Below are 57,671 nucleotides of genomic sequence, written 5' to 3' on the forward strand. Positions count from 1 at the left end.
GTTTCGACTGCGCCGGAAGTGGGGCGAATTATAGACACCTGAGATCTGCCGTCAAGCGTTGATTTGGTTTTTCTATCAGGTTGAGCAAATTCACTGCTTATATATAGACGCGCCATCAAGGAATGCGCAGTATATTGCCCAACACAACAATTACGCTCCAGCTTCACCCTACTTTGGACGATGCCTTTCAATGAATGACCAGCCTCGCAGTCTTGCCTCGACCCTGTTCTCGGTCGGCCTGCTTTTAATAGCCATGGCATCGATCCAATCCGGAGCTTCCCTGGCGAAAAGCATGTTCCCAGTTATTGGCGCCCAGGGGACCACCACTTTGCGCTTGATATTTGCCAGCGTGATCATGCTGCTGCTCCTGCGCCCATGGCGTGCGAAGCTCAGCGCCAAATCCCTGCGCACTGTCATCGTCTATGGCATGGCACTGGGCGGCATGAACTTCCTCTTCTATATGTCACTGCGCACAGTACCCCTGGGTATCGCCGTGGCCCTTGAGTTCACCGGCCCATTGGCCGTGGCCATTTATGCTTCACGCCGTGCCATCGATTTCCTGTGGATTGCTCTTGCAGCGGTTGGCTTGCTATTGCTGATACCGACCGGCGCGACAACTGCGGGTATCGACCTGGTAGGTGCCGGTTACGCACTGGGCGCTGGTGTTTGCTGGGCACTGTACATTCTGTTCGGGCAAAAAGCCGGAGCCGACAATGGCGTACAGACTGCTGCGTTAGGGGTGATGATTGCCGCCCTGTTCGTAGCACCGATAGGCATAGTTCACGCCGGCGCCGCGCTGCTGACCCCGTCACTGATTCCAATTGCCATCGGTGTCGCCATTCTGTCCACTGCCCTCCCCTATACCCTGGAGATGGTCGCTCTCACACGTATGCCCGCCAGAACATTTGGCACATTAATGAGCATCGAACCGGCATTTGGCGCGCTGTCAGGTCTGTTGTTCCTCAATGAGTACCTGTCTTTGTCACAGTGGATGGCTATCTTGTGCATCATCCTGGCATCCGTTGGTGCAACCATGACCATGGGCAGCTCCGCCAAGCCTGCCATTGCTGCCGATTGATGCAAGATTTGACGAGCCTCTGGTATTTGCCGCTCATTTAGGCCATGTTTAGCCCCGCAACCCAATGTCAGCCATGGACTTTTGAAGAAAGGGATATCAACACGCTTCATGCGAAAGCGAATACTGCCAGACCGGGCGCGAGATCCGGGACAGCAACAAGGACAGCAATGAAACGAATTTTGATTTTGATCGCCGTACTCGCGATTGCGGGCTGCTCAGCGACATCGAAGACCCAGGTCAAACATGGCAGGAAAGGGCTGCACATCAACTGTTCAGGGCTGTCGTCCTCTTGGGATCAGTGCTACGCCAGTGCCACCAACTCGTGCGCACCGAAAGGGTACAAGGTCATCGCCAAGTCAGGCGATGCGGTTGAAGAGCCCGGTGACTATCCGTTTGGCCTCAATCCTGCCGGTTATACCAGTCGCAGCATGATCGTCATCTGCAAATAGATTGCGAGTTGTCAGGTTCTCGGACTCGCCATTTGCCGTCCGATTTCATCGTAACTGGACTTCAGCACGGTATGCTGAAGCTCCGTAGTGGCGAGCATCCTCGCCACCACCAACGCCCCGATACATTGCGACAGGATGGCCCAAGCCAGGCTGTCGCTCTCCAGCACCTGCGCCCAGCTCTCCTGCAACCGACAAATCCAGTGCTCAGCCTCCTGGCGAATCGTCACGTCGGAACGGGCTATCTCCGCACCCAATGCCGGCAGTGCACAGCCCGTTTCCGGATGTTCGACGTGGGACATGCTCAGGTACTGCTTCAAGCAACGCTCGAGCTTGTCACGATCCTGCTCCGCTCCCAATCGCTCCAGACTTTGCCTCAGTTCACGTTCGACAACTGAAGCAAACAACTCGTCCTTTGAGGAGAAGTGGCTGTAGAAAGCCCCGCCACTCAAGCCGATCGCCTTCATCAAGCCATCCACGCCCACCGTCGAAAAACCGGATCTCTTGGCCGATACCGCACTGCTCTGCAGTAGTTTTTCCCTGGTTTGCAGCTTGTGATTAGCTGAGTAACGCATGGCCTTTCCCTCAGAGTTGATCGTCTTGACGCCTGTCGAATCGTAGCATAACGTTCGTTTAGTTAACGATCGTTTACCAAAGGGCTCTAGCCATGAATAACAAGAAGGTCGTACTGGTTGTTGGTGCTGGCGATGCCACCGGGGGCGCTATTGCCAAGCGTTTTGCCAAGGAAGGATTCACAGCCTGTGTCACCCGTCGCAGCGCAGACAAACTCCAGCCGCTGGTTGATTCGATTCTGGAGGACGGAGGACTGGCTCACGGCTTTGCCTGCGATGCACGCAAGGAAGAAGAAGTGGTGGCATTGATCGAGCAGATTGAAAACGACATTGGCCCCATCGAAGCGTTTGTCTTCAATATCGGCGCAAACGTGCCTTGCAGCATTCTGGAAGAAACCGCCCGCAAGTATTTCAAGATCTGGGAAATGGCCTGTTTTTCGGGATTTCTCAATGCCCGCGAGGTAGCCATTCGCATGGCCAAGCGACAACGGGGAACGATCCTGTTCACCGGCGCCACCGCCGGCATGCGCGGCGCCGCCGGGTTTGCCGCGTTTGCCGGAGCGAAGCACGGCATTCGTGCCTTGGCGCAAAGCATGGCCCGTGAACTGGGGCCGATGAACATTCACGTCGCCCATGTCATCGTTGATGGTGCGATCGATACCGATTTCATCCGCGACAGCTTTCCCGAAAAGTACGCAACCAAAGACCAGGACGGCATTCTCAACCCCGAGCATATTGCCGAGAACTATTGGTACCTGCACAGCCAGCCTCGCGACGCCTGGACCTTCGAGCTGGACCTGCGCCCATGGAGCGAACGCTGGTAAGCCTTCCCCCCCTACAACAACAATCAGAGCGCAACGACCATGAGCAAAACCGTGGAGTTTTACTTCGACCTGGGCAGCCCCGCCACCTACCTGGCGTACACCCAGTTGCCCAAGATCTGTGAACAAACCGACAGCCAACTCATCTACGTTCCGATTCTGCTTGGTGGCGTTTTCAAAGCCACCGGCAATGCCTCCCCGGCGACTATTCCGGCCAAGGGGAAATATATGTTTCAGGACCTTGACCGCTATGCCAGACGATATGGCGTGCCGTTGAAGTTCAACCCGCATTTCCCGATCAACACCCTCATGCTGATGCGTGCCGTCACTGGCATGCAGTTGCGCCATCCGCAGCGTTTTTTGGCATTCGTCGATTGTCTGTTCAAAGCGCTCTGGGTTGATGGTCGCAGCCTCGATGAACCGGCAACGGTCGCCGCAGTATTGACTCAAAGCGGCTTCGATCCCGACGAAGTGCTGGCTCTGACCGCCGAGGAAGAGATCAAAGCCGCATTGAAGGTCAATACCGAAAAAGCAGTACAGCGCGGTGTATTTGGTGCGCCGAGCATGTTTGTCGATGATCAGCTGTTCTTCGGCCAGGATCGATTGGACTTCGTTCTTGAAGCCCTGAACTAGATCTCGATAACCAACCGTCCCTGCGCTGCTCCCGATTGCAGCAGCTCATGGGCGGTCTCGGCGTTTTGCAGGTTGAATCGGCGCGGATCGAGTATGGGCTTGAGCTTGCCTGCCTCGATCAAACCTGCCGCTTGCCGAAGTATCTCGCCGTGATGCTCACGCCCCTCGTCCGTCAGCAATGGCAGCAAAGTGAACACACCTGAATAGGTCGCCCCACGAAACGAGAGCGGCGCGAGGCTGTGCTGTCCCCACCCAAGGCAACTGAGGACATGTCCGTGATACACCCGCGCAGCCTTGAAAGAGAGGTCCAGGGTTTCACCGCCCACCGTGTCGTAAACGATATCGAAGCCCTGCCCGGCTGTGTATTGCGCCACGTACTCTTCGACTGAAGACTGGCGGTAATCAATGAACGTTGCGCCCAGGTCCTCGATAGTTTCCCGGTGTCGCGCAGAGCCCGTGGCAAAAACTTCGGCCCCCAATGCACGGGCGATCTGCACCGCGACATGACCGACACCCCCTGCCCCACCGTGAATCAACACTTTTTGCCCTGCTCGCACCTGCGCCCGGTCGACCAATCCTTCCCACGCTGTAATCAACACCAGCGGCAACCCGGCCGCTTCGCGCATGTTCAGATTGCCCGGTTTACGCGCCAATAGCCGTGCATCGACCACCGCGTACTCGGCCAGCGACCCCTGAACGCCGCCAATCCCCGTTGCCATGGCATAGACCTCATCACCCGGCACCCAGCCGTTTACGCCCTCCCCCAACGCTGCAACGATACCCGCCAGATCCATGCCCAACACGGCCGGCAACGGTTGCCGCGCATGAGCGGCCTGGCCCGCACGAATCTTGCCATCCAATGGATTCACCCCGCTGGCCGCGACCCGTACCAGGACCTGCCCCACACCTGGAGCTGGCTTGGGAATGGACACCAAGCGTAGCGGCGCATTAGCCGATTCAACAATCAGTGCACGCATTTGCATTGAGTCAGTCATTTCGCATACTCCCGTCAGAGGTGGTTGTAGGAACGATCTTCAACCTTCCAACGCATGCCGATAAGACGCCAGATCGCTATAGTTCGTATGCCGTTAAAGCATTAATGAGGCGTCTCGTGGATAAATTAAACGCAATGGCGATCTTCGTCCGAGTGGTCGAACGCGGGAGCTTTTCCGCCGTCGCTCGAGAGATGCAGACCAGTCAGCCAACCATCAGTAAAGTGCTACGCGCGCTGGAAAGCGAACTGGGCGGAAAACTGATCGCTCGCAGTACCCGCAAGTTATCGCTGACTGACGAAGGTCAGCGTTACTACGATCAATGTCGGCAAATACTGGCTGCCGTGGACGCTGCCGAACACAGTTTCCAATCTGGGCGGGAGACCATCGCCGGCCCTTTGAGAATCGGTTCTTCCGTCAGTTTCGGGCGCCTGCAGATCGCGCCGCGCCTGCCCGCGTTTCTCGCGCGTTATCCCGGGATTCAGATTGACCTGCAACTGAGCGATCAAAACCAGGATCTGGTCAGCGAAGGCCTGGATGTCACGTTCAGGATCGGTGCGTTGAACGACAGCGGCCTGATTGCACGGCAGATCGGCACCACTCACCGGCTAACCGTCGCGACGCCGCAGTACCTGGCACAACACGGCGAACCGCAAACGCCGGAGGATCTGCGCGAGCACAACTGCCTGCAGTTCAATCTGCTGACCAGTCAAAACCTGTGGGTTTACGACCATGGTACTGGTCGTCATGAAGTGCGGATCAAAGGCAATGCGCAGAGCAACAATTCCGAAGCCATTCGCGAAATGGTGCTGGGGGGATTGGGGATTGCATTGTCGCCAGTGTGGCTGTTCAGCGAGGATTTGAAAGCAGGGAAAGTGACCGCGATTTTGCAGGACTACAGTGCGCAGTCACTGCCGATACATGCTGTGTCCCCGGCGAATCGTCGCCAATCCGCCAGGGTCAAAGCCTTTGTCGACTACATGAGCCAGGCGCTGGAGGCAGCGCCCGAGCTGCAAGCAATCAAATAGCCGCGGTGCGTGTGTTCAGCCACTCAAGGGCGGCGCCGTCGAGCAACGGGCTCAAACGCTCCCGCACTTGCGCGTGGTAAGCGTTGAACCATTGTTTTTCCTCTTCGTTGAGCAACGAGGTTTCGAGGCAACGGGTGTCGATCGGGCACAGGGTCAGGGTTTCGAACTTCAGGAACTCGCCGAATTCGCTGCTGCCTGCTTCGCGGTTCATCGCCAGGTTTTCGATGCGCACGCCCCAACGACCAGGACGATACGTACCCGGCTCGATGGAGGTGATCATGCCCGGCAGCATCGCGGTTTGCGGCGCCGGCGCGGCCTGGTAGGCAATGACTTGCGGGCCTTCGTGAACATTGAGGAAGTAACCGACACCATGGCCGGTGCCGTGCCCGTAATCGACATTTTCGGCCCAGATCGGCGCCCGGGCGATGGCGTCCAGCAGTGGCGACAGAATGCCTTTCGGGAACTGCGCGCGGGACAAGGCAATCACGCCCTTGAGCACACGGGTGCAATCGCGCTTCTGCTCGTCAGTCGGCGTTCCCACCGCCACCATCCGGGTGATGTCGGTGGTGCCGCCGAGGTATTGACCGCCGGAATCGATCAGCAGCAGACCGTCACCTTCGATCACTGCGTGCTCTTCTTCGGTGGCGTGGTAATGCGGCATGGCGCCGTTGGCGTTGAATGCGGCAATGGTATTGAAGCTCAGCGACACGTAATCCGGTCGACGTTCACGGGCAGCGGTGAGTTTTTCGTCAATGGTCAGTTCAGTAATGCGTTCGCGGCCCAGTGCCGAGTCCAGCCAGGTGAAGAATTCGCACAGTGCCGCGCCGTCCTGTTCCATGGCCCGCCGAATGTGTTCAGCATCGGCCAGGCTTTTCTGCGACTTGGCCAGGGTCGTCGGGTTCAAGCCCTCGACCAGTTTGACGCCATCGTTCAGGTTATCCAGCAAACCTGCGGTTACGCGAGCCGGATCGACCAGCAGGCTTGCGCCGTTCGGCACCGCGCGCAAGGCGTCGGCCACTTCGCTGTAGTCACGCAGGGTCACGCCGTCCTGTTCAAGGACCGTGCGCATCTCGGCGTCGACCTTGCTCAGCGCCACAAACAGGGTCGCCTGCTGCTGGCTGATCAAGGCAAAAGATACGAAAACCGGGTTGAACGAGACATCGCCGCCGCGCAGGTTGAACAGCCAGGCGATGTCATCGAGGGTGGCGATGAAATGCCAGTCAGCGCCACGTGCCTGCAGGGTTTCACGCAGCCTGGCGAGTTTTTCGCCACGGCTGACTGTCGCCTGCGGAGGCAAGTGTTGATAGATCGGCGCGTTCGGCAGCGTCGGGCGATCGCTCCAGACTTCACTCAACAGATCGATGTCGGTGCGCAGGCGTGCACCGCGCTCTTCGAGTTTGCCACCCAAGGTACGCGCCGAGGCCACGGCCATTACCGCACCATCGACCGCCACCACGCCGCCTTTCGGGGTTTGCTCGGCGAGCCAGTCCAGGGGGCTTGGCTGACCCGGTTGCAGCTTGACCAGTTCGATGCCGCTGCCCTTGAGTTCCTTCGTTGCCTGTTCCCAATAACGGCTGTCGGCCCAGACTCCGGCAAAGTCCGCAGTGACGATCAGCGTGCCGACCGAGCCATGGAAACCCGACAACCATTGCCGCCCTTGCCAGTAACCCGGCAGATATTCGGACAGGTGCGGATCTGCCGACGGCACCAGCAAGGCGTAAATGCCCTCCCGGCTCATCAGCTCGCGGGTATGCGCCAGGCGCTGAGGCACTGATCCTGTAATCGAAAACTGCGTATTCATCATGACTCCTGCTAACCACTCATCATTATTGTTCAGTGCCGATCAATGCCGGCGCTTTTCGCCTTACTGCCAGAATGCCGGGGCACTGGTGCAGGCCGTTTTAATCAGTTGTCCGGCTTGATCGATATCCTGCTCGGTGGTGAAACGTCCGAGGCTCAAGCGAATGGTGCGACTCGCCGAACGGGCGTCATGCCCCAGCGCCAGCAGCACGTGGGACGGCGCATTGCTCGCGGAATTACAGGCCGAGGTCGCGGAAAAAGCGATCGACGCGAGCAAAGCCGTTGAGTTGAACTCGCCTTCACCGAAGGTCAGGCTCAAGGTGTGCGGAATGCGTTGGGTCGGGCTGCCATTGAGTCGCACGCCGGGCATGCTCAGCAGCTGATCGAGCAAGCGCTCGCGCAGACCCGCGATCACGGCTTTTTCTTCGTCGAAAGCAGCCGCAGCCAAGGCAAAGGCCGCCCCCATGGCGGCAATCTGGTGGGTTGCCAGGGTGCCGGAGCGCAGGCCACCTTCGTGCCCGCCGCCATGGATCTGGGCCAGCAAACGCGGGCGCGCCCGCGGGCCGACGTACAACGCACCGATGCCTTTGGGGCCGTAGAGCTTGTGCGCCGAAAACGACATCAAGTCTACCGGCCACTCGGCCAGATCGATCCTGACCTTGCCCGCGCCCTGCGCCGCGTCGACATGCAACAGCGCACCGCGCTCGCGCACTACCTGGCCGATGGCCGGGATGTCGTTGACAGTGCCCAGCTCGTTGTTGACCAACATCAACGACACCAGAAAGGTGTCTTCACGCATGGCCTCGCTGACCGCTTGCGCGGTGATCAGACCATCGGCGTCCGGCACCAGGTAGGTCACTTCGACGCCGCACTCCTGCAGCTGACGGGCAGTGTCGAGGATTGCCTTGTGTTCGATCTGACTGGTGATGATGTGACCGCCGGCGACACCGCGCGCCTGGGCCACGCCCTTGAGGGCCAGGTTATTGGATTCGGTGGCACCGGAGGTCCAGACGATTTGCTCAGCCTCGGCGCCTACCAGCTCGGCGACCTGGCGCCGCGCTTGCTCGACCGATTGCCGGGCCTGTTGACCGAAAGCGTGGGAGCTGGACGCGGGGTTGCCAAAGTTGCCGTTGAAGCCCAGACACTCGACCATGACCTTGATGACTCGCTCATCCACCGGCGTGGTGGCGGCGTAGTCGAAATACAGCGGACGTTTATTCATAAAAGACTCGCAGAGCGTGTTCCGGGATCAGGAGGCTCGTGACTGCAAACGGCGAAACGCAGCCTTGTGAGCTGCGTGCGGTTTTCAGAACGTTACCAATACCTGATCGGATGCCGTTAAAGAAGTACAACTTCATTTAAAAGTGCGTAGGAACGCTCCTGAAAAGTGAGCTTAACAGGCATCGGGCAATCGATTGAAGCAATGCGTCAGTTGAAGCTTTCGAGCAGGATCGGATACAGCGACGCCACCAGCAATGCAGCCATGCTCCAGTTGAACAGGCGCAGCCAGCGGCGATCCTTCAAAACGTTGCGCAGCAGCGTGCCGCATGCCGCCCAGACACCGACGCTGGGCAAGTTGATCAGGGCGAAAACCGCCGCAATCACAATCACATTGGTGAAATAACCCTGCATTGGCGTGTAGGTGCTGATTGCACCGATCGCCATGATCCAGGCCTTGGGGTTGACCCATTGGAAAGCGGCGGCACCGAGGTAGCTGATCGGTTTCGCCTCGCCCTTCGCACTGTCCGAGACCGGCCCCGAGTGCGCGATTTTCCACGCCAGGTACAACAAATACGCCGCGCCGACGTAGCGCAATACGGTGTAGAGCAAGGGATAAGTCTGGAACACCGCGCCCAACCCGAAACCCACCGCCACTACCAACACGAAGAAGCCGCAGGTGATGCCGAGCATGTGGGGGATCGTGCGGTTAAAGCCGAAATTCACGCCGGATGCCAACAACATGGTGTTGTTCGGGCCGGGCGTAATGGAGGTCACAAGAGCAAACAGGGCAAAGCCCAGCAGCAGATCAAGCGAGAGCGTCATGGGGGTGCAGTCCATCAGGGTCGGTCAGGTATAGACCCTATCGCACACCCTCGGTGAAACCCATGGACAGTTGGGAGAAAGTTGAACCCGTACAGTTTTTGCTCAGCTCTGACGACCGTGCAGCTGTACAGCTCGTTCGGCGTTCATCTCGCCCTTTCTGTCGAACCCAAAAGTCTTTTGCGGCTGCCCGAGCAGTTCCGCTTTTTTCGCGTGGTATTCATCGAACGACAAGCCGCGACGATTCAACGCTTCCAGAGCCAATTGCCGGGTTTCTTCGGCGGTGTAGGGCCGCAGTTCCGGGGAGACATGGCTGGCACATCCGGCAAGTACGGAGATCGCAAGCAGCAAGAAAGTGGCGATGAAAGTTTTCATGTTCGGCGTCCTGGCATCTGGGTTCGGGGCAATGAACACAGGCTACTCGCGCCATTGGATGAGCAGAAATCAACCGTCTCGATAGTCGCTATCGAGTTTTCCTGATGCTTGACTGATTCGAGCTATATAGTCGTAACAGTTCTATACGTGCTTTTTTATGACTTTTTAGGAATAACAGACCGCGTTTATAACACTGTTGCCCGAACCCTTCGCCAGTCTCGCCGGGCGCGGCCTCACCATCCTGGCAGGGCCGTTCGGCGAAATGATCGCCAATAATGTATTGCTCACCCAACCTACGGCTTGATCCTCGCCGTTCTTACAGGACAAATACCAGGCCAAGTGCTGAACAGTGGCATTGATGCGCTACGCCTGTCGGCAGCCTGGTGTAATGGGTGAACTTGAAACCTGCTGAAGATCAAATCTAAGGATCGCAGCCTTCGGCAGCTCCTACACTTGATGGTCCTGCTAGAAAGCAGCGAATTCACAACAAGAACAGGGAGAACCATCATGAGCGTTAAACCCATTCCCGAGGGCTATCACAGCATCACGCCGTACCTGGGCATTGCCAAAGCCGCTGAAGCCATCGACTTCTACAAAAAAGCCTTCGGTGCCATCGAAGTCATGCGCCTGTCGATGCCGGACGGCGGCATCGGACACGCCGAGCTGCGTATCGGTGACTGCCCGATCATGCTCGGCACGCCGTGCGATCAAGGGCCGTTGAGCAATCCGGACAACTCACCGTCGGTGGGCCTGCATGTGTATGTAACCGATGTGGACAAGTCCTACAAACAGGCGATCGACGCGGGTGGCACCGTGGTGTCCGAGGTCAAGGATCAGTTTTACGGCGACCGTACCGGTACCTTGAAGGATCCCTATGGGCATCTCTGGTTTTTGGCTACCCGTAAAGAGGACCTGACTCAAGAGCAGATTGAGCAGCGGGCCAAGGAGATGTTTCAGCAGGGCTGAAAGCTTCGGTGCCTGAACAGGCCTCATCGCGGGCAAGCCCGCTCCCACAGGGATTGATGGCGTGCACATCATGCGTGAGCGCCGGGATACCTGTAGGAGCCGGCTTGCTGGCGAGGGTCGTTGACGATTACGCGTGATGTCTGGTTGAACGCGGGGTATTCATCGCCAGCAAGCCGGCTCCTACGGGGAACGAAGAAGAAAGACAACGCGAAACATTTTCTTTCATATCACCCTTCGGGATTTTGGGTGCTCATCCGTCCTATATAGATGCAGTCCTGTCGCCCAGGCAAAAGCCACGGCCGGGCCTTTCATGGACCTCATCGCTGCGAAGCCCGTAGCAGAGGCCTTTCATCGATATAAGACACCCTCATCATGTCGAAGAAATCCCGTTCAAAACTCTGGTTCCTGGTCCATAGCTGGCTGGCGCTGCCGATCTGGTTTTTTGTCCTGATCGTCTGCGTGACCGGCACACTGGCCGTGGTCAGCCAGGAAATCGTCTGGCTGGCCAACCCGCAAATGCGCGCCAGCCAACCGTCGGACGATGCGCCGCGGCTCAATTACGACCAGATCGTCAGCGCGATCAAAAAGGCCGAGCCCGATATCATCATCGATAGCATCAGTCGTCCCGACGAGTCGCACTTTGCTCTCGACGTAAGCGTCAATTATCCCGACGGGCGTTCACTGACGGTCTACGTCAACCCCTACACCGGCGCCATTCAAGGCCCTGCTCCGCAGTTCAACTTCAAGGCGTTTACCCGTGCGCTGCATGGCTGGTGGCTGGTGCCGTTCACCAATGGCTATAGCTGGGGCTGGTATCTGGTGTCGTTCCTCAGCCTGCCGTTGCTGGCTTCGTTGATCACCGGGCTGGTGGTGTACAAGCGCTTTTGGAAAGGTTTCTTGCGCCCGACCCTGCGCATTCGCCACGGCGCGCGGATTTTCTGGGGTGATTTTCACCGGCTCAGCGGCATCTGGTCGATCTGGTTCATCGCGGTGATTTCCGTCACCAGTACCTGGTTCCTGATCGAAGCGTTCATGTTCGACAACCAGATTTCCATCTCCACTGCTCCGGTGGCGGCTGTGGTGCCGCGTGAGAACGTGCCGCTCACCGCGGATGGTTCGGCGGCGCCGATGATCAGCCTGGAGGCCGCGATTCGTGAAGCCAAGGCGCGCATTCCCGGCCTGGACGAAAGTTTTGTCAGCATGCCGGCCAACGCCTACAGCTACCTGTCGGTGGGTGGTCGCAGTTGGTATCCGTTGATGTTCCAGACCGCCGATATCAACCCGTACAGCGGCGAGGTGGCTGCCACGCGCCTGCTGTCGGACCGCTCGGGCCTGGAATTCGTGACCGAGTCCATGCGTCCACTGCACACCGGTGATTTCGGTGGATTGTGGATCAAGCTGATCTGGTTCTTCTTTGGCCTGCTGCTGAGCATGATGGTGCTCAGCGGTCTGTTGATCTGGACCAAACGCACCGCCCTGGCTACCGCCAATGCCCTCAAGCGCAGCCACAAACGCCCGCGCAACGAAAGTGTCCCGGTGACCAGCCGTGAAAGCACGGAGGTCAGTCAATGAGCCTGTTCGCCGCGGAAAAACCGGGCTCGGCACTGAGCCGCTTTTGGCACAAATGGCGTTTCCACATCAACGTTCTGCTATTACTGGTGCCGCTGGGCTTCATGCCCAAGTACTTCGCCGACGCCGCACTGTTTCGCGGTGACACCGGGCTTGGCGAGCGAGAAATCGGTGAAGTTCAGGTCGGCCCGTGGAGCGTACGTCTGGCTGAGTTGCGCGATGAAGCACCACGGCCCGATGGCCCGGCCGGCCACATGAAAAGCTTCAATGCCGCGCTGTGCGACAGCTGCCGCGAGCAGGTCAAGGCCACTTACCTGCGCATCGGCAAACCCCGCAGCCTGCGCGCCGCCGGGGTGATTTTCTTCGGCACGCCGTACCGCATGGGCGCCATGTTGCCGATTCCGGAAAAAACCAAAGCCGACGCCGAACTGTGGATCACCATGGAAGGCTGGGACGGCTCCATGCATCAGGCATCCATTCCTCTGAGCCAGGCATCGCCCGCCACCATCGCCTGGTTGAGCATTCAAGGAGGCAAACCATGATCAACGTTATCCGTCCTCTCAGCGCTGCGCTTGTATTGTTTTGCGCCGGTTTCAGCGCCAGCGCCCTGGCCCACAACCCGATGTGCGAATGCAAGGCCATCGACGCCGAGCAGATCAAGTGCACCGGCGGTTTCTCCGACGGCAGCGGCGCACCCGGCGTGACCCTCGACGTGATCGGCTATGACGAAACCATTCTGGTTCCAGGCAAGCTCGGGGCCGATTCGACCCTGACCTTCAAGAAGCCCGGCGCCGAGTTTTATGTGCTGTTCGACGCAGGCCCCGGCCACGTGGTCGAAATCGACCAAGCGGACATCGAGGCGCCCGGGACATGAGCATGAGTCCGCCAACCACGCAAGTCGTCCGCCCGGCCGGTGCCGGTCATGAAACGCTCTACGTATTGCTGCTGTGCCTGATCATTCTGGCAGTAGCCGGGTCGGTGGTCGCCTGGCGCGGTGAGTCGCAGGAAGCGAGCAGCGTCAACAGCCATCAGCTGGATGCCCGACGCGACCTCAGCGCTTCAGAACAAGGCATCTACGCCGATCTGCGAGTGACGCTGGACGAAATTCACTTGCTGCGCCAGGAACAACACACCCTGCCGGCACCTGAAACCCTTGCCGCTGAGGGCTTCGCGCCGTTTGCCCGGGACGCCAGTTCGGTCAGTCGCGGCGGCCATGCCTGGCAATTGCTCGATGCCAGGGCTTACTTCGGCCAGAGCCAGGTTGCCAGCGTGGCCGGCTCGTTTCTGATGCGCCTGACCGCCGAGGATGACGCGCCGGACATCTGGCTCAACCGTGCCACCGACCTCAAGCCCCCTGCCGACCTCAGCGATGCCGCGCTCGAAAGCGCCGGCTGGCAGCAGATCGTCGCGCAATTCGATGCCGGCGTGACCCGCCAGCACCGGCACTGAACCCTCGCTTTCACCCGAGAGAAGACCGCTTTCCCATGCCTATTTCATCGCTACGCTCGATTCTGCGCCTGACACTGGTCGGCCTGCTGGCCTGCCTGCTGACACCCCTGGCCAGCGCCGAGGAGGCCAAGCGCCTGCGCATCGGCATCACCCTGCATCCGTATTACAGCTACGTGGCCAACATCGTCGGCGACAAGGCCGAAGTGGTGCCGCTGATTCCTGCCGGTTTCAATCCCCATGCCTACGAACCTCGCGCCGAAGACATCAAGCGCATCAGCGGCCTCGATGTAATCGTGCTCAATGGCGTGGGCCACGACGACTTTGCCGACCGCATGATCGCCGCCAGCGAAACGCCGAAGGTGCCGGTGATCGAAGCCAACGAAAACGTACCGCTGCTGGCCGCCACCGGCGTCGCTGCGCGCGGTGCCGGCAAGGTGGTGAACCCGCACACCTTCCTGTCGATCAGCGCGTCGATTGCCCAGGTCAACAACATTGCCCGGGAGCTGGGCAAACTCGACCCGGTTAACGCCAAGGCCTACACCGAAAACGCCCGCGCCTACGGCAAACGCCTGCGCAAAATGCGCGCCGATGCCCTGGCCAGACTGACCCAGGCTCCCAACGCCGAACTGCGGGTGGCCACGGTGCACGCGGCCTACGACTATCTGCTGCGCGAATTCGGCCTGGAGGTCACCGCCGTGGTCGAACCCGCCCACGGTATCGAACCAAGCCCGAGTCAGTTGAAGAAAACCATCGACCAACTGCGCGAATTGGACGTGAAGGTGATCTTCTCGGAGATGGATTTCCCGTCGTCCTATGTCGACACCATTCAGCGTGAATCCGGGGTCAAGTTGTATCCGCTGTCCCATATTTCCTACGGCGAATACACCGCCGACAAGTACGAAAAGGAAATGACCGGTAACCTCAACACCGTAGTGCGGGCGATTCAGGAGTCAGGCCAATGACATCGAAGGAAACCATCCTGGCCGACACGCAAAGCCCTGTAGGAACGAGCCTGCTCGCGAAGGCGTCCGGTCAGCCAGCATCACTGTCAACTGAAACACCGCAATCGCGACGGTGCGACGATTCGACAGGCTCGCTCCTACAGGGGGTAGGGCCAACGCTGGATTTCGCAGAGGTCAGCCTGACGTTGGGTCGCACGACGATCCTCGACAAGGTCAGCTTTCAGGTTCGGCCCGGCAGCGTGCATGCACTGGTCGGCCCCAACGGAGGCGGCAAGAGTTCGTTGATCAAGACCTTGCTCGGGCAGATGCCGCATCAGGGTCGCCTGAGTCTGCAATGGCCGGGCGAACCGGGGACCATCGGTTATGTGCCGCAAGCCCTGGAGTTCGACCGCGGCCTGCCGCTGACCGTCGACGATTTCATGGCTGCCATGTGCCAGCGCCGCCCGGCCTTCCTCGGTGTGAGCAAGCACTACGCGGCGGCGATTGGCGAGGCGCTGGAGCGGGTCGGCATGCAGGACAAGCGCAAGCGGCGCATGGGTGCACTGTCAGGTGGCGAACGTCAGCGGGTGTTGTTGGCGCAAGGGCTGATTCCGGCGCCACAATTGCTGGTGCTCGACGAACCGATGTCAGCCCTCGATGAGGCCGGTATCCAGGTGTTCGAGCGTTTGCTCGGCGACTGGCGTGCGGCGGGGATCACCGTGTTGTGGATCGAGCACGATCTGGAGGCCGTGGGCCGTCTGGCCGATCACGTTACCGGTCTCAATCGCCGGATACTGTTCGACGCCACACCGAAACAGGCGCTGACGCCGGACCGTTTGCTGAGCCTGTTTTCGACCCACCCGCGGAGCGTTGCCTGATGAGTTACGAAGCTTTTCGCCTGATGGTCCAGGGCTGGGCATCGTCGGGTTATCTGCCTGAGGCGCTGGCCTATGGATTTGTGGTCAACGCGCTGCTCGCCGGCCTGCTGATCGGCCCGGTACTGGGCGGTCTGGGCACGCTGGTGGTGGTCAAGCGCTTCGCGTTCTTCTCCGAAGCGGTGGGCCACGCCGCACTAACCGGCGTGGCCATCGGCATCTTGCTCGGCGAACCCTACACCGGCCCTTATGGCAGCCTGTTCGGCTACTGTCTGCTGTTCGGCATCCTGCTCAACTACCTGCGCAACCGCACCGGCCTGGCACCGGACACCTTGATCGGCGTGTTCCTGTCGGTGTCCCTGGCGCTGGGGGCGAGCCTGCTGCTGATTCTGGCGGGCAAGATCAACGTGCACATTCTGGAAAACGTGCTGTTCGGCTCGGTGCTGACAGTCAACGGTAATGACTTGCTGGTGCTGGCCATCGTCGGCTCGCTGGTGATGGCCCTGGCTTTGCCGCTGTACAACCGCATCATGCTCGCCAGTTTCAATCCGCAACTGGCGGCGGTTCGCGGTGTAGCGGTGAAGTCGCTGGATTATCTGTTCGTGATTCTGGTGACGCTGATCACCGTCGCCGCGGTGAAAGTCATCGGCGCAATTCTGGTCGGTGCCCTGCTGGTAATTCCGGCCGCAGCGGCACGGTTGCTCAGCCAATCGTTGAAAGGCTTTTTCTGGTGTTCGGTGCTGATCGCCACGATCAGCACACTGTGCGGGATTCTCGCGCCGATCGTCTTCGACCTGCCGATCCCCTCTGGTGCCGCGATCATTCTGGTGGCCGGTATCGCCTTCGCCCTGGCCGCCATCGCGCGCGGCGTCGTCCCCAGCCTGAAAGGGAACCTTGGATAAATGACTTTTTCTCTGCGCCAATTGACCCTGGCGATCACCCTGTGCGGGCTGACTACCGCCTCTTTCGCCGCTGACAACAACAAACCGCTGCGCGTGATCGCGTCCTTGCCGATCACTTATGGCTTGGGCGAAGCGCTGCTCAAAGGTACCGACGTCAGTCTGCAACGCGCAGCGCCGGACAATCTGCCCGGCAGCCGTCAGACCGCCTACTTCACCGGACGGGGCGCTCCGGCGCTGGCAAAACTGGCGGCCGACGCCGACGCGGTGATCGGCCTGCGTTCGTTGTGGCCGGATGATCCGCTGTATCCGATCTCACGGCGCAGCAACATCCGTATCGTCGAAGTCGACGCCGCCCGCCCGGTGGACGGCGCCCTGCCAGGCATTGCCGTGCAACCTGGCAACAAGGTCGATGGCTTGAACAGTCAGCCGTGGCTGGCCAGCAACAACATGGGACGCATGGCGGACGTGATGGCGGCGGACCTGGTGCGCCTGGCGCCCGAGGCCAAGCCGGCAATCGAAGCCAATCTGGCGACACTCAAACAGCGCCTGCTCAAGCTCAGCGCGCAAAGCGAGGCGCGCCTGGCTGCCGCTGACAACCTCAGTGTGATGAGCCTGAGCGATCACTTCGGCTACCTGATCGGTGGTCTCAATCTTGAGCTTGTCGGCCTTGATGCGAGGCCCGATGCCGAGTGGACGCCTGAGGCGTTGAAGGCGTTGGGGGCGACGCTCAAGGACAATGACGTGGCGCTGGTGTTGCATCATCGCCAGCCTTCGGATGCGCTCAAAGCAGTGATTGCTGAAGCCGGGAGCCGGTTGGTGGTGTTGAGTGTCGACGCGGCTGATCCGGTGGCGGAGTTGGAGGGCGATGTGGATTTGCTGATCAAGGGGTTGAGTGGGGCCTGACGGCAGGTCTGTGGGAGCGAGCTTGCACGCGATGGCTTCGTGTCAATTTGCGCATTTTTGATTCGTGTTCATTTCCGTTGCTGCGGTAACGGCGGCGAGCCTGCGCGCGATGGCTTCGTGTCAATTTACGCATTTTTGATTCGTGTACATATCCGTTGCTGCGGTAACGGCGGCTTATGGTTCCGCTCTTACAGCGGGTCACTTTGGAAAAGCCCCAAAGTAACCAAAGGGCTCTGCCCCACCATTCGGTGCCTCGCCAAGGCTCGGCATGCCCTCACTCCGGCATTGCTCCGGGGGCCCGCCGCCATCGGCCATCCATGGCCGGGGGCGGCTACCTCGGCATCCATGCCGAGGTGCCCCCTACGCAATACCTGCGTTCGGCCTCTGGAAACGGGGCAGGAGATCAAAAGCCAAAGCAAAGCAAAGCAAAGCAAAGCAAAGCAAAGCAAAGCAAAGCAAAGCATCAAAACTTCTTTGACTCGACAGCGCACACCCACCCAGAGTCAGGCCGGCCGGTAGGCCGCCTCGCTTTGGCTTTGGCTTTGGCTTTTGATTTTCTTGCCCCATCGAGAGGCCGAGTGGAGGTTCTGCGTAGTGGGCAACCCGGCATGGATGCCGGGTTAGCCGCCCCCGGCCATGGATGGCCGATGGCGGCGGGCCCACGGAGCAGGACCGGAGCGAGGGCATGCCGAGCCTAGGCGAGGCACCGAACGAAAGGGGCAAGAGCGTTTGGTTACTTTGCGCTTTTCAAAGTGACCCGCTGTAAGAGCGGAACCCTAAGTGGCCGTTACCGCAGCAACGGATATGTACACCTCACAACGTAAAAGCCGCCGCTACCACAGCAACGGATATGTACACCTCACAACATAAAAGCCACCGTTACCACAGCAACGGATATGTACACCTCACAACGTAAAAGCCGCCGTTACCACAGCAACGGATATGTAAACCTCACAACATAAAAGCCGCCGTTACCACAGCAACGGATATGTACACCACCAAAACAAAAAAATCTCAGAGAGCCACACCCTGCTCATCCATCTTGCGCCGCAAGCTCAACGGACGCATGTCAGTCCAGGTCTCCTCGATGTAAGCCAGGCACTCCTTTTTCAACCCGCTCTTGCCCACGGTACGCCAGCCTTGCGGCACAGCTTTGTAGTCGGGCCAGATCGAGTATTGCTCTTCGTGGTTGACCACGACCTGAAAGAGGATGTCCTCGCGGTCGAATACTGAAGTCATGCTGTTTCTCCGTCAGTGTAGGGTGGGCCGCACGCTGCGTGCAGCCGCGATGTAGAAGGAACGTTCCGGCCCCCGGAAAATTTAAAGACCGGCAGTTGCAGCGGCCAATGCCCGGCCGAAAATCTCGGCGACACGGTCGATTTCTGCGGCGGTAATCACCAGCGGCGGCAGGAAACGCACCACCGCGCCATGCCGGCCACCCAGTTCCAGGATCAAGCCACGCTTGAGGCATTCGCGCTGCACCAGCGGCGCCAAACGCGCAAAGGCAGGCGGATGCCCCAACGCGTCCAGCGCCCCCGTCGGGTCGACCAGTTCGACGCCAAGCATCAAGCCACGACCGCGAATGTCACCCAGTTGCGGGAAGTCGCGCTGCAGGATGCGCAAGTGTTCGCTCAAGCGCTCGCCCATGGCGGTGGCGTGTTCGCACACTTTGTGTTCAACCAGGTAACGCATCACCGCAGAACCGGCAGCCATGGCCATCTGATTGCCACGGAACGTCCCGGCATGGGCGCCCGGCAACCAGGTGTCGAGCCAGTCTCGATACACCACCACCGCCAACGGCAGACTGCCGCCGATGGCCTTGGACATCACCACCACGTCCGGAATGATCCCCGCATGCTCGAAGGCGAACATCTTGCCGGTGCGGGCGAAACCGCTCTGAATCTCGTCGACGATCAACGCGACGCCAGCCTTTTCGGTAATCCGGCGCAACCCACGCAACCAGTCCAGATCGGCCGGGATCACCCCGCCCTCGCCCTGCACAACTTCAACGATCACCGCCGCCGGCAATAGCACTCCGGCTTCCGGATCGTTCAACAGGTTTTCCAGATAACTCAAGTTGGCCTTGACCCCTTGCGCGCCGCCCAAACCAAAGGGGCAACGGTAATCGTAAGGGTACGGCATGAACTGCACGCCATTGCCGAGCAAAGCGCCCAGCGGCTTTTTCGGCCCCAGACTGCCCATCAGGCTCAACGCGCCCTGGCTCATGCCGTGGTAACCGCCCTGGAACGACAAAACGGTGCTGCGACCGGTGGCGGTGCGCACCAGTTTCAGCGCCGCTTCTACGGCATCGGTGCCGGTGGGACCGCAGAACTGGATTTTCGCTTGCGCGGCCAGTGCTGGCGGCAACAAGCCGAACAGGTCCTGTACGAACCGGTCCTTGACCGGCGTCGTCAGGTCAAGCGTATGCAGAGGCAACTCGTCAGTCAGCACTTGCTGGATGGCTTCGATCACCACCGGATGGTTATGCCCCAACGCAAGGGTACCGGCGCCCGCCAGGCAGTCGATGAACGTGCGACCTTCGACGTCTTCGACATGAATGCCCTTGGCGCGCTTGAGGGCCAGTGGAATGCGTCGCGGGTAGCTGCGGGCGTTGGATTCCTGTTGGCTCTGACGGGCCAGTAACGGCGATTCGGCGAACTGATAAAGCGACTCGGTCGGGGCGACCCGGGCCGGCTGATCTTCGATAAGACTGGTAGCGACTGACATCTCTCGACCCCTCAATAAGGTTTTCCTGTTGTGGAAACGCATCAGGGGCTCAAGGATTTAGACCTTCGACAAGGCTTTGTGCATAGGGATGACGGGGAGACCCGCCACTGTCAGGGGTTCGGCCTGCGGCTGGTAGCCCAGGCGCCGATAAAAGGCTTCGCCGGTTCGCGTGCTGTTCAGTCGCGACTGACGCAGCCCCTGATTGATCAGCCAGCCCTCAAGATCGCGCACCAACGCTTGGCCGACCCCGCGACGAAACCACTCCGGCATTACATAGCAGAACGCAACCTGCCCCTGATTCGACGCCATCGCCACCCCCACCGGTTTGTCGTGCAGCAGGGCGAGGTTGAGGTACAGGTGTTGATCCGAGAGCCAAAGCTGGATGTTTTCGTGGGTTTGATTTTGCGTCCAGGTCGCAACGACTTGCGGCTGATTACGATGGTCGAGGGCGCAACCGACCCGAATGGAGCGCTCGATGATGCGGTTGATAATACCGGCATCGGCCGGAGTCGCCTTGCAGGTATGTATGGGTTCGTCCATGGCGCCGTTACCTCAATCCATTGAGTGTCACGGAACGATAGTTGTACGAGAGCCGGACGACCAATGCAGAGAAGTTACATTTGATGTAGCGCCCGCGGGAGCGGCGGTGCGACGATTCGACTTGCCCGCGATGGCGTCCTGGCAGGCGATATTGATGCTGAATCTGCCGGCCTCATCGCTGGCAAGCCAGCTCCCACAGGTACTGTGTCGTGCCAGGTTGATGCGGCCAACACAAGACCTGTGGTGTTTGGTCAGACCGGTTGCAACGGCATGCTCAATTCAACCCGCAACCCATCCGGGCGGCTGTCGAAATGCAACGTACAACCACAGCGCTGGACGATGGCCTGGACAATTGCCAGGCCGAGACCGCAACCGGTGCTTTGACCGTTGCGCCAGAATCGCTGGGTCAGGTGTTGCACGTCATCCTCGGCAATGCCCGGCCCATGATCGCGGACCACGAACTGCACACGGTTGCCGCTGGTTTGCAGGCTGAGCTCAACCTCACCTTCGCCGGGCGTATGGCGCAAGGCGTTGTCCAGCAAGTTGCGCAGCGCGGCAATCGACAGCACCGCAGGCATTTGTACCGGCGCCTGGGAAACCCTGGCGGGCAATTGCAATTTAATGCGCTGGCGATCACCGCCGGCGGCGTCCTGAATCGCCAGTTTTGCTACCTGCTCGGCGCTGCATTGCACACCGTCGTCAAACGACAAACTGCCCTCGACCCGGGCCAGCAACAACAATTGTTCAAGCGTGCGGTGCAGCCGGTCGGCGCCCTCCTCGGCCCGGGCCAGGGACTGATCCCGAGCCGCGCCATCGGTCATGCGCGCCACCTGCAGATGGGTCTTGATCGCGGTCAGCGGGCTGCGCAATTCATGGGCCGCGTCACCGGTCAGCCGGCGCTCGCGCTCGATGGTCTTGCCGATGCGCTGGAACAGCTGGTTCTGCGTATCGAGCAGTGGTTGCAGTTCGCTGGGTAACGGCTGAACCTGCAAAGGTTCCAGGGAGTCGGCGCTGCGACGCATCAAGGCATCGCGCATGCGATTGAGCGGCGCCAGTCCCTGGCCGATCCCCAGCCACAACAGGCACAGGCAACCCAGCAGCGCCACACCCACCGGCACCGAAGCGGCCAGCAGGATCGACATGTTCAACGCTTCCCGTTCAATTTGCCGATCCGCGGTGGTGATCCGCAGATCGCCTCGCGCGAGGGTAAAACTGCGCCACGGCGCGCCGTCGATCATCTGATCGTGGAAGCCCATTTTCTCGGCTTCCAGGGTCTGGCCAGGGTCCGTGTGACTGCGGGCGAGGATTTCCCCCCGCAGCGAGCTGACCTGGCACGCCATGCCACCGGGAATGCTCAGCTGTTCGGCACTGAAATGCGTGCCCTCGCCCTTGCTCGGCAATGGCGGCAATTGCTCCATCAGCCCGGCGACCATCCGCGCCGAAGCCACCAGGCGCTGGTCGAGGGAGAACATCATCTGGTTGCGCAAGTCGCTGAGCATCCAGGCCGCGGCCAGCGCCCAGATCAGCGCAAACGCGGCGCCGAGCGTCAGGCTCAGGCGCAAACGCAAACTCATCACTTCGATTGATCTCCCCCGTCGGCCGGCCCCAGGCGATAGCCCAGACCGCGCACTGTTTCAACGATGCCTTTACCCAGTTTGCTGCGCAGGTGATGGATATGCACGTTGAGGGCGTTGCTTTCCAGTTCGTCGTTGAAGCCGTAGACGCTGTCCTTGAGTTGCTCGGTGGACAACACCCGGCCACGGTTATGCAGCAGGGCCTGCAACAGCGACTGTTCGCGGCGCGAGAGGTCCACCGGCCGACCGGCGAGCGTGGTTTCGCGGCTGCTCGGGTCGTAGGTCAGGGCGCCGTGTTCGATCAGATTGACACTACGCCCTGCCACCCGCCGCAACAGCGTATGCAGGCGCGCGGCCAGTTCGCGCAGGTCGAAAGGCTTGAGCAAATAGTCGTCGGCGCCGGCCTGCAGACCGTCGACGCGGTCAATGACCGAGTCCCTGGCCGTGAGGATCAACACCGGTAACTCCAGACCGTTGTGGCGCAATTGCTGAAGTAACTTCAGGCCGTCTTCATCGGGCAAACCGAGATCGAGCACCATCACGTCGAACTCCGCCACCTTGAGCATCGCCCGGGCTGCAGACGCGGTGGCCACGTGCTCAACGGTCAGGCCTTGGGCGGTCAGGCCGGCGACGATGCCGCTGGCGATCAACTCATCGTCTTCGCAAACCAGTACGTGCATAAGAGCCTCGTGTAAATAAAGCGGATTAGGCCGGCGACCGATTAAGCGGACATTATGCCGCAAGTGCCATTGCCACAAGGCTGCCAAGGTTAATCATCGGTTAATCGTCGCCACCCATTGTGCTGCTCACTTGCAAAAGATAAGGCTTTTCCATGCGCCATCTGTTCCTACTAGTCGCCCTGTTGTTCTCCGGCCTGACCCAGGCCGGCACTGATCCGTTTGCAACCAAGCCAGAGTTTCTGCCGGTCGACAAAGCGTTTGTCTTTACCTCGCAGCGCCTTGAGTCCGGCGAAACCCAATTGTTCTGGCAGATCGCCGACGGCTATTACCTGTATCAGAAGCGGCTGAAGTTCGACGGTTTACCGATCGGGCAGCAACCTGCATTACCGCAGGGCGAAGCGCACAGCGACGAGTTTTTCGGTGAACAGCAAGTCTATCGCCAGGGTCTGGAGTTGAAGATTCCTGCCGGTGCCACCGGCCAGGTCAAGGTCGGGTTCCAGGGCTGTGCCGACGCAGGTTTGTGTTATCCGCCACAAACCCAGGTCGTGGACCTGGGTAACAGCGACGCCGCCGTTGCAACTGACGAAGCGCCGGACCAGGCATTGGCCAGCGGCCTGCAAAAGCAGGCATTGGGTTGGAGCTTGCTGGTGTTTTTCGGCCTCGGACTGTTGCTGGCGTTTACCCCCTGCTCGCTGCCGATGTTGCCGATTCTGGCGGGTTTGATCGTCGGCAGCGGCGCCTCGACCAAGCGCGGTTTTGCCCTCGCAGGCAGTTATGTGGTGAGCATGGCATTGGTCTACGCAGCGATGGGCGTGCTGGCGGCGCTGTTGGGGGCGAATCTGCAGGCACTGTTGCAAAATCCTTGGCTACTGGGCAGCTTCGCGGCGATTTTCGTACTGTTGGCGTTACCGATGTTCGGCTTCTTCGAACTGCAATTGCCGGTGGCGGTTCGTGATCGGCTGGAAAATGTCTCGCGCAATCAGCGCGGCGGCAGCCTGGTCGGCGCCGGTGTGCTGGGAGCTTTGTCTGGCCTGTTGGTGGGGCCGTGCATGACCGCGCCGCTGGCCGGCGCCCTGCTCTACATCGCGCAAAGTGGCAACGCGTTGCACGGCGGGCTGATCCTGTTTGCCCTGGGCATTGGCATTGGCATGCCGCTGCTGTTGCTGGTGACGGTCGGCAATCGCTTCATGCCCAAGCCTGGCGCCTGGATGAACCTGGTCAAAGGCATTTTCGGTTTCCTGTTCCTCGCCACTGCGCTGCTGATGCTGCGTCCGGTGCTGGATGAGTCCCTGTGGATCGGTTTGTGTGGCGCGTTGCTGGTGATTGCGGCCTACAGCGCCTGGAAGCAATCGGACGGCTTCGGTCGCGTGGCGCATCTGTTCGGTGCTACTTCGTTGTTGCTGGGCATGTGGGGAGGCTTGTTGATGATCGGCGCAGCAGGCGGCAGCGATGATTTGTTCAAACCATTGCAGGTTTTCCGCGCTTCGAACTCGGCCGTTGCGGCTGTCCCGGTCGGTCACGACGCCTTCACTACCGTCAAGGACCCGCAAGCCCTGCAACGGGAACTCGACGCGGCGCAAGCGCAGGGCCAATGGGTACTGCTCGATTACTACGCCGACTGGTGCGTGGCGTGCAAGGTCATGGAAAAACAAGTGTTCGGTAAAACCAGCGTGCTTGAAGCCTTGAGCGATGTGCGCTTGCTCCGGCTGGACGTCACCGCCGACAATGCCGCCAGCCGTGAACTGCTCGGTCGCTACAAAGTACCGGGGCCGCCGAGCCTGTTGTGGATCGGTGCCGACGGCGTTGAGCGTCGCAGCCAACGCATCACCGGCGAGGTCGATGCCGACACGTTCCTGAAACGCTGGACCACCACCCGAGACGCTCGCTAATGCTGACCTTCACCCTCGGCACCTTTGCAATCGCGCTGAACCACCTGCTGCTGATCAGTGCCTTGGCACTGGCGACCTTTGTCGGTTGGCGAGTGGCCAAACGTGGGGGCGAGAACCCAGAGTCGGCGCTGTTCAGTCTGTTCCTGATCGGCATGCTCGCGGCGCGGGTCGGTTTCGTCGCCGTTTACTGGAACCACTATCGCAGTGATCCCTGGCAGATCATCGACCTGCGCGACGGCGGTTTCCTCGCTTGGCCGGGGGTGATCGCGCTGGTGCTTGCCACCCTGTACCGAGGCTGGCGTCGACCGGGTTTGCGCCGCCCTTTGGGCTTTGGTGTCGCCAGCGGCCTGGCGTTCTGGCTATTGGCGACCTTCTCCCTGGCGATCTACGAGCAAGGCACGCGCTTGCCGGAAATCGCCTTGCGTAATGCCGCCGGTGAAACGGTGCAACTGGCCGACTACAAGGGCGGCCCGCTGGTGATCAATCTGTGGGCCACCTGGTGTCCGCCATGCCGCCGGGAAATGCCGGTGCTGGAGAATGCTCAACAGCAACGCCCGGACCTGACGTTCCTGTTCGTCAATCAGGCCGAAAGCATGCAAAGCGTCGCAACGTTCCTGGAAACCCAAGGCCTCAGTCTGTCCAATGTATTGTTCGACGGCAGTGGTCGCCTGGGTCAGGCCGTCGGCTCAATGGCATTGCCAACTACGCTGTTCTACAGCCCCGACGGTCGCTTGCTGGGCAGCCATCTGGGTGAATTGTCGCAGGCCAGCCTGGCCCGCGCCCTGGAAAACTTCGATTCCGTACCTGCCACCTCTTCAAGGAAACTGCCATGCCCCGCCTCCGCCATCTGCTGACCCTGAGCCTCGGTGCCGCCCTGCTGCACTTGCCATGGGTGCAGGCCGAAGAGTTGCCCGAGGCGATCAAAAAGATCGAAGCCAAAGGCGCGAAGATCGTCGGCCAGTTCGATGCCCCTGATGGCTTGCGCGGGTACGCCGCGCAATACCAGAACCGAGGCATGGCGCTGTACCTGACGCCGGACGGCAAACACGTGCTGCTGGGCAATCTGTATGACGCCCAAGGCAATGACCTGAGCAGCGCACCGTTGCAGAAACTGGTGTACGCGCCAATGGCCAAGGAAGTCTGGGGCAAGATGGAAGCGAGCAACTGGATTGCCGATGGCAGCAAGGATGCGCCGCGTATCGTCTACATGTTCAGTGACCCGAACTGCCCTTACTGCAGCATGTTCTGGGAACAGGCGCGGCCATGGGTCAAGGCCGGCAAAGTGCAGCTGCGTCACATCATGGTCGGCATCATCCGCGAAGACAGCCCCGGTAAATCCGCCGCCCTGCTCGCCGCCAAGGACCCGCAAAAAGCGTTGCAAGACCACGAATCCGCCGGCAAGGCCAGTACGCTTAAAGCCCTGAAGGAAGTGCCACCGGCAATTGCGGCGAAACTGGCGGCCAACATGCAGTTGATGGAAGACCTGGAGCTGCAAGCCACTCCGGCCATTTTCTACATGGACAGCAAGGGTGAACTGCAACAGCAGCAAGGTGCGCCGTCGCCGGACAAACTGGCGAAGATTCTCGGGCCTAAATAGTGTTCTGATTTTGATCGTTCCCACGCTCCGCGCGGGAATGCAGCTCGGGACGCTTCGCGCCCTTCCAGAGCCGGACGCAGAGCGTCCGAAGAGGCATTCCCACGCAGAGCGTGGGAACGATCTCAAACGCAGAGCGTGGGAACGATCTCAAACCAACTAATTTCTTTGAGCCAAAAACTCGAGCAACGCCTCAGTGACAAACTGCGGATTCTCCAGATTGGAAATATGCCCCGCCTCCGGCACCAGCACACAGGGACAACCGATCAGCTCGGCCATTTCCTGCGCTTCGCTTGGTGGACGCGGCTTGTCCTGATCGCCACACAATACAAGCGTACTCGCCGCGTCCAGTTCGCCCAGACGCGGCAACAGATCATCACGCGCGAACGTAATCCGGCCCATCGGTACGATGCTTTCACGCAGACGTTGCGCTGGCAATGCGGCGAGTTTGGCGCGGAACGCCTGATACAACGCCGACTGCGGATCGATGCCCGGACGGAAGAAAATCGGTACTACGATGTCCAGCAACTGCGGTGCAATCACGCCGCTTTGTTCGATCATGTCGAACAACGAAAAATAGTACTGGCGGGTCGGTTCCGGCTCGACACCGACATAGGTGTCCATCAACACCAGGCCATTGAGCCGCTGCGGTGCCGACAACGCCAGGCGTACGCCCCACATGCCGCCGACCGACAGGCCGATCAGGGTCACACGAGCGATATTCAGATGATCCAGCAGCGCCAAGGCCTGGCGCGCCACATCGTCCAGCGATGCAGTGCCAGCAGGCAGCGCCCCCGATTCACCGTGGCCCCACAGGTCCAGCGCGATGACTCGATACTGTTGTGATAGCGCCGCGATCTGCGGTGCCCACATGGTCTGGTCCCACAGATAACTGCCGGCCAGCAGGACTGCCGGGCCAGAGCCTTGATCGATGTAGTGGAGGGGTTGGCCGTCAATGGTTACGAAAGGCATCGTGTCTGCGCCAGTAAAAATGGAACAGCAAGACTGCGCGGCTGGCAGGTTGCAGTCAATCGCACCAATGTATGTATTCCTGCTGACGCCATCGCTGGCAAGCCAGCTCCCACAGGGTTCTGAGTCGAACATGGATTTTGTGCACGACATCAATCACTGTGGGAGCTGGCTTGCCAGCGATGGCGTCAGCCCAGGCACTAAAGAATCAAAGCCCCTCCAGCTGCGCCATCAGATCATTCAGCCGATCCACCTTGTCCTCGGTGATCTCACTGGCCGCCAGCCCGTCGATGTAACCGGCCAGTTCTTCCACCGTGCTGCATTCGAACATCGCCCGCAACGGTACATCCCTTTGCAGGGTTTTCTGCACCCGCGAGGCGATCTGGGTGGCCAGCAGCGAATGCCCGCCCAACTCGAAGAAATTGTCGCGCACACCGACCTTCTCCACCTTCAATACCTCGGCCCAGATAGCGGCCAGGGTCTGCTCAAGCTCATTGCGCGGCGCCTGGTAATCCTGGCTTTGCAACTGACCGATTTCCAGCACCGGCAGCGCCTTGCGGTCCAGTTTGCCGTTGGCGTTGAGCGGCATTTTGTCCAGCCACAGCCAGTGCAGCGGCACCATGTATTCCGGCAGTTCGGCGCGCAGGCGCTGCTTGATGCGCTCCAGGCATTCAGCTCGATTGAGCGTTGAATCGGCAGGCACCAGATAGCCGACCAGATGCTTGCCGTTCACACCTTCCTGCACACCGACCGCCGCGTCGCGCACTTGCGGCTGTTCATGCAGGCGTGCTTCGATTTCACCCAACTCGATGCGGTAACCGCGAATTTTCACCTGGTGATCGATGCGCCCGACGTATTCCAGCACGCCGTCGCTGCGACGCCGAGCCAGGTCGCCGGTGCGATATAAACGCTCGCCCGGTGCGCCAAACGGGTTGGGCACGAACACCTGCGCGGTGCGCAACGAATCGCTGACGTAACCGCGTCCGACGCCGATGCCAGCGACGCACAACTCGCCCACCGCGCCCAGCGGTACCAGTTCCAGTGCGCCGTCGAGCAGGTACAAGCGGTTGTTGTCGGTCGGCGTACCGATCGGCAAATAGCTGCCGCGGGTGGAGGCCGTGTCGACGCGGAAAAACGCCACGTCATCCGAGCACTCCGCCGGGCCGTAGGCATTCACCAGGCCGATGGCCGGGTAACGCTGCAACCATTGATGCGCCAGTTCAGGCGGCATCGCCTCACCGGTCGGCAGCATCCAGCGCAAGCCATCGAGGCTCATCCGCTCCTGGGCGAGCATGCCCTGGATCAGCGATGGCACGCTTTCCAGAACAGTGATGCCCTGGGCCTGCACGTGGGCCAGCAAGCCTTGCGGATCGTGGGCGATGCTGTTCGGCACGATGTCCACCCGAGCACCGAACAACGGCGCAGCGAGAAACTGCCAGACTGAAATGTCGAAGCTTTGCGAAGCCGTCTGCGCGATCACGTCGGACTCGCTCAGGTCCAGATACGGCACCTTGCTCAACTGGTTGTTGAGCATGCCGCGCTGTTCGACCATCACCCCCTTGGGCAAACCGGTGGAACCGGAGGTGTAGATCACGTAGGCCAGGTTGTCCGGGGCGCTGTAGATACCCGGATTGCCCAACGCAACATCGCTCGCCTGCACCTGTTCCCAGACCAGCAATCGAGGCCGATTGGCACAGCTGAATTCTTCCAGCAGCCCAAGCGCTTGCTCGCGACAGGCCTGCGTGCACACCAGCAATGGCGTACGGCTCAGATCGATGATGCGGCTCAGGCGCTGGCTCGGCAGCCCCGGGTCCAGCGGCAGATAACCCGCCCCGGCCTTGAAGCTACCGATGATCATGCCCAGCAGATCGAGGTTGCGCTCGGCCAGCAAGGCCACCGGTTGATCCAGCCCGACACCGGACGCTATCAGCGCATGACCGAGCCGGTTGGCGCGCTGATTCAACTCGGCGTAACTGTGCTGCTCATTCAGGCAACTGGCGGCGATCCGCTGCGGATGCGCGGCCACTTGCGCTTCGAACAAAGCGACATAGCTTTGCTCCAGCGGGTAATGGTGCTCGCTCTGGTTGCAGGCGTGGATCAGAAACGCCTGCTCCTCGGCTCCCAGCAACGGCAGATCGGCCATGTCACCGTGGAAGCCTTCGACCAACGCCAGCAACAATCGCTTGAACTCACCGAGCATGCGCTCGACGGTGTTTTCATCGAAGTAGCGCTGGTCATAGGACAGGTGCAAGCCCAGGTCGTCACCCGGATAGCACACCGCCGTGAGCGGGAAGTTGGTGTGGGTGCGACCCGAATCGGAAGTGGCGTTGAGGCTCTGCGCACGGTCCAGCACCGAGGTTTCCACCGGAGCGTTTTCGAACACGAACAGGCTGTCGAACAGCGGCTGGCCCTTGGGCAATTCGCTTTGTTCCTGGATATTCACCAACGGCAGGTATTCGTACTCGCGCAGTTGCATGTTGCTGTCGAGCAAGTCGCTGAGCCATTGGCGCACGCTGCAACGCCGATCGTCCTGAGGCATTTTTACCCGCAGCGCGATGCTGTTGATGAACAGGCCGACAGTGCGTTGCATCTCTGGCATCTGCACCGGTCGCCCGGCCACCGTGACACCGAACAACACGTCACGATCACCGCTCAAGCGCCGCAGCACCAAAGCCCACGCTGCCTGGGCAAACGTGTTGATGGTCAGTTGATGGGCCTGCGCCAGTTCACGCAATCGTGCACCGTCACGGGCGTCGAGTTTTGTGTAGCGGTCGCCGACGAGCATGCCGCCGCTGTCGCCGGCATGCTCGCGCAAAAACGGCCGGTCGCTCGGGATCGGCGTCGTGCGTTCAAAGCCTTGCAGGTTGGTTTTCCACCACTGCCGCGCTTCGGCCAGGCTCTGGCGTTGCAGCCAGCCGATGTAATCGCGGTAACGCGGCGGCACCGCCAGTTGCGCATCCCGGCCCTCGCCGAAGGCACTGTAGATTTCGAAGAAATCGTTCATCAACAGCGAGCGGCACCAGGCATCGATGAGGATGTGATGGTTGCTCATCATGAACCAGTAGCGCGCCGCCCCTACACGAATCAGGCGCAAGTGGAACGGTGCCTGGTTGAGCAGATCGAAGCCGGCCTCACGCTCGGTCTTGAGCAATGTCTGCAGCTTCGGTTCCTGCTCGGCCTCAGAGATAGCGCTCCAGTCGAGGTATTCGATCGGCGTAGTGCCCGGTTTGTGGATAACCTGCAACATGTCTTCGCCGACGTTCCAGCAGAACGACGCGCGCAAGGCTTCGTGACGAGCGATGACCGCTTGCCAGGCCTGGGTGAAACGCTGCGGATCAAGTTCGCTGTTGATGCGATAGCGATCCTGCATGTAGTACAGGCCGGTACCCGGTTCCAGCAAGGTGTGCAGCAGCATGCCTTCCTGCATCGGGGTCAGTGGGTAGACATCCTCGATCACCGCCGCCGGAACCGGTAGCGCATCCAGTTGCGTCTGGTTGAGCCGGGCCAGCGGGAAGTCCGACGGCGTCAGGCCGCCGACGTCATCACGCAGGCAATGCTCGATCAGGCTTCGCAATTCGCCAAGGTAGGCGTCCGCCAGATCGCCGATGGTCTGTGGATCGTGGCGATCGGCGCTGAAGGTCCAGCGCAATACCAGTTCCCCACCGTAGACCTGACCGTCGACGCTCAACTCGTTTGGCAACGGTGCATTGGCATCGTGGGCCGCGCCGATGGTTTCATCCAGTGGATGGAACAGCGCATCGACACCAAAGCTCTGGTCGAACTGCCCCAGGTAGTTGAAGGTGACCGGCGCCACTGGCAACGCGGCCATGCTGCGGCGACTCTGGTCGTCGGCGAGATATCGCAGCACGCCATAACCCAGGCCTTTGTGCGGCACGGCGCGCAGTTGCTCCTTGATCGCCTTGATCGAAGCGCCCTGCCCTGCAGCCTCTTCAATGTTCAACGGGGTCAGGCGCAGCGGATAAGCGCTGGTGAACCAGCCGACAGTGCGAGTCAGGTCAATCTCGTCGAACAGCGTTTCGCGGCCATGGCCTTCCAGTTGAATCAACGCCGAGGCGTGACCGCTCCAACGGCACAGCACACGGGCCAATGCGGTCAGCAGCAGGTCGTTGACCTGGGTGCGATAAGCGCTCGGCGCCTGTTGCAGCAGTTGCCGGGTGCGTTCGCTGTCGAGGCGCACGCTGACGGTTTGCGCGTGACGATTTTGCCGACCACCCTCGGGACGATCACACGGCAAATCGGCGCTCGGCCCCGCCAGTTGCGCCTGCCACCAGCCCAGCTCTTCGCGCAGGGATTCGCTGCCGGCATAGGCCTGCAAGCGTGCGGCCCAGTCCTTGAACGCACTGGTTTTGGCCGGCAGTTTCAGCGACTGCTGCGCGTCGAGTTGGCGGTAAACGGTTTGCAGATCGTCGAGCAGCACACGCCAGGAAACACCATCGACCACCAAGTGGTGAATCGCGATGAACAGCCGTTGCTGGCCCTCGGGACCATCGACCAGCAGCACGCGCATCAGCGGTCCTTCTTCGAGGTCGAGGCTGCGCTGGGCGTCGGCGAACAGCGCGGCGCATTTGTCCATGGAGGCAACGCGCACCTGCCACAGCACCGGCGTATCGGCCATCGCCTGATGTTCAGCATGCCACTGGCCAGCCACCTTGCTGAAGCGCAGGCGCAGGGCATCGTGTTGCTCGATCACTGCCAGCAACGCCTGCTCCAGGCGATGGGGTTCCAGCGGTGCGGTCGGTTGCAGCAGCAACGCCTGGTTCCAGTGTTGGCGCTGTGGAATATCGGTGTCGAAGAACCAGTGCTGGATCGGCGTCAGGCGCGACTCGCCGCTGAGCAAGCCTTGTTCGGCGGTGACCTGCTCGGTGCGGGTCGCCACGGCGGCGAGGGTCTGCACAGTCTGATGCTGGAACAGATCACGCGGGCTGAAATGAATGCCCTGCTGCCGCGCGCGGCTGACCACCTGGATCGACAGGATCGAGTCGCCGCCCAGTTCGAAGAAGTTGTCGTTGAGGCCGACCTGTTCGACGTTCAGCACTTCACACCAGATCTGCGCCAGCGTGACTTCCAGTTCGTTGCCCGGCGCCACGTACTGCTGACGGTTCAGCTCCGGGTCCGGCGCCGGCAGCGCACGGCGGTCAAGTTTGCCGTTGGCGGTCAGCGGCATGCTGGCCAGCAGAATCAGGTGCGTGGGCACCATGTAATCCGGCAGTTGCGACTTGAGATGCGCCTTGAGCGCTTCGCGCAGTTCGGCCTGTTGCGCTTCGCCAAGCTCTGCGACTTCGCTCACCAGATAGCCGACCAGTTGCTTGCCACTCGGTGCATCCAGCGCCAACACCACGGCTTCACGGACCGACGGATGTTCCAGCAGGCGGGTTTCGATTTCACCCAGTTCGATGCGGAAACCACGAATTTTTACCTGATGGTCAATCCGTCCCAGGTACTCCACCAAACCATCCGCGCGCTGGCGCACCAGATCGCCGGTGCGATAAATGCGCCCGCCGTTGTCGGCGAACGGGTCAGCCACAAAGCGTTCAGCGGTCATGCCCGGGCGCTGGTGATAACCCTGGGCCAGGCCCGCGCCACCAACGTACAACTCACCAGTCGCGCCTTGCGGCACCAATGCCAGATCGGCGTCGAGGATGTACGCCACGCGATCACCGATGACGCTGCCGATCGGCACGCTGCCCAGACCTTCTTCCAACACCTGCGGGGCCAGACTGGCCAGCGGCATGACCACGGTTTCCGTCGGGCCGTAGGCATTGAAGAACGCGCTCGGTTTGAACGCTGCGCGAATGCGCGCCAGGTGCTCACCGGTCAGGGCTTCACCGCCAGTGATGATCATGCGCACCGGCAGCGTCTCGTTGCGGGTCGCCAGCCACTGCGCCAACTGGCTGCCGTAGCTCGGGGTGAAACCGAGGACATTGATGCGATGGGTGCGGATCAACGCGCAGATTTCTTCGGCATCCCATTGGCCCTGCGCCCGCAGAACCACTTGCGCGCCACTCAACAACGGCACCAGCAAACGCTCGGTCGCAGCGTCGAAGTTGATCGAATAGAAATGCAGTTCACAATCGTCGGGGCGCATGGCAAAGCGCTCGATCACTGCACGACAGTGCATGGCGATTTCACCGTGGGACACCACCACGCCTTTCGGTTTGCCGGTGGAGCCCGAGGTGTAGATCAGGTACGCCTGATGTTGCGCCAGGCTGATAAACGGCAACTCGGTAACGGGATAATCAGCCAGGCTTGCCGCATCTTCTTCCACGCACCAGCGGCCGACCGTCGACGGCAATTCGCCCAAGGCTTTGAACATTGCCGCATCGCTCAAGAGCAGGCCGACGCCGCTGTCTTCGATCATGTAATGCAATCGATCGAGCGGGTATTCCGGGTCCAGCGGCACATAGGCGCCACCGGCCTTGAGGATCGCCAGCAGGCCGACGACCATCTCCAGCGAACGCGCCAATGCCAGGCCCACGCGCACCTGCGGCCCGACGCCGCGCTCGCGCAGCATCCACGCCAGGCGATTGGATCGGCTGTCGAGTTCGGCATAGCTCAAGGTTTGCCCGGCGAAGGTCAGTGCCGGGGCATTGCGGCGGGCACACGCCTGCGCGCTGAACAGCTGATGGATGCACTGGTCTAGACGATGTTCGCCCGGTTCGACGCCAAGGCTATCGAGCAGCCTGGTTTGTTCCGCCGCCTCCAGCAGCGGCAGTTCACTGAGGCGCTGTTGCGGATCGGCAATCAACGCTTCGAGCAGGTTGCGCCAATGCCCGGCCATGCGCGCAATCCGCGGTTCGTCGAACAAATCAGTGCTGTAGGTCAGGCAGCAACCCAGGCGATGGTCGAGGTCAGTGACTTCCAGGTTGAGGTCGAACTTGGTCGCCCGGGCGTCGTTGGCCAGGTACTCGACGGTCATGCCGGCCAGGCGACGACTCTGCTGGAATTCCCAGCGCTGCACGTTGCACATCACTTGGAACAGGGGGTTATAGGCGGCGCTTCGCGGCGGTTGCAAGGCTTCCACCAGATGATCGAACGGCAAGTCCTGATGGGACTGGCCTTCGATGACCGTGTGGCGAACCTGCTCGAACAACTCGCCCACGGACATCTGCCCGTCGAGCTGGCAACGCAGCACCTGGGTGTTGAGGAACGCGCCAATCAGTCCTTCGCTTTCCGGACGAATCCGGTTGGCCACCGGCGCGCCGATGCGCAAATCGGTCTGGCCGCTGTAGCGGTACAACAGCGTGGCCAGGGCGGCAGTCATGGTCATGAACAGGGTCAGACCGTTTTGCGCATTGAAGGCGCGGACCCGGGCCGCGAGGTCGTCGCTCAGGTCGAAACGGTACAACTCACCTTGATGGCTTTGCACCGGTGGACGCGGACGGTCGGCGGGCAATTCCAGCAGCGGATGTTCACGACCCAGTTGCGCGGTCCAGTAATCGAGCTGGCGCTGACGTTCACCGGACTCCAGCCACTGCCGCTGCCACACGCTGTAGTCGAGGTATTGCACCGGCAACGGCGCCAGCGGCGATTCGTGGTCATCGACGAACGCTTCGTAAAGCGCGCTCAATTCGCGGGCAAAAATGTCCATCGCCCAACCTTCGGTGACGATGTGGTGCAAGGTCAGTACGAAGTAGTGCTCCTGCTCGGCAGTCTTGACCAGGCAGGCGCGCAGCAGCGGTCCGCTTTCCAGATCGAACGGCTTGTGCGCTTGCGCATCGGCCAGTTGCTGGACTTGCCACTCGCGCGCCTCGGCCTCCAGCGCAGTGAAATCCTTGCAGTCCATGCGCACGCCCGTCTCGACATGCACCTGCTGATGCGGCACGCCATCGACGCTCGGGAATGTCGTGCGCAAGGTTTCGTGGCGCAGGATCAGCGCTTGCAAGGCCGCTTCGAAGCGCCCGACATCCAGCACCCCGCGCAGCCTTGCCATGCCGCCGACGTTGTAGGCCGGACTGTCCGGCTCCATCTGCCAGAGGAACCACATGCGCTGCTGGGAATAGGACAGCGGCACCGGTTGGCTGCGGTCGACTGTCTCGATGGGTGGCTGTTTGTTGGTGCTGCCACTGGCCTGGATCAGGCGCACCTGCTCGGCAAATGCGCCCAGTTCGCTGTTCTCGAACAGCGCACGCAACGGCAACTCGATGTCGCAGGCCTGACGGGTGCGGGCAATGATTTGCGTGGCCAGCAGCGAGTGGCCGCCGAGGGCGAAGAAGTCGTCGCGCAGGCCGACTTGCGCCAGACCCAGCACTTCGCGCCAGATGCCGGCGAGCTGTTGCTCCAGTTCAGTCACGGGTTCGACGTGTTCGCGAACCTGCCACTGCGGTTCCGGCAGAGCGCGTCGGTCGAGTTTGCCGCTCGGGCCGAGGGGCATTTCAGTCAGGCGCATCAGTTGCGCTGGAACCATGTATTCGGGCAGCTCAGCCGCCAAGGCATTTTTCAGGCGGGCGGTTTGCGCATCGATGGCTTCGGTGGGATCCGTCGTGGTGTAGTAAGCGATCAGTTGTCCGCCGGCCGAAGTTTCGCGCACCAACACGACAGTTTGAGCCACGCCATCCTGGGCAAGCAGTCGCGCTTCGATTTCTTGCGGTTCGACGCGGAAGCCGCGCAACTTGAGCTGCTGATCGAGGCGACCGAGGTATTCGATCACGCCGTCGCCAGTCCAGCGTGCACGATCACCGGTGCGATACAGACGGGCGCCCTGCTCGCCCAATGGATCGACGACAAAGCGCTCAGCGGTCAAGCCAGGACGGCCCAGATAGCCTCGCGCCAAACCAATGCCACTGATGCACAACTCACCCGGCACGCCGGCCGGAACAGGGTTGAGTTCGCTGTCGAGTACGCGGCAAATCACGTTGGCCAATGGCCGGCCAATCGGCGAGCGTTCGTCATCGGCGCTGGAGCACTGCCAATGGGTGACGTTGATCGCGGTTTCGGTCGGACCGTAGCGGTTGTGCAACTGTACGGCTGGCAGTTGCGCCAGCACGCGGTTGCGCAGCTCCGCTGGCAAGGCTTCGCCGCCGGAGAATACGCGTCGCAGGCAGGTACATTGCGCGCTGAGCGGTTCATCGATGAACAGTGAAAGCAGCGGCGGCACGAAGTGCAGCGTGGTCACGCCGTACGTCTGCACAAGCTGCGCGATACGGTGCGGGTCGCGGTGTTCGCCAGGGCTGGCTATCAGCAGGCGCGCGCCGCTGATCAGCGGCCAGAAGCACTCCCACACCGACACGTCGAAACTGATCGGCGCCTTTTGCATCAGCACGTCGCTGTCGTTCAGGCGATAGGTGTTCTGCATCCATTGCAGGCGTTCGGCGAGCGCCGCGTGGGTGTTGCCGACACCTTTGGGCTGGCCAGTGGAGCCAGAGGTGTAAATCACGTACGCGAGGTTGTCGCCGTGCAGGTGCAAACCCGGCGCGTGGCTCGGCCAGCGCTCCAGATGCAGGGCATCCATGGCGATCACGCTGACGCCGTCAGGCGCCGGCAAGTGCTCCAACAATTGAGTCTGCGTCAGCAGCAATTGCACGCCGCTGTCGCCGAGCATGTAGGCCAGGCGTTCGGCGGGGTAATCCGGGTCCAGCGGCACATAGGCGCCGCCAGCCTTGATGATCGCCAGCAGGCCGATCAGAAGTTGCGGCGAACGCTCGCAGGCGATGGCCACGCAGACATCCGGCCCCACGCCTTTGTCACGCAGGTAATGGGCCAGGCGATTGGCCTGGGTGTGCAGTTCAGCGAAGTCCATTTGACCGCCGTCCCACAGCAGCGCGGTGCGTTCCGGAGTCTGGCGTGCCTGTTCGTTGAGCAGTTCCGGCAGCCATTGGCTGGCGGGCGTGCACGGTGCAACGGACCAGTCGGCCTGCTGCTCGTGTTCCGTAACGGTCAGCAGTTGCAGGTCGCCGATGGCGGTTTGCGGTTGAGCACAGATGGCGCGCAACAGGTGATTGAAATGCTCGGACAGCCGTTCGATGGTCGTCCCGTCGAACAGCTCGCTGGCGTAATCGAACGACAGGCTCAAGCGGCCGTTACGATCTTCCTCACTGTGCAATTGCAGATCGAACTTGGCTTGGCGGCTATGCCACGGCAACTCTTCAGCGAGCAACCCCGGGAGGCGCTTCAAGGCGCTGAGGTCGCGCTGCTGGTGGTTGAACATGACCTGGAACAAGCCTTGTTCACGGGCCTGCGGGAAGGCTTCGAGCAGTTGTTCGAACGGCAAGTCCTGATGCGCTTGCGCACCCATTGCCGCGTGCCGGGTTTGCGCCAGCAGTTCGGTGAAGGGCATCCGCGAATCCAGTTCGGCGCGCAGTACCTGGGTGTTGATGAAGAAACCGATCAGGCCCTGGGTTTCCAGGCGCGGGCGGTTGGCGTTCGGTACGCCGATGCGGATATCACGCTGGCCGCTGTAGCGATGCAACAGGCTTTGCAGCGCGGCCAGCAACAGCATGAAGGTGGTCGATTCATGGGCCTGCGCGGTCTGGCGAATCGCGTCGCTCAGGGCGACGTCCAAACGCACGGTGTGGCGGGTGGCGCTGTGCAGTTGTTGGGCCGAGCGCGGATGGTCGGTGGCCAGGTTCAGGGTGGGATGTTCATCGCCCAACTGCTCTTTCCAGTAGGCCAATTGACGCTCGCCCTCGCCTTGCGCCAGCCATTGCCGCTGCCAGTTGCCGAAGTCGGCGTATTGGGCTGGCAACGGCGCGAGCGTTGCTTGCTGCCCCTGACAGGCCGCTGCGTACAACCGTGCGAACTCGTCGATCAACACGTTCAGCGACCAACCGTCGGCGATGATGTGATGCATCGTCAGCAACAGCTGATGATCTTCGTCGTCAAGGCGCACCAGCGTCACCCAGAACAATGGACCTTTCTCCAGATCGAACTGAGTCCGCGCTTCGTCTTCGCGGATTTGCTGCGCACGGGTTTCACGTTCGGCCAGGGGCAGATCGCTGATGTCGATCAGTTGCAGATTGAACTCACCGGCCGCAATGACTTGTTGCAGTGCCACGCCGTCGCGCTCGAAGAAGCGTGTACGCAGGGATTCATGGCGTTCGATCAACTGCTGGAAACTGGCGCACAAGGCGTCTTGATTCAACTCGCCACGCAGGCGCAGGGCGCCGGGAATGTTGTAGGCGCAGCTCACGGGGTCGAGTTGCCAGGTGATCCACAGACGGTTTTGCGCCAGGGATTGCGGCATCGGTTGATGGCGCGACAGCACAGTGATTGTGCTTTGGGCAAGGCCACCGTCCTGTTGCTGGCGAGCCAGCGCAGCGGCAAATGCGCCGAGGGTCGGTGCTTCGAACAGCTGGCGCAGGTTCAACTCCAGCCCCAGTTCCTCGCGCAGACGCGCCACCACCTGAGTGGCCGCAATGGAGTTGCCACCGAGCAGGAAGAAGTGATCGTCGGCGCTCACTTGCTCGACCTGTAATTGTTCGCACCAGATCCGGCCTATCAGGCTTTGCAGCTCAGAGCCCGATTCGGGATTGCCTGCGCTTTCGGTCGTGGCTGACGGGAACACGGCATAGCTGTCGAGGCTGCCATCCGCCAGGCGATTGCGGCACGCCGAGCGCTGCAATTTGCCGCTGGAAGTCTTGGGCAGTGCGCCCGGATTGAGCAGCACTACCACGCTGGGTGCTTGCTGACAGGCCTCGGCAACAGCCTGGCGAATCGCTTTGATCAGCGCTTCGGGCGGGAGGATTTTTTGCACGCTGCGACTGATTTCCGCGGCGATGCCGATGCCTTCCTGTCCGTCCACACTGACGGCGAACGCAGCAACGCGCCCTTTGCGTACGACCCCCACTTCACGCTCGACGGTCTGTTCGATGTCCTGCGGATAAAGATTGTGACCGCGCACGATCAGCATGTCTTTCAGGCGGCCGGTGATGAACAGCTCACCGCCGCGCATGAAACCCAGGTCACCGGTGCGCAGCCAGGTGCGACCGGCGTGCTGGACGAACGTCTTGGCCGAGGCTTCGGGGTTGCGCCAGTATCCGTGGGCGATACTCGGGCCGGCGGCCCAGACTTCGCCGACGGCATTGTCGGCCAGTTCAGTGTGCGACGCTGGATCGACAATCAACACCGCGTGATCCGGCTGAGCGATGCCGCAGCTCATGATCGCACTGCCCTCGCCCGGCTCGGCGCGGTTCTGCGTCAGGGCCTGATCGTCCACGCGCAGGTTGCCGATGCCATGGCCGCGCGGCGTACCGGCGACGAACAGCGTGGCTTCAGCCAGACCATAAGAAGCCATGAAGTTGTCCGCCGTGAAACCGCAGCCGGCAAACTTTTCGGCAAAGTGCTCCAGAGTGTCGAGGCGGATCGGTTCGGAACCGGAATACGCCACGCGCCAACGGCTCAGGTCGAGGCGCTCCAGCGCCGAATCACTGACTCGCTCGCTGCACAGGCGATAGGCAAAGTCCGGCCCGCCGCTGATGGTGCCGCCATATTCACTGATCGCTTCGAGCCAGCGTAGCGGCCGGCCGAGGAAGTACGCCGGCGACATCAGCACGCATTCTACGCCGCTGAAAATCGGTTGCAGCAGGCCGCCGATCAACCCCATGTCGTGGTACAGCGGCAGCCAGCTGACGATCACGTCATCGGGGTTGAGGTCGATCCCGAAACCGTGGCGGATCAGCAACTCATTGGCTACCAGATTGCCGTGGCTGACTTGCACGCCTTTGGGCAGCGCGGTGGAGCCGGAGGTGTATTGCAGGAATGCGATGTGAGCGTCTTGCAGACCCGGTGCCTGCCAACGCTCGGCCATGGCGCTGTCAAGGGTATCGACACACAGCAACGGCGGCGCGCCTTCGATTTGCAGCAACGCATCACACAGGTCGGCACTGGTCAGCAACAGGCGCGGCTCGGCGTCGCTGATGATCGACAGCAAACGCTCCTGATGATGACGCTTGGCAGACTCTGGCGGATAAGCCGGCACTGCAATCACGCCGGCATACAGGCAACCGAAAAACGCCGCGACGTAATCCGGGCCACTGGGAAACAGCAACACCGCACGGTCGCCAAAATCCGCCTCGGCCTGTAACGCACCGGCAATGATTCGCGCCCGTTGATCCAGCTCGCGATAACTGAGCACCACAGCCTGATCCCGGGTTTCGGCGAGAAAACGCAAGGCCACACGGTCCGGCGTCAGGGCCGCGCGGCGCTGAAGGGCGTGGGCCAGTGTGCTGGGGAGTTCGAACGCGTCGGTCATGAGCTTTCCTGCCTGAATTCGGCTTGCAAATGGAATCGGTTTTTCTGTCGTCACGCCCCATTCAAGGGCGCGCAGGGCGCGGTCTTTGCCGACCGCGCAAGGCATTGGGCATACGGTTGTGCCAGGGCAACTGCCCGGAGCCATTCACCAATGAGGACGGATGACATCTGGAAATAATTAGTCGGCAGGCGTTAGCGCCAACCAGGCCGGGAGGCGGCAAGCGTGCGTCAGCGTGTCGCAGTTCGCACTCTGCACCTTTGAGGAGCATTAGTTCTCTTTCTCAATTGACAATCATTATCATTCAACATAATTTGTCGCTCGATGTGTAGGGCGGCCACGGACTTCTTGCCGTCCCACTAACCTTTTGGCAGCAGGGTGATTTCCATGACGGAACAAGTCTCCACAAGCAGGTGCGACTCGCCGCTACTTCAGGCATTCGTCGACAATCGACTGATTCTGGTCAAGATTGCAGCCCGCATCACCGGCTGCCGATCACGCGCTGAAGACGTGGTGCAGGACGCGTTTTTCCGGCTGCAATCCGCACCGCAGATCACGTCGTCGTTCAAGGCCCAGCTCAGCTATCTGTTCCAGATCGTGCGCAACCTGGCGATTGATCACTACCGTAAACAGGCGCTGGAGCAAAAGTATTCCGGGCCTGAAGAGGAAGGTCTGAACGTGGTGATCCAGGGAGCTTCGCCGGAAACGTCGCACATCAATTTCTCGACCCTGGAAAACATCGCCGACGCACTGACAGAGCTGCCGAGCCGCACCCGCTACGCTTTCGAGATGTATCGCTTGCACGGCGTGCCACAGAAAGACATCGCCAAGGAACTCGGCGTCTCGCCAACCCTGGTGAACTTCATGATTCGCGATGCACTGGTGCACTGCCGCAAGGTCTCGGGCAGTCGGGCGGATACCTTTGCTCGTCGTTAAGATCTGAAATTTGCGTCACCCCAATCGCTAGCAAGCTAGCTCCTACATTGATCTCTGGTGTTCACGAAAACCATGTACACCAAAGTTCCATTGTGGGAGCTAGCCTGCTAGCGATGACGGACTCAAGATCAGAACAAGCCTTGAGCCCTCCCCTTCACACCAACCCACACCGCTCGAAAAACCGCTCACGCCCCAACACCATCAACGCGGCACGCTTGTGCGGGAAGTCGAACTCTTTCTCGCGGTAAAACCGCTGATCCTGCATGTAGCCGATCATCCTGGCGTTGTCGGCCCGGGGCTCGGCGACCACTCGCTGCGTACGCGGATCATCAAGAAACAGGTAATGCACCAACGCCGATAACCAGCTCGCCACCTTGTGCGGGCCACGGTGATTCTCCTCGCCCACCAGCATGTGGATGCCACGGTCATAATCGTTGGCATCGTAGAACGGTGCGATGCGATCTTCCTTGGCCCAATAGGCTTCGTAATAGGCAAACGGTTGATCGTCGAAACAACCGATCAGCGTCAGGGTGTGGGGGTCGGCCTGGAGTTTGCTCAGGTACTCGCGATGCTGTTCGAGGCTGCCCTCCTCCTGCCAAAAACTCGCCACTCGCGCGCTGTTCTGCCACCGATTGAAACGCGCCAGATCGACATCGATGTCCACGGTGCGCAGGGAAATCCACATGCCCAGGCGCACATCGAATCGTCGGTAAACCTCGCCTCGTGGCTTGCCCGGCCGCAAAGGGTGACGCTTGCCGCCACTGATGACCATTTGCTGGGGATAGCTGTTGGTCAATTGCACCCGCCACGGCTGTGGCAACTGCCAGAACAGCGTGCGCTCACAACGGTATTGATTGGCCGTGTCCGTGGTGACCAGCAAACCACTGAGCAATGCCTCGGCCGGGGCTTCATCGAGATGCCAGGTCAGGCGCTGGCAGGCCGGATCCCGGGCGAACAGCCAATAACAGGCCGCCCACAGAGCCGCTACATCCGGTTGGCCGCAGCCTTCCTCCCGCTGCAGCTGCAGCTGCAGCTCAGGATCGCGAGTCAGGCGCAGCTGGACCAGCGGTTGGCCGTCAAGGCTGAGGCTCAGGCGGTTTTCGGTTTCATCGGCTACAAGTCGACTGCCCGAAGGTAAAACCAGGGCGGTCAGGTCATTCTGATTGGACATGGGTCGGGCTCACGCTAATGGTCGACAGTTCAACCATGTGACGTCAGCCGCGGCGGAAAATTTAAGAGAAGTCGCTCAAGGGTTGATCTCAAGCAACGCGCTCAGTTACCGGAAACGGGCACCACCGCAATCTTGTACGGATCGAAAATCTTCAGCATCTGGCCATTGTCCCGCAGCCCTTGCAGCAACTTGCCGAACGCTTCGCCACTGATGGGCGCTGCCGGGCGCAGGATGGCGTAATGGTGATAGATCTGATCGATGCGATCGGACACCAGCAACTCATTGGCCACATTCAGATTGCGCAAAAAATAGTCGTTGAGATAGGAACGTGTGACCAGCGCGATGTCGGCCCGCCCGCGCAAGACCATCAATAGGTTGCTGTCATGGGAATAAGTCAACGTGGCGTTGTGGTTCTTGGCGAGGTACTGGGGCTCGGCATTGAAATCGGCGAATTCGTAGTGGTAACCACTGAACAGTGCCAGGCGCTTGCCGGTCAGGTCTGCAAAATAGTCTTGCTGGCGAATCGCACGCCCCTCGGGCTGACGTTGTGCGACGAAAATCTCCGCGTCTTCCAGGCCCATGTCGACATCGGTATGGGGAATGTCTTTCCAGCCCCAGGCGGGGTTTTCGAAGATCGCCATGTCGATCCGCCCTTGCTTGAAGTCACCAAAGCGCCGAGGAATGGAAGTGGGAACCAGGACGAACTGATAGTCACTCTGCAGGGCGTTCAAGGCCTCGACCAGTTGCGGCAGCAAGCCGGTATCGGCGCCGGACTCGGGGCGCACGGTGTACGGAGGAAAATGCGCGGCACCGATTCGCACCAATTGCGCGGCCTGGGACGGCAGCATCCATAACGCCACAAGCACCGTCAGCAAAAGCCGCGAAGCTGTCCGAATTGGCGAAGACATCAAGACAAGCCACTCCCCAAAAGTACTGCATCAATGCATTCAAGCTAGGCGGTTTCGCCCAGTTAGCCAGTTTCCCGCCAACCTACAAAGCAAATCATTTTTCCTCAAGTACCAGAATCAGTGCTTCGTCGGCCAGTTGATCCAGGCTCATGCTGCCACCGGCGCGAAACCAGGTGGTTGTCCAGGACAGCGCCCCGGTCAGAAAACGTCGTGTGATGAACACATCACCCCGGATAAAACCGGCGCTTTTGGCTTCACCCAATACCTGCAACCAGATGTCTTCATAGATGTCGCGCAATGCCAACACCTTGGCCTGCCCCTCCTCAGACAGCGACCGCCATTCATAGACCAATACCGCCATGGCCTCGCCACTGCCGCCCATGATCGACTGCAATTCACAACGGATCAGCGCCAGTACGCGCTCGCGCACATTGCCGGCCTCGGCAATGGCGGCACGCATCAACGCGGTGTTGTAACGAATGGTCTCCTCCATCACCGCGCGCAGGATGTCATCCTTGCTTTTGAAGTGATGAAAAATGCTGCCCGACTGAATGCCTACCGCACCGGCCAGATCGCGCACGGTGGTGCGCTCGTAACCTTTATTGCGAAACAGGTGAGCCGCCACTTGCAGCAACTTGCCACGGGCACTGTCCGGATCGGTCAACTGGCCGTTGTCGACCAATTCGCGCATGACTCCAAGGGCTCTTTGCTCATCCACCCGATCTCTCCTACAGTCGTGATCACCGCTAAAACAGCGGGGTTGCGCGGGCAATTTAAGCTGACGGCCAGAACCAAGCAAGCGCTCGGGCAGAAGATATTTTTCGTGATTTACAAACCAAGCGCTTGCTTGGTAGTCTCGATGCACTCTGTTGGAGGTGGTTATGGAATTGACTGCGCCAAAAACGATTCGCATTGGCTGCGCCAGCGCATTCTGGGGCGATACCTCGACCGCGGCCGCGCAACTGGTGAATGGCGGACGTCTGGACTATCTGGTTTTCGACTACTTGGCCGAGATCACCCTGTCGATCATGGCCGGCGCACGCATGAAAGACCCCTTGAGCGGTTACGCGGGCGATTTCATCGAGGTTCTCAGCCCCCTGCTCCCACAACTTGCCGAGCAAAATATCCGGGTCATCAGCAATGCCGGCGGGATCAACCCGCAAGCCTGTGCCGCCGCCCTGCAAGCAGCCTGCGACAAGGCCGGCGTTTCATTGAAGATCGCCGTGCTGCTGGGCGATGACCTGCAACCGCAACTCAAACGATTGAACACCCTGGGCATCCATGAAATGTTCAGCGGAGCGCCATTGCCACCGATGTGCGTGTCGACCAACGCCTACCTCGGCGCACCGGGCATCGTCGAAGCCCTGCGCCTGGGAGCGGACATCGTGATCACCGGGCGCGTGGTCGACAGCGCGGTGGTCAGTGCCGCGCTGGTGCATGAGTTCGGCTGGTCGTGGCACGATTACGACAAGCTGGCCCAGGCCGCACTGGCCGGGCACATCATCGAATGCGGCGCCCAGTGCACGGGCGGCAACTTCACCGACTGGCGCGATGTGCCCGATTACGAGCACATCGGTTTCCCCATCGTCGAAGTCAGCGCCGACGGCCAGTTTGTCGTCAGCAAACCGGAAGGTTCCGGTGGTCTGGTCACGCCGCTGACAGTGGGCGAGCAGATGCTCTATGAAATCGGCGATCCGCGCGCGTATCTGCTGCCGGATGTGGTCTGCGACTTCACTCAGGTCAAATTGCACCAGCAGGGCAAGAACGCCGTGCAGGTGCACGGTGCGAAAGGCTTGCCGCCTACCGATCAGTACAAGGTCAGCGCCACGTATCCGGATGGTTTCCGATGTACCGCCAGTTGCCTGATCGCAGGTATCGATGCGGTGGACAAGGCCCGGCGCGTCAGTGAAGCCATCATCAACAAGACCTCGGAAATATTCACTCAACGCGGCTGGCGTCCCTTCAGTGAGGTGAACGTCGAACTGCTCGGCAGCGAGGCGACCTACGGTCCCCATGGCCAGCGCTCAGACAGCCGCGAAGTGGTGATCAAACTCGCGGTGCGCCATCCGGACAAACAGGCGTTGATCGTGTTCTCCAGGGAAATCGCCCAGGCCGCCACCGGCATGGCGCCCGGGCTGACCGGCATCGTCGGCGGCCGGCCCACGGTCTATCCGCTGATCCGACTGTTCTCGTTCCTGATCGACAAAAGCGTCTGCACACTGGAAATTGATTTCATGGGCCAGCGCCACCCGTGTGTCCTGCCCGCCCTCGATGCGCTCGACAGCGCCGAACTGCCCACAGTGCTCGACCCACCGAAACCCACTGGTCTGGCCGACGCCAGCGTGGCGCTGGTCAAACTCGCGGTGGCGCGCTCCGGCGACAAGGGTAATCACAGCAACATCGGCGTCATGGCCCGCGATCCCGAGTACCTGCCGTGGATCGCCGAGGCGCTGACGCCGGAGGTCATTGTCGACTGGATGAGCCATGTTCTCGACCCGGTACTGGGTCGCGTCGAGCGCTGGTATTTGCCGGCCACTCACAGCCTGAACTTCCTGCTGGAAAACGCCCTCGGTGGCGGTGGCGTCGCCAGCCTGCGCATCGATCCGCAAGGCAAGGCCTTCGCCCAGCAACTGCTGGAGATCCAGATTCCGGTGCCGCAGCGCATCGCCGACCAGGTCAACTAGAGGACAACCGCCATGGCCTACGATTCGATTTTCAAAGCCGATCTGTTTGCCGGCCAAAACATCATCGTCACCGGCGGCGGCAGTGGCATTGGTCGCTGCACCGCCCACGAACTGGCGGCCCTCGGCGCGCATGTGCTGCTGGTGGGGCGCAAGGCGGACAAACTCAAAGCGGTCGCCAGCGAGATTAGCGACGACGGCGGCAAGGCCGACTGGAGCACCTGCGACATTCGCGAAGAAGAAGCAGTGACGCATCTGGTCAGCGAACTGATCCGTAAACACGGGCCGATTCACGGCCTGGTCAACAATGCCGGAGGGCAGTACCCGTCGCCACTGGCCTCGATCAATCAGAAAGGTTTCGAGACGGTGATGCGCACCAATCTGGTGGGCGGTTTCCTGATGGCCCGTGAAGTGTTCAACCAATCCATGAGCAAACACGGCGGGGCGATCGTCAACATGCTCGCTGACATGTGGGGCGGCATGCCGGGCATGGGGCATTCGGGGGCGGCGCGGTCGGGTATGGACAACCTGACCAAGACAGCCGCATTCGAGTGGGGATACGCCGGGGTGCGGGTCAATGCCGTGGCGCCAGGCTGGATTGCTTCCAGTGGCATGGACACCTACGAAGGTGCGTTCAAGGCAGTGATCCCGACTTTGCGCGAACACGTGCCGCTCAAGCGTATCGGCACTGAATCGGAAGTCAGCGCGGCGATTGTTTTCCTGCTCAGCCCTGCCGCAGCCTTCATCAGCGGCAGCACCTTACGCATCGACGGTGCCGCCAGCCTTGGCGGACGGGCATGGCCGATTCACAAGGCGACGAACAGCGAATCCTATAACGGCTTCCACCGCGCCTACCTTCCCGACGTCCTCAAGGACAAGGGATAACCCATGCCGGTGATCCAGTCGCAACTCGATCCCGACAGCGAACAGTTCGCGCAAAACCGTGCGGCGATGCTCAGCGCGGTCGAACAGGTCCAAACCCTCGAACAGAACCTGCTGGACAAGGCGGCCGAAGCCAAAGCCAAATTCGACAAGCGCGGTCAACTGTTACCCCGAGAACGCCTCAATCTGCTCCTCGACCCCGGTGCGCCGTTCCTCGAACTGGCAAGCCTGGCCGGCTATAAACTGCACGATGACAAGGACGGCAGTTCGGCCGGCGGCGGCTTGATCGCCGGCATTGGTTATGTGTCCGGTGTGCGGGTGCTGGTGGTGGCGAACAACAGCGCCATCAAGGGCGGGACCATTTCCCCCAGCGGCTTGAAAAAATCCCTGCGCCTGCAACAGATCGCCATGGAAAACAAACTGCCGGTGATCACCCTGGCCGAAAGCGGCGGCGCCAATCTCAACTACGCGGCAGAGATTTTCGTCGAAGGTGCGCGCAGCTTCGCCAACCAGGCGCGGATGTCGGCCATGGGCCTGCCGCAGATCACCGTGGTGCATGGCTCTGCCACGGCGGGCGGCGCTTATCAGCCTGGATTGTCGGACTACGTGGTGGTGGTGCGCGGCAAGGCCAAACTGTTCCTTGCCGGGCCTCCGCTGCTGAAAGCGGCGACCGGGGAAATCGCCACAGACGAAGAGCTGGGTGGCGCCGAGATGCATGCACAAACGGCCGGCACCGCAGAATACCTGGCAGAAAACGATGCCGATGGCGTGCGTCAGGTGCGCGAAATTGTCGCCATGCTGCCGTGGAACGAACAACTGCAATGGTCACCCGAACTCCGCTGGGAAGAGCCGCTCTACCCGATCGACGAACTGCTGGGACTGATCCCGGATGACCCGAAGAAACCTTACGACGTGCGCGAGATCATCGCCCGCATCGCCGACGGCTCGAACTTCCTCGAGTTCAAGGCCGAATACGATCAGCAGACCGTCTGCGGACAGCTGAAAATCCAGGGCCGCGCCTGCGGTTTCATTGGTAACAACGGCCCGATCACACCCAAGGGTGCAAGCAAGGCGGCGCAGTTCATCCAGCTCTGCGACCAGAGCCAGACCCCCTTGCTGTTCTTTCATAACACCACCGGGTTCATGGTCGGCACCGAATCGGAGCAGCAAGGTGTGATCAAGCATGGCGCCAAGATGATTCAGGCAGTGGCCAATGCCCGTGTGCCCAAGCTGACCATCGTGGTCGGCGGTTCCTACGGCGCCGGCAACTATGCGATGTGCGGGCGCGGCCTGGACCCGCGCTTCATCTTCGCCTGGCCCAACAGCCGTACCGCGGTGATGGGCGGCGCGCAGGCGGGCAAAGTGCTGCGCATCGTCACCGAGGCCAAACAGGCCAAGGACGGGGTGGTACCTGATCCGAAAATGCTCGACATGCTCGAGCAGGTCACGGCGCAGAAACTCGACAGCCAGGCAACGGCGCTCTACGGCAGTGCCAACCTGTGGGACGACGGTTTGATCGACCCGCGCGATACCCGGACCCTGCTCGGTTACTTGCTGGATATCTGTCAGGAGGCCCGGGTGCGGCCGCTGCAAGCCAACAGTTTTGGTGTAGCCCGCTTCTAAGGGCGATCAGAGGAGAACAATAAAAATGATCTTCACCCAGGAACACGAAGCACTGCGCCGCACCGTTCGCCAATTCGTCGAACACGAGATCAACCCCCATGTCGAGGAATGGGAAAAAGCCGGGCGTTTTCCGATCCATGAGATATTTCGCAAGGCGGGCGACCTCGGTCTGCTGGGCATTTCCAAACCGGAAAAATTCGGCGGCATGGGCCTGGACTACAGCTATTCGATTGTCGCTGCCGAAGAGTTCGGCACCATTCATTGCGGCGGCATTCCGATGTCCATCGGCGTGCAGACCGACATGTGCACCCCGGCCCTCGCCCGCTTCGGCTCCGATGAACTGCGAGACCAGTTCCTGCGCCCGGCCATCAGCGGCGAGCAGGTCGGTTGCATTGGCGTCTCCGAAGTCGGTGCCGGTTCCGATGTGGCCGGGTTGAAAACCACCGCGCGCAAGGACGGCGACGACTACGTGATCAACGGCAGCAAGATGTGGATCACCAACTCGCCAAGCGCCGATTTCATCTGTTTGTTGGCCAACACTTCGGACGACAAACCGCACATCAACAAGTCGCTGATCATGGTGCCGATGAACACGCCAGGTATCAGCCTGAGCTCGCACCTGGACAAACTCGGCATGCGCAGTTCGGAAACCGCCCAAGTGTTTTTCGACAACGTGCGCGTGCCGCAGCGCAACCGCATCGGCCATGAAGGCGCGGGGTTCATGATGCAGATGCTGCAGTTCCAGGAGGAACGCCTGTTCGGCGCGGCCAACATGATCAAAGGCCTGGAGTACTGCGTCGACAGCACCATCGAGTACTGCAAGGAGCGCAAGACTTTCGGCAATGCGTTGATCGACAACCAGGTCATTCACTTCCGCCTGGCTGAACTGCAAACCGAAATCGAATGCCTGCGTGCGTTGGTCTATCAGGCCACCGAACAGTACATCAAAGGCCAGGACGTCACGCGTCTGGCGTCGATGGCCAAACTCAAGGCCGGTCGGCTGGGCCGCGAGGTCAGCGACAGTTGCCTGCAATACTGGGGTGGCATGGGTTTCATGTGGGACAACCCGGTGGCCCGCGCTTATCGCGATGTGCGCCTGGTGTCGATTGGCGGCGGTGCCGACGAAATCATGCTGGGCATCATCTGCAAACTCATGGGCATCCTGCCGGGGAAAAAGAAATGAGCACCCTGCCCGATTGCCAGACGCTGCTGCTGGAACTGCACAACGGCGTGCTGCACGTCACCCTCAACCGCCCGCAAAGCCGCAATGCCATGAGCTTGCAGATGGTTGCCGAACTGCGCGCGGTGCTGGCGGCGATTCATGACGACCGCACAGTTCGTGCATTGGTCATCGGCGGTGCCGGCGGCCACTTCTGTGCCGGTGGCGACATCAAGGACATGGCCAACGCCCGTACCCAGGGTAGCAGCGCGCACCGCGATTTGAACCGGGTGTTCGGTGCGCTGCTGCAAGAAGTGCAACACGCACCGCAAGTGGTCATTTGCGTATTGCAAGGCGCTGTGCTTGGCGGTGGTTTTGGGCTGGCCTGTGTCAGCGACATCGCCATTACCGAGCATTCAGCGCAATTTGGCCTGCCAGAAACCAGCCTTGGCCTGCTGCCGGCGCAAATCGCACCGTTCGTGGTCCAGCGCATCGGCCTGACCCAGGCCCGGCGCCTGGCACTGACGGCGGCGCGCTTCGATGGCACCCAAGCGCGGCGGATGGGCCTGGTGCACTTTGTCGAGCACGATCCGCAAGCCTTGGCCGAGCGTCTCGATGAGGTGCTGGCGCATGTACTTTGCTGCGCACCGCAAGCCAATGCTGCAACCAAAAAACTGTTGCTGGCCAGTGCCGGACAACCTTCGGACGCGCTGCTCGACCAAGCCGCCGAGTGGTTCAGCGAAGCGGTGACCGGGGCCGAGGGTGTCGAGGGAACCATGGCCTTTGTGCAAAAACGCAAACCGGGGTGGGCCTCCTGAAAAGCATCGCTGGCAAGCCAGCTCCCACAGGTTGTGTGTGCGACACAGATCCCTGTGGGAGCTGGCTTGCCAGCGATGAGGCCCGAACAAGCACTGCAAACTCAAGAGAGCTATCCCATGCCCGGATTCAGCAAAATCCTCATCGCCAACCGCGGTGAAATCGCCTGCCGCATCCAACGCACCGCCCAGGCGCTGGGTTATCGCACCGTCGCCGTGTTCAGCGATGCCGATGCCGATGCACTGCACGTACAAATGGCTGACGAAGCCGTCAACATCGGTCCGGCCCCGGTGCAACACTCTTATTTGAACATTCCGGCAATCATCGACGCCGCCCGGCGCACCGGCAGCGATGCCATCCATCCCGGCTACGGTTTCCTCTCGGAGAACGCTGGATTCGCCCTCGCCTGCCGGGAGGCCGGCATCACCTTCATCGGTCCCAGCCCTGAAGCGATTGAACTGATGGGCAGCAAACGCCTGTCGAAAATCGCCATGAGCGAAGCGGGTGTGCCCTGCATCAAAGGCTATCAAGGCGCCGCTCAGGATGACGCGACCCTGAGCCGCGAAGCCGAACGCATTGGTTATCCGTTGATGATCAAAGCCAGCGCCGGCGGTGGCGGGCGGGGCATGCGCCTTGTGCATGACAGCAGGGTTTTGCTGGAGCAGATCCGCACGGCACGCTCTGAAGCGTTGAACGGTTTTGGCAACGGTGAACTGATTCTGGAACAGGCGTTGATCGAGCCACGCCATGTCGAGGTGCAGTTGTTCGGCGACCAGCATGGCAACCTGATCTATCTCGGTGAACGGGACTGCTCGATCCAGCGTCGCCATCAGAAGGTCATCGAGGAAGCCCCTTGCCCGGTAATGACTGACGTATTGCGCCAGGCCATGGGAGAAGCGGCGCTCAAGGCCGGGCGGGCCGTGAATTACGTCGGCGCCGGCACGGTAGAGTTCCTGCTCGATGCACGGGGGCAGTTTTACTTTCTGGAAATGAACACCCGCCTGCAAGTGGAACATCCAGTGACGGAGTTGATCACCGGGCTTGATCTGGTGGCCTGGCAACTGAACATTGCCGATGGCCAACCGCTGCCATTGCGTCAGGAGCAAGTACAACTCACCGGCCACGCCATGGAAGTACGTTTGTATGCTGAAGACCCCGCCCAAGGCTTCCTCCCGCAAACCGGACGCATTGCGGGGTGGGAACCCGCTTTGCGCGACGGCGTGCGGGTCGACCACGGTCTGATCGAGGGTCAGAACATCAGCCCCTTCTATGACCCGATGCTGGGCAAAATCATTGCTTACGGCGCCACCCGCGAAGAGGCCCGGCGCAAGCTGCTGCGGGCGGTGCAGGACAGCGTTCTGCTGGGCATGCAAAGCAATCAGCGCCTGCTCGCCAGCCTGTTGCAACATCCGGCATTCATCGCTGGAGAATTCAGCACTGGATTGATCGCCCAAGCGTTTGCCGATCATCCGTGCCTGCAACCCTTTGCGCCCAACCCTGAGCAATTGGCAATCGCCGCCGCCCTGCTCTATCAGGCCTCGGCCGGGACGCACCGTGCCTCATTGGCCGGGTGGCGCAATAACGCCAGCGTGCCGCTGCACTATCGCCTCGGCCTGGAGGATCAGCAATGGTCGGTGGTGTTGAACGCCGGACCGGGAGAGATCTACCGGATTGAAGCCGTCGGCCACAGTCTTGAGGTGAAGCTCATTCACAGCGACGGACACTGGGCCACGCTGGAAATCGACGGGATCCGTCAACGCCATGCCTATCGCCTTGAGGGCAAACAACTGTGCCTGTTCACCCGCCCCGGCAGCTTGGCGCTGGAGGACCGAACCCAGGCCCGGGTCAGCAGCCAGGCCAACGTCAGTTCAGGCACCCTCAAGGCGCCGATGGACGGCGCGATCGTCGACGTGCTGGTCAGCGAGGGCAGCGCCGTCAGCAAAGGCCAGCTTTTGGTCGTGCTCGAGGCGATGAAAATGGAGCATCCGCTCAAATCCGGCATCGACGGCGTGCTCAAGCGCTTGCAGGTTCGGGTCGGCGACCAGGTGAAAAACCGCCAGATTCTGTTGGAGGTCGAATAAGCCGCTAGGCGGAACCGCCGGGTTTGGCTACGCTCAAAGGCTATCAGGACGCGGATACCAGGAACCCTGCGATGCCTCATTGGCTGGTCATTGATTTGGAAGCCACCACCGACGAGGGTGGCTGGCCCGTTACAGAAATGGAAATCATCGAAATCGGTGCCACCCTGGTGGATCGCAAGGGACGTGAACTGGATCATTTCCAGCGATTTGTCCGCCCAACGCGCCGACCGTTGCTCACACCATTTTGCCGGGACCTGACGCACATCACCCAAGCCAACATCGATACCGCGCAACCCTTGGGCGATGTCTGGCCCTTGTTCGAGCGTTGGCTCGGCCAACATCACAGCCGCCTCGAAGGCTGGGCCAGTTGGGGCGATTACGATCGCAAGCAATTGCTGCAGGAATGGCAGCGCCTGCAACTCGACAGCGTCTTGAGTCGCATCCAGCACATGAATCTCAAACAACGCTTTGCCAAAGCCCGACGGCTGGAACGTCCGCTGGGCCTCAATGGCGCCTTGCAACTGGCCGGTCTGCAATTTACCGGTCAGCAGCATCGGGCGCTGGAAGACGCTCGCAATACCGCACGACTGCTACCACTGGTTCTACCGCTTTAGACAGGTGACGCCAACAAAGGCCTTGTGCATACTGGCCGGCCATTTTTAGCCCTTTTCGAGGAATCGCCCATGTTTAAAGTCAACGAGTACTTCGACGGCACCGTCAAGTCGATCGCCTTTGGCACCGCTGACGGTCCGGCGACCATCGGCGTCATGGCTCCGGGCGAATATGAATTCGGCACTGCCCAGCGTGAAGTCATGCACGTGGTGTCCGGCGCCCTGACCGTCAAGCTGCCAGACAGCAACGACTGGGAAACCTTCGCCGCCGGCAGCCAGTTCAACGTGCCTGCCAATAGCAAGTTCCAGCTGAAAGTGGCCGTCGACACCGCTTACCTGTGCGAATACCACGGCTGATCCCCTGGGTTTCACAGCGCAAAAAATGCCCGCATCCAAGGACGCGGGCATTTTTTTATTCACCGATTCTATTCAAGGATGGTCACCGGCATGCCGACTTCCAGCCGGCCATTACCGTCGTTGACCAGATTTTGCCCGAACATCGCGCCATCCGCTTCGGACCGATATTTTTGCAAAGTGGCGAACGGTTCGCGATCGGTGTTGCGTTCGCCGGTCTGAGGGTCGATGGTGGTCAGGATGCAACGTGAACACGGCTTGACGACACGGAATTCGACTTCACCAATGCGAATACGCTTCCAGCCATCTTCGGCAAACGCATCAGCGCCTTCGATCACCAGATTCGGGCGAAATCTCAGCATTTCCATAGGCCGCCCGACTTTTTCCGACAGATCGTCCAGCGACGCCTGCCCGATCAACAACAACGGAAAGCCATCCGCGAACGCAACCTGATCGTCATCCTTGCCATATCCGGCCTGGGTGGTTCTTGCACGGTCGAGTGGCACTTGCACCAGGCGCGTCGGTTTACCGATAAATTCACTGACCCAGGCACCTGCGGCGTCACCGGCATCGGGCACACGCAGCGTATCGCGCCAGATGGTCACACCGCGCAGTTCGGCGTCGCTGGCGGGCAAGGCGATATCAATCAGCGCATGGCCCGGGGCACTGAGGGTCAAACCGCCAGCAGTATTCCACAACGCCGACAGCTGACTCATTTTCGCCACCGCTCGCTGGGTCAGGAAACGCCCGCTGGCCTCGTCCACCAGCATCCAGCGTCGATCCCCATCGAGGCCAAGCTTGTCGAGACCGATCTGTTGCAGGATTTCGCCCTTGCCGGATTTCAACGGATAACGATAAAGCGCACTCAGACGCAGCATGACCAGCTCCCTGATGGACCAAAAACGCCACCCTATACGAGCTTGATCGCCGAATCAAAGGCTGACTCAACGCCAGCCTCATGTGCGAAGGTCAGGCTGGAACGGCGTCGAGCATCAGGCGCTGGCGCACCACGTCGACGAGTTTGTCCGGCTGGAACTTGGAGAGGAAGTTGTCACAGCCGACCTTCTTGACCATCGAATCATTGAAACTGCCGGACAACGACGTGTGCAGCACAACATACAGACCGCGCAAGCGTGGGTCATTGCGAATTTCCGTGGTCAGGCGATAACCGTCCATTTCCGGCATCTCCGCATCGGTAAAGACCATCAGCAGTTTGTCGGTCATGTTCACACCCGTATCGGCCCAGGCCTTGAGCATGTTCAGCGCCTTCAAACCGTCGCTGGCGATGTGCATTTTCACCCCTAGCTGACCCAACGTGTCGCGCAGTTGCGCCAGCGCCACATTGGAGTCATCCACCAGCAGTACTTCACGACCACGGGCGCGCTCCAGCACCGGATCATCAAGCTTGTCGCGGGACACCTTGGCGTTATAAGGGACGATTTCGGCCAGGACCTTTTCGACATCAATGATTTCCACCAATTGGTCATCGACCTTACTGATGGCAGTCAGGTAATGCTGGCGACCGGCGCTGGTCGGCGGCGGCAAAATCGCTTCCCAGTTCATGTTGACGATGCGATCCACACCTCCAACCAGGAATGCCTGCACCGAGCGGTTGTACTCAGTGACGATGATCGTGCTGCCAGGGCCGGGCACCAGTGGACGCATGCCGATCGCCTGGGACAGGTCGATCACTGGCAGAGTCTGGCCACGCAGGTTGACCACACCGCACACAAACGGATGCCGCTGGGGCATCAACGTCAACTTTGGCAATTGCAGGACTTCTTGCACTTTGAACACGTTAATTGCGAACAATTGCCGCCCGGCAAGCCGGAACATCAGAATTTCCAGGCGATTCTCACCCACCAGTTGCGTACGTTGGTCTACCGTATCGAGAATGCCGGCCATCAATCACTCCTGGGCTTGTACTGATGAAATCACTAATAGAGGGTTATCGGCTGTATTTGCCGGACCTTGACCCTGTTCAAAATGCCGCGTCCAAACATTGATGTCACATTAACATCATGCTTTACTGGCGTTGTATTTTCATCTGCTACATTTCCCAGGCGCGACAATAGTTTACGCGTCAGGTTCCGTTGCGTAAGGGATTCCCCTAGCAACAATCAGGTGCAACCTGATATTCGCGATATCCAATAGCCATTAATGTGACGCCATTCTCATTGCATGAACGGAGTCAGGCTTTTGTGTGCGATCGCAAGTAAGTGGCCAGCTACCCTTTTGACTTCTCCAGCCTGCTCTCCTGCCGGCCAGAGCGCGATCTCACGACGACCCGGTTACGCCGGGGCGACAATCGTCCTCGTCGACACACACGACATCCCCTCATTTGACATGACGTTGTGGAGATAAGCATGCCGAACAATCGCACAGAATGGGCAAAGCGGGTCCCGGAGTTTCTTGTCGAAGCCGAAACCCTCCTGGCCAAAACCGAAGAATGCCTCAGTCACCTGCAACTGATCAGCAATGACAAGGACGCCATCGACTGCTTGCTCAGCACCCTTCTCAAGCTCGCCAGCAAGGCCGATGCCCTCGCACTGGCGGCCGTTTCAGAGTTTTCGTTGCACATCCACGGCTTGCTCAATCATGCGCAGCATCACATGGATCTGCACGACGAAGCCCTGGCCGCGCTCAAGGACTGCCTGACGTTGATCGCCTGGCAACTTGAGTTGATCGATCAGAAGACCGGCCAACTCAGTCTCGACGAAAGCGAACAGACGACCCTGATCGAAGCGTTCGCCTTCCAGGTCGGTCAGCAGCATTTCCAGCCTGCGGTTAATTCCAGACCGTTTACACTCGTTTCCTATATGGAACGCCAGGCTTGAATGCCATCAATAGAGCGCAACTCCCTGTGTTTGTGGCCAACGGCGCTATATAACCTGGCCAAGTACAGGTCGTAATTGAACATTACGTACCCATTAACGACATCTTCGAACAAACCATTATTCCTGCGTTTTTCCTGCCAGCTCGTTCAGAGCGTCGCTTGGCGCAAATGGATCCAAACCCCTATGTTCAAGGGGAACCGGTGACAGCAGCGACCACACATTTCCCAACATGGAACTACCGTACAAAACGGACTGTTTCCTGACTTCCTGGACATATAACCCAAGCGCGACCAACGGTATGTTCGGTGTTATTATGGCGCCCATTAGTTGACGTCAATTAATGGCGATGTGATTGTGGGTGACTGCAACGACCAAGTTCCATCCTGGATTTCTCATTCAGATAGTACGTCCCGTTGAAGTCCATGCATGACACTACAAAACAGAGATCCGTCAGCCATGACCGGTCTGCCCGCAGCGAACCTCCATTGGCTCCATCCGCTATGTACGCCAGTTTCAAGTCAATCACCATGTGGCCACCCTCACGAGAAAACGCTCGCCGGTTCACGCTATTGCTATGTGCCAGCTCGACGCTCGGCAGTCTGCTCATCTACGGCCTGTCCACTCGCCTGCCCCTCGGCCTGCTGATACTGGATATCGCGGCACTTGGCTGTGTCTGGGTGCAATATCGCCTGTCGCGCAAGTCGATCAAGTTTCAACCGCAAGAACTCGCCGACCGACTCCTGCAAGTTCAGGAGAACGAGCGCCATCGCCTGAGTCGGGAGCTGCATGACGACATCGGCCAATTGCTGACTGCTGCAAAACTGCAAAGTGACTGGCTCAAACGCCGAATGCCGGAAGAGCTTCAGGGGCAATGTGCGGTACTTTGCGACACGCTGGAGGAGACGCTCGCCAAAGTGCGCGATGTGTCGGCCATCCTCAATCCTCGGCAACTGACCAGCCTGGGCCTCGAAGCCAGTCTGCGCGCGCATTTACTCAAGACGCTGGCCAACTCCCCGGTGCATTGGAGCCTGGAATGCCATCAACG

At 60.4% G+C, this 57,671-nt stretch carries 46 protein-coding genes and 1 pseudogene (1 of these 47 running past the window's edge); 29 read left to right on the forward strand and 18 right to left on the reverse strand.

The window, feature by feature from the left end:
• The first annotated feature begins 190 nt into the window (after nt 1-190).
• Together rhtA and D8U73_RS07060 are read left to right on the forward strand one after the other, a co-directional pair.
• On the forward strand, nt 191-1,078 hold the full coding sequence (gene rhtA / locus D8U73_RS07055; RefSeq protein ID WP_056856313.1) for a threonine/homoserine exporter RhtA: 888 nt from the start codon (nt 191-193) through the stop codon (nt 1,076-1,078).
• Nucleotides 1,079-1,245: 167 nt separating this feature from the next.
• On the forward strand, nt 1,246-1,527 hold the full coding sequence (locus tag D8U73_RS07060; protein WP_056856314.1) for a hypothetical protein: 282 nt from the start codon (nt 1,246-1,248) through the stop codon (nt 1,525-1,527).
• A gap of 11 nt (nt 1,528-1,538) precedes the next feature.
• Here the strand turns inward: D8U73_RS07060 and D8U73_RS07065 are convergent, their stop codons facing one another.
• Nucleotides 1,539-2,099 carry a TetR/AcrR family transcriptional regulator gene (locus tag D8U73_RS07065; protein WP_056856315.1) on the reverse strand — a complete coding sequence of 187 codons (561 nt, stop codon included), beginning with the start codon at nt 2,097-2,099 and terminating at the stop codon, nt 1,539-1,541.
• 92 nt (nt 2,100-2,191) lie between these two features.
• On the opposite strand from D8U73_RS07065, the gene D8U73_RS07070 reads away from it, so the two are divergent.
• Nucleotides 2,192-2,920, forward strand: a complete 729-nt coding sequence (locus D8U73_RS07070; RefSeq protein WP_056856316.1) for an SDR family oxidoreductase — start codon at nt 2,192-2,194, stop codon at nt 2,918-2,920.
• Between the two features lie 39 nt (nt 2,921-2,959).
• Nucleotides 2,960-3,550 carry a 2-hydroxychromene-2-carboxylate isomerase gene (locus tag D8U73_RS07075; RefSeq protein ID WP_056856317.1) on the forward strand — a complete coding sequence of 197 codons (591 nt, stop codon included), beginning with the start codon at nt 2,960-2,962 and terminating at the stop codon, nt 3,548-3,550.
• Here the strand turns inward: D8U73_RS07075 and D8U73_RS07080 are convergent.
• On the reverse strand, nt 3,547-4,545 hold the full coding sequence (locus D8U73_RS07080) for a zinc-dependent alcohol dehydrogenase family protein (protein ID WP_130904056.1): 999 nt from the start codon (nt 4,543-4,545) through the stop codon (nt 3,547-3,549). The two genes, D8U73_RS07075 and D8U73_RS07080, sit on opposite strands and share 4 nt — an antisense overlap.
• Nucleotides 4,546-4,649: 104 nt before the next feature.
• On the opposite strand from D8U73_RS07080, the gene D8U73_RS07085 reads away from it, so the two are divergent.
• Nucleotides 4,650-5,570 carry a LysR family transcriptional regulator gene (locus D8U73_RS07085; RefSeq protein ID WP_177336603.1) on the forward strand — a complete coding sequence of 307 codons (921 nt, stop codon included), beginning with the start codon at nt 4,650-4,652 and terminating at the stop codon, nt 5,568-5,570.
• On the opposite strand, the gene D8U73_RS07090 is transcribed toward D8U73_RS07085, so the two are convergent.
• The 4 genes from D8U73_RS07090 to D8U73_RS07105 form a co-directional block, all read right to left on the reverse strand.
• Nucleotides 5,563-7,371, reverse strand: coding sequence for an aminopeptidase P family protein (locus tag D8U73_RS07090; RefSeq protein ID WP_130904057.1), 1,809 nt, complete (start codon nt 7,369-7,371; stop codon nt 5,563-5,565). The genes D8U73_RS07085 and D8U73_RS07090 overlap by 8 nt on opposite strands.
• Nucleotides 7,372-7,434: 63 nt before the next feature.
• Nucleotides 7,435-8,592, reverse strand: coding sequence for an aminotransferase class V-fold PLP-dependent enzyme (locus D8U73_RS07095; protein ID WP_130904058.1), 1,158 nt, complete (start codon nt 8,590-8,592; stop codon nt 7,435-7,437).
• Nucleotides 8,593-8,798: 206 nt separating this feature from the next.
• Nucleotides 8,799-9,413: a LysE family translocator gene (locus tag D8U73_RS07100; protein ID WP_056856322.1), complete on the reverse strand. Its 615-nt coding sequence runs from the start codon at nt 9,411-9,413 to the stop codon at nt 8,799-8,801.
• Between the two features lie 102 nt (nt 9,414-9,515).
• Entirely contained in the window at nt 9,516-9,785 is a 270-nt protein-coding gene (locus D8U73_RS07105; RefSeq protein ID WP_056856323.1) for a hypothetical protein, read from the reverse strand.
• Between the two features lie 193 nt (nt 9,786-9,978).
• On the opposite strand from D8U73_RS07105, the pseudogene D8U73_RS29415 reads away from it, so the two are divergent.
• The 10 genes and pseudogenes from D8U73_RS29415 to D8U73_RS07150 form a co-directional block, all read left to right on the forward strand.
• Nucleotides 9,979-10,089, forward strand: a pseudogene (locus D8U73_RS29415) (hypothetical protein); the annotation flags it as partial.
• A 203-nt stretch (nt 10,090-10,292) separates the two neighbouring features.
• Nucleotides 10,293-10,751: a VOC family protein gene (locus tag D8U73_RS07110; protein WP_056856324.1), complete on the forward strand. Its 459-nt coding sequence runs from the start codon at nt 10,293-10,295 to the stop codon at nt 10,749-10,751.
• Between the two features lie 372 nt (nt 10,752-11,123).
• Nucleotides 11,124-12,323, forward strand: a complete 1,200-nt coding sequence (locus D8U73_RS07115) for a PepSY domain-containing protein (RefSeq protein ID WP_130904059.1) — start codon at nt 11,124-11,126, stop codon at nt 12,321-12,323.
• Nucleotides 12,320-12,862, forward strand: coding sequence for a thiamine pyrophosphate-binding protein (locus D8U73_RS07120; protein ID WP_130904060.1), 543 nt, complete (start codon nt 12,320-12,322; stop codon nt 12,860-12,862). The genes D8U73_RS07115 and D8U73_RS07120 overlap by 4 nt, the downstream gene beginning before the upstream one ends.
• A complete protein-coding gene (locus D8U73_RS07125; RefSeq protein ID WP_130904061.1) occupies nt 12,859-13,194 on the forward strand; it encodes a hypothetical protein in 336 nt (111 codons plus the stop codon). The genes D8U73_RS07120 and D8U73_RS07125 overlap by 4 nt, the downstream gene beginning before the upstream one ends.
• Nucleotides 13,195-13,196: 2 nt before the next feature.
• The gene (locus D8U73_RS07130) at nt 13,197-13,769 is read left to right on the forward strand and encodes a DUF6162 family protein (RefSeq protein ID WP_130904062.1); all 573 of its coding nucleotides are present in this window, start codon (nt 13,197-13,199) and stop codon (nt 13,767-13,769) included.
• A gap of 35 nt (nt 13,770-13,804) precedes the next feature.
• Entirely contained in the window at nt 13,805-14,731 is a 927-nt protein-coding gene (locus D8U73_RS07135; protein ID WP_130904063.1) for a metal ABC transporter substrate-binding protein, read from the forward strand.
• Nucleotides 14,728-15,588 carry a metal ABC transporter ATP-binding protein gene (locus D8U73_RS07140; protein WP_130904064.1) on the forward strand — a complete coding sequence of 287 codons (861 nt, stop codon included), beginning with the start codon at nt 14,728-14,730 and terminating at the stop codon, nt 15,586-15,588. The genes D8U73_RS07135 and D8U73_RS07140 overlap by 4 nt, the downstream gene beginning before the upstream one ends.
• The gene (locus tag D8U73_RS07145) at nt 15,588-16,487 is read left to right on the forward strand and encodes a metal ABC transporter permease (protein ID WP_056856331.1); all 900 of its coding nucleotides are present in this window, start codon (nt 15,588-15,590) and stop codon (nt 16,485-16,487) included. Before D8U73_RS07140 ends, D8U73_RS07145 begins: the two co-directional genes overlap by 1 nt.
• A complete protein-coding gene (locus D8U73_RS07150) occupies nt 16,488-17,390 on the forward strand; it encodes a zinc ABC transporter substrate-binding protein (RefSeq protein WP_130904065.1) in 903 nt (300 codons plus the stop codon).
• Between the two features lie 1,014 nt (nt 17,391-18,404).
• On the opposite strand, the gene D8U73_RS07160 is transcribed toward D8U73_RS07150, so the two are convergent.
• The 5 genes from D8U73_RS07160 to D8U73_RS07180 all read right to left on the reverse strand — a co-directional run bounded on the left by D8U73_RS07160 (nt 18,405) and on the right by D8U73_RS07180 (nt 22,911).
• Nucleotides 18,405-18,629 (reverse strand): MbtH family protein, encoded by a 225-nt coding sequence (locus D8U73_RS07160; RefSeq protein WP_056856334.1) that lies wholly within the window; start codon nt 18,627-18,629, stop codon nt 18,405-18,407.
• 81 nt (nt 18,630-18,710) lie between these two features.
• On the reverse strand, nt 18,711-20,117 hold the full coding sequence (locus D8U73_RS07165) for an aspartate aminotransferase family protein (protein WP_130904066.1): 1,407 nt from the start codon (nt 20,115-20,117) through the stop codon (nt 18,711-18,713).
• A gap of 57 nt (nt 20,118-20,174) precedes the next feature.
• Nucleotides 20,175-20,657, reverse strand: a complete 483-nt coding sequence (locus D8U73_RS07170) for a GNAT family N-acetyltransferase (protein ID WP_130904067.1) — start codon at nt 20,655-20,657, stop codon at nt 20,175-20,177.
• A gap of 251 nt (nt 20,658-20,908) precedes the next feature.
• Complete coding sequence (locus D8U73_RS07175; protein ID WP_056856337.1) at nt 20,909-22,234, reverse strand: ATP-binding protein; 1,326 nt, start codon at nt 22,232-22,234, stop codon at nt 20,909-20,911.
• Nucleotides 22,231-22,911 (reverse strand): response regulator, encoded by a 681-nt coding sequence (locus D8U73_RS07180; RefSeq protein WP_056856338.1) that lies wholly within the window; start codon nt 22,909-22,911, stop codon nt 22,231-22,233. The genes D8U73_RS07175 and D8U73_RS07180 overlap by 4 nt, the downstream gene beginning before the upstream one ends.
• 152 nt (nt 22,912-23,063) lie before the next feature.
• Between D8U73_RS07180 and dsbD the strand changes: the two genes are divergently transcribed.
• Genes dsbD through dsbG form a run of 3 tightly spaced genes read left to right on the forward strand, consistent with a single transcriptional unit; the run spans nt 23,064 to nt 26,397 of the window.
• Entirely contained in the window at nt 23,064-24,800 is a 1,737-nt protein-coding gene (gene dsbD / locus D8U73_RS07185; protein ID WP_130904068.1) for a protein-disulfide reductase DsbD, read from the forward strand.
• A complete protein-coding gene (locus D8U73_RS07190; RefSeq protein ID WP_056856340.1) occupies nt 24,800-25,654 on the forward strand; it encodes a TlpA disulfide reductase family protein in 855 nt (284 codons plus the stop codon). Before dsbD ends, D8U73_RS07190 begins: the two co-directional genes overlap by 1 nt.
• The gene (dsbG, locus tag D8U73_RS07195) at nt 25,630-26,397 is read left to right on the forward strand and encodes a thiol:disulfide interchange protein DsbG (protein WP_130904069.1); all 768 of its coding nucleotides are present in this window, start codon (nt 25,630-25,632) and stop codon (nt 26,395-26,397) included. Before D8U73_RS07190 ends, dsbG begins: the two co-directional genes overlap by 25 nt.
• Nucleotides 26,398-26,553: 156 nt before the next feature.
• Here the strand turns inward: dsbG and D8U73_RS07200 are convergent, their stop codons facing one another.
• On the reverse strand, nt 26,554-27,366 hold the full coding sequence (locus D8U73_RS07200; protein ID WP_130904070.1) for an alpha/beta fold hydrolase: 813 nt from the start codon (nt 27,364-27,366) through the stop codon (nt 26,554-26,556).
• Between the two features lie 205 nt (nt 27,367-27,571).
• A complete protein-coding gene (locus D8U73_RS07205; RefSeq protein WP_130904071.1) occupies nt 27,572-40,570 on the reverse strand; it encodes a non-ribosomal peptide synthetase in 12,999 nt (4,332 codons plus the stop codon).
• 384 nt (nt 40,571-40,954) lie between these two features.
• Here D8U73_RS07205 and D8U73_RS07210 point away from each other — a divergent pair, with 384 nt between their 5' ends.
• Nucleotides 40,955-41,503, forward strand: coding sequence for an RNA polymerase factor sigma-70 (locus tag D8U73_RS07210; RefSeq protein ID WP_056856344.1), 549 nt, complete (start codon nt 40,955-40,957; stop codon nt 41,501-41,503).
• 154 nt (nt 41,504-41,657) lie between these two features.
• On the opposite strand, the gene D8U73_RS07215 is transcribed toward D8U73_RS07210, so the two are convergent.
• The 3 genes from D8U73_RS07215 to D8U73_RS07225 form a co-directional block, all read right to left on the reverse strand.
• Complete coding sequence (locus tag D8U73_RS07215) at nt 41,658-42,674, reverse strand: GNAT family N-acetyltransferase (protein WP_056856345.1); 1,017 nt, start codon at nt 42,672-42,674, stop codon at nt 41,658-41,660.
• A 101-nt stretch (nt 42,675-42,775) separates the two neighbouring features.
• A complete protein-coding gene (locus tag D8U73_RS07220; protein WP_177435517.1) occupies nt 42,776-43,582 on the reverse strand; it encodes a transporter substrate-binding domain-containing protein in 807 nt (268 codons plus the stop codon).
• 94 nt (nt 43,583-43,676) lie between these two features.
• The gene (locus D8U73_RS07225) at nt 43,677-44,300 is read right to left on the reverse strand and encodes a TetR/AcrR family transcriptional regulator (protein WP_130904073.1); all 624 of its coding nucleotides are present in this window, start codon (nt 44,298-44,300) and stop codon (nt 43,677-43,679) included.
• A gap of 163 nt (nt 44,301-44,463) precedes the next feature.
• On the opposite strand from D8U73_RS07225, the gene D8U73_RS07230 reads away from it, so the two are divergent.
• The 8 genes from D8U73_RS07230 to D8U73_RS07265 all read left to right on the forward strand — a co-directional run bounded on the left by D8U73_RS07230 (nt 44,464) and on the right by D8U73_RS07265 (nt 53,792).
• Complete coding sequence (locus D8U73_RS07230) at nt 44,464-46,266, forward strand: acyclic terpene utilization AtuA family protein (RefSeq protein ID WP_130904074.1); 1,803 nt, start codon at nt 44,464-44,466, stop codon at nt 46,264-46,266.
• A 12-nt stretch (nt 46,267-46,278) separates the two neighbouring features.
• Nucleotides 46,279-47,148 (forward strand): SDR family oxidoreductase, encoded by an 870-nt coding sequence (locus D8U73_RS07235; RefSeq protein WP_130904075.1) that lies wholly within the window; start codon nt 46,279-46,281, stop codon nt 47,146-47,148.
• Nucleotides 47,149-47,151: 3 nt separating this feature from the next.
• Complete coding sequence (gene atuC, locus D8U73_RS07240; protein WP_130904076.1) at nt 47,152-48,768, forward strand: geranyl-CoA carboxylase subunit beta; 1,617 nt, start codon at nt 47,152-47,154, stop codon at nt 48,766-48,768.
• Nucleotides 48,769-48,793: 25 nt separating this feature from the next.
• Nucleotides 48,794-49,951: a citronellyl-CoA dehydrogenase gene (gene atuD / locus D8U73_RS07245; protein ID WP_130904077.1), complete on the forward strand. Its 1,158-nt coding sequence runs from the start codon at nt 48,794-48,796 to the stop codon at nt 49,949-49,951.
• Complete coding sequence (locus tag D8U73_RS07250) at nt 49,948-50,745, forward strand: enoyl-CoA hydratase-related protein (protein WP_056856351.1); 798 nt, start codon at nt 49,948-49,950, stop codon at nt 50,743-50,745. Before atuD ends, D8U73_RS07250 begins: the two co-directional genes overlap by 4 nt.
• Before the next feature lie 117 nt (nt 50,746-50,862).
• Complete coding sequence (locus D8U73_RS07255) at nt 50,863-52,824, forward strand: acetyl/propionyl/methylcrotonyl-CoA carboxylase subunit alpha (protein WP_130904078.1); 1,962 nt, start codon at nt 50,863-50,865, stop codon at nt 52,822-52,824.
• A gap of 71 nt (nt 52,825-52,895) precedes the next feature.
• On the forward strand, nt 52,896-53,438 hold the full coding sequence (locus D8U73_RS07260) for an exonuclease domain-containing protein (RefSeq protein ID WP_056856353.1): 543 nt from the start codon (nt 52,896-52,898) through the stop codon (nt 53,436-53,438).
• A gap of 69 nt (nt 53,439-53,507) precedes the next feature.
• On the forward strand, nt 53,508-53,792 hold the full coding sequence (locus tag D8U73_RS07265; RefSeq protein ID WP_056856354.1) for a pyrimidine/purine nucleoside phosphorylase: 285 nt from the start codon (nt 53,508-53,510) through the stop codon (nt 53,790-53,792).
• Between the two features lie 68 nt (nt 53,793-53,860).
• Here the strand turns inward: D8U73_RS07265 and D8U73_RS07270 are convergent, their stop codons facing one another.
• Both D8U73_RS07270 and D8U73_RS07275 read right to left on the reverse strand, forming a co-directional pair.
• Entirely contained in the window at nt 53,861-54,667 is an 807-nt protein-coding gene (locus D8U73_RS07270; protein ID WP_130904079.1) for an MOSC domain-containing protein, read from the reverse strand.
• Between the two features lie 91 nt (nt 54,668-54,758).
• Nucleotides 54,759-55,694, reverse strand: coding sequence for a chemotaxis protein CheV (locus tag D8U73_RS07275; RefSeq protein ID WP_056856356.1), 936 nt, complete (start codon nt 55,692-55,694; stop codon nt 54,759-54,761).
• 461 nt (nt 55,695-56,155) lie between these two features.
• On the opposite strand from D8U73_RS07275, the gene D8U73_RS07280 reads away from it, so the two are divergent.
• Nucleotides 56,156-56,626, forward strand: coding sequence for a hypothetical protein (locus tag D8U73_RS07280; RefSeq protein ID WP_130904080.1), 471 nt, complete (start codon nt 56,156-56,158; stop codon nt 56,624-56,626).
• A 500-nt stretch (nt 56,627-57,126) separates the two neighbouring features.
• On the forward strand, nt 57,127-57,671 hold the 5' portion of the coding sequence (locus D8U73_RS07285; protein ID WP_056856359.1) for a sensor histidine kinase. It continues 349 nt past the right edge of the window; only the first 545 of its 894 coding nucleotides appear in the window; it begins with the start codon at nt 57,127-57,129; the stop codon falls past the right edge of the window.

It is taken from the genome of Pseudomonas sp. Sample_22, from assembly GCF_004307635.1.
Classification (GTDB): domain Bacteria; phylum Pseudomonadota; class Gammaproteobacteria; order Pseudomonadales; family Pseudomonadaceae; genus Aquipseudomonas.

Coding starts and splice junctions, on each gene's coding strand:
- rhtA (WP_056856313.1), top strand. CDS start 191: ATGAATGACCAGCCTCGCAGTCTTGCCTCGACCCTGTTCTCGGTCGGC.
- D8U73_RS07060 (WP_056856314.1), top strand. CDS start 1,246: ATGAAACGAATTTTGATTTTGATCGCCGTACTCGCGATTGCGGGCTGC.
- D8U73_RS07065 (WP_056856315.1), bottom strand. CDS start 2,099: ATGCGTTACTCAGCTAATCACAAGCTGCAAACCAGGGAAAAACTACTG.
- D8U73_RS07070 (WP_056856316.1), top strand. CDS start 2,192: ATGAATAACAAGAAGGTCGTACTGGTTGTTGGTGCTGGCGATGCCACC.
- D8U73_RS07075 (WP_056856317.1), top strand. CDS start 2,960: ATGAGCAAAACCGTGGAGTTTTACTTCGACCTGGGCAGCCCCGCCACC.
- D8U73_RS07080 (WP_130904056.1), bottom strand. CDS start 4,545: ATGACTGACTCAATGCAAATGCGTGCACTGATTGTTGAATCGGCTAAT.
- D8U73_RS07085 (WP_177336603.1), top strand. CDS start 4,650: ATGAGGCGTCTCGTGGATAAATTAAACGCAATGGCGATCTTCGTCCGA.
- D8U73_RS07090 (WP_130904057.1), bottom strand. CDS start 7,371: ATGAATACGCAGTTTTCGATTACAGGATCAGTGCCTCAGCGCCTGGCG.
- D8U73_RS07095 (WP_130904058.1), bottom strand. CDS start 8,592: ATGAATAAACGTCCGCTGTATTTCGACTACGCCGCCACCACGCCGGTG.
- D8U73_RS07100 (WP_056856322.1), bottom strand. CDS start 9,413: ATGACGCTCTCGCTTGATCTGCTGCTGGGCTTTGCCCTGTTTGCTCTT.
- D8U73_RS07105 (WP_056856323.1), bottom strand. CDS start 9,785: ATGAAAACTTTCATCGCCACTTTCTTGCTGCTTGCGATCTCCGTACTT.
- D8U73_RS07110 (WP_056856324.1), top strand. CDS start 10,293: ATGAGCGTTAAACCCATTCCCGAGGGCTATCACAGCATCACGCCGTAC.
- D8U73_RS07115 (WP_130904059.1), top strand. CDS start 11,124: ATGTCGAAGAAATCCCGTTCAAAACTCTGGTTCCTGGTCCATAGCTGG.
- D8U73_RS07120 (WP_130904060.1), top strand. CDS start 12,320: ATGAGCCTGTTCGCCGCGGAAAAACCGGGCTCGGCACTGAGCCGCTTT.
- D8U73_RS07125 (WP_130904061.1), top strand. CDS start 12,859: ATGATCAACGTTATCCGTCCTCTCAGCGCTGCGCTTGTATTGTTTTGC.
- D8U73_RS07130 (WP_130904062.1), top strand. CDS start 13,197: ATGAGTCCGCCAACCACGCAAGTCGTCCGCCCGGCCGGTGCCGGTCAT.
- D8U73_RS07135 (WP_130904063.1), top strand. CDS start 13,805: ATGCCTATTTCATCGCTACGCTCGATTCTGCGCCTGACACTGGTCGGC.
- D8U73_RS07140 (WP_130904064.1), top strand. CDS start 14,728: ATGACATCGAAGGAAACCATCCTGGCCGACACGCAAAGCCCTGTAGGA.
- D8U73_RS07145 (WP_056856331.1), top strand. CDS start 15,588: ATGAGTTACGAAGCTTTTCGCCTGATGGTCCAGGGCTGGGCATCGTCG.
- D8U73_RS07150 (WP_130904065.1), top strand. CDS start 16,488: ATGACTTTTTCTCTGCGCCAATTGACCCTGGCGATCACCCTGTGCGGG.
- D8U73_RS07160 (WP_056856334.1), bottom strand. CDS start 18,629: ATGACTTCAGTATTCGACCGCGAGGACATCCTCTTTCAGGTCGTGGTC.
- D8U73_RS07165 (WP_130904066.1), bottom strand. CDS start 20,117: ATGTCAGTCGCTACCAGTCTTATCGAAGATCAGCCGGCCCGGGTCGCC.
- D8U73_RS07170 (WP_130904067.1), bottom strand. CDS start 20,657: ATGGACGAACCCATACATACCTGCAAGGCGACTCCGGCCGATGCCGGT.
- D8U73_RS07180 (WP_056856338.1), bottom strand. CDS start 22,911: ATGCACGTACTGGTTTGCGAAGACGATGAGTTGATCGCCAGCGGCATC.
- dsbD (WP_130904068.1), top strand. CDS start 23,064: ATGCGCCATCTGTTCCTACTAGTCGCCCTGTTGTTCTCCGGCCTGACC.
- D8U73_RS07190 (WP_056856340.1), top strand. CDS start 24,800: ATGCTGACCTTCACCCTCGGCACCTTTGCAATCGCGCTGAACCACCTG.
- dsbG (WP_130904069.1), top strand. CDS start 25,630: ATGCCCCGCCTCCGCCATCTGCTGACCCTGAGCCTCGGTGCCGCCCTG.
- D8U73_RS07200 (WP_130904070.1), bottom strand. CDS start 27,366: ATGCCTTTCGTAACCATTGACGGCCAACCCCTCCACTACATCGATCAA.
- D8U73_RS07205 (WP_130904071.1), bottom strand. CDS start 40,570: ATGACCGACGCGTTCGAACTCCCCAGCACACTGGCCCACGCCCTTCAG.
- D8U73_RS07210 (WP_056856344.1), top strand. CDS start 40,955: ATGACGGAACAAGTCTCCACAAGCAGGTGCGACTCGCCGCTACTTCAG.
- D8U73_RS07215 (WP_056856345.1), bottom strand. CDS start 42,674: ATGTCCAATCAGAATGACCTGACCGCCCTGGTTTTACCTTCGGGCAGT.
- D8U73_RS07220 (WP_177435517.1), bottom strand. CDS start 43,582: ATGTCTTCGCCAATTCGGACAGCTTCGCGGCTTTTGCTGACGGTGCTT.
- D8U73_RS07230 (WP_130904074.1), top strand. CDS start 44,464: ATGGAATTGACTGCGCCAAAAACGATTCGCATTGGCTGCGCCAGCGCA.
- D8U73_RS07235 (WP_130904075.1), top strand. CDS start 46,279: ATGGCCTACGATTCGATTTTCAAAGCCGATCTGTTTGCCGGCCAAAAC.
- atuC (WP_130904076.1), top strand. CDS start 47,152: ATGCCGGTGATCCAGTCGCAACTCGATCCCGACAGCGAACAGTTCGCG.
- atuD (WP_130904077.1), top strand. CDS start 48,794: ATGATCTTCACCCAGGAACACGAAGCACTGCGCCGCACCGTTCGCCAA.
- D8U73_RS07250 (WP_056856351.1), top strand. CDS start 49,948: ATGAGCACCCTGCCCGATTGCCAGACGCTGCTGCTGGAACTGCACAAC.
- D8U73_RS07255 (WP_130904078.1), top strand. CDS start 50,863: ATGCCCGGATTCAGCAAAATCCTCATCGCCAACCGCGGTGAAATCGCC.
- D8U73_RS07260 (WP_056856353.1), top strand. CDS start 52,896: ATGCCTCATTGGCTGGTCATTGATTTGGAAGCCACCACCGACGAGGGT.
- D8U73_RS07265 (WP_056856354.1), top strand. CDS start 53,508: ATGTTTAAAGTCAACGAGTACTTCGACGGCACCGTCAAGTCGATCGCC.
- D8U73_RS07270 (WP_130904079.1), bottom strand. CDS start 54,667: ATGCTGCGTCTGAGTGCGCTTTATCGTTATCCGTTGAAATCCGGCAAG.
- D8U73_RS07275 (WP_056856356.1), bottom strand. CDS start 55,694: ATGGCCGGCATTCTCGATACGGTAGACCAACGTACGCAACTGGTGGGT.
- D8U73_RS07280 (WP_130904080.1), top strand. CDS start 56,156: ATGCCGAACAATCGCACAGAATGGGCAAAGCGGGTCCCGGAGTTTCTT.